The following is a 41562-nucleotide window of genomic DNA, read 5'->3' on the forward strand; positions in this document are numbered from 1 at the left end:
CGAGCCGAGCACGTCCTGCACGGTGCGGTCGGAGGACTGCGGCGTCGGGTTCTGCAGCGGAACGGGCTGGACCGCTCCGCCGTCGGCCTCACGCATGAGGCGGATCTGCCGACGGGTCAGCCCACCGGAACCGGGGACGATCTCGGTCGCGGACGCCGGGGGCATCGCCGGAACCCCGGCCGGTGCCGAGGACGCCGAGGTCGGCGCTGCGGAGGCCGAGGTCGGCGCTGCAGCGGACGACGGTCCGGCAGCGGAGGCAGGCGCAGCGGACGTGGGCGCCGCCGACTGAGCTGGCGCGCCCGGTGCGGGCGCGACGTGCGATCCGGGACGGTGGCGGGTCTCCGGCTGTTCAGCCGGGGCCGCGACGGTCGGCGGCGGCGTCACGGGCTGTGCGCCGGCCGCGGCGGCACGCTCACGCTCGCGCGCCTGGCGCCGCGACAGTGGCGGCTGCGCGTCGGACGAACTCATGCAACGCTCCGATACAGATGGTGCTTGGAGATGTACTGGACGACACCGTCGGGGACCAAGTACCACACGGGGAAACCGCGTCTCACCCGGTCGCGGCAATCGGTCGACGATATGGCCAGCGCGGGAACTTCGAGCAAGCTTACGTCCCGTTCGGGCAATCCGGTGATGCTCAAGGCGTGTCCCGGACGCGTCACGGCGACGAAGTGCGCGAGGTCCCAGAGACCATCATGGTCTTTCCAGTCGACAATCTGCTGGACGGCGTCTGCGCCGGAGATGAATACGAGCTGCGCATCCGGCCGCTGGTCGTGCAGATCACGGAGCGTGTCGACGGTGTAGGTCGGCCCTGGCCGGTCGATGTCGACGCGGCTCACGGTGAACATCGGGTTCGACGCGGTCGCGATGACCGTCATGAGGTACCGGTGCTCGGCGTCGGTCACGCCCGACTTCATGTACGGCTGACCGGTGGGGACGAAGACCACCTCGTCGAGGTCGAAGGCACGAGCGACCTCCGACGCCGCCACGAGGTGACCGTGGTGGATCGGGTCGAAGGTGCCACCCATCACACCGATGCGAGGGCGGCCCGTGCTCTCGAGCATGGAGTGGCGCGTCAGATCTTGGTGTGGCCGAACTCGTCGACACCCGTCTCGTGGTGGCGGGTGGCCTCGAACTTCTGCGAGTGACGGTAGGCCACGTCACGGAAGCTCCAGGTCACGAACCCGAGGAACGCGAAGAAGAGCGCACCGACGAGCGGGAAGACGTACGCGGGGACGCCCGAGGCGTGCTCAGCGACTTCTGCGAGGAAGGTCATGTGTCCGATGCTCCGTTCGGTCGGGGGAAGTCGCCGTTCAGTCTAGCCGCGGATCTGGCCCTGCCCGCGCACGATCCACTTGGTGCTCGTGAGCTCGGGCAGTCCCATCGGCCCACGGGCGTGCAACTTCTGGGTGGAGATCCCGACCTCGGCGCCGAACCCGAACTCGCCGCCGTCGGTGAACCGCGTCGCCGCGTTCGCCATCACGACCGCGGAGTCGACCTCTGCGATGAAGCGCTCGGCCGTGTCGACGTCGTTCGTCACGATCGACTCGGTGTGGTGCGTCGACCACCGGGCGATGTGCGCCATCGCCGCGTCCACGTCCGGCACGACGCGGATCGAGAGATCGAGGTCCATCGACTCCGTCGCCCAGTCGGCGTCCGTCGCGCGGAGCACCCCGGGGACGATCACACGGGTGGCGTCGTCACCGCGCAGGGTCACCCCGGCGGCGCGGAGTCGGTCGGCGAGGGCCGGCAGGAGCCGCTCGGCCGCACGCTCGTGCACCAGGAGCGTCTCGAGGGCGTTGCACACGCTCGGCCGCTGGACCTTGCTGTTGAGCACGATGTCGACGGCGCGCTGGAGCGGCGCCGACTCGTCGAGGAACACGTGCACGACCCCGGCGCCGGTCTCGATCACGGGCACCTGGGACTCGGTGACGACCGTCTGGATCAGGGAGGCACTCCCGCGCGGGATGAGGACGTCGACCAGCCCGCGAGCCCGCATCAGATCGGTCGCCCCGGCGCGGCCGAACTCGTCGATGGTCTGCACGAGTTCCCGCGGCAGGCCCACCGAGGCCACGGCGTCCTGGAGGCGTGCGACCAGCACGGCGTTCGTCCGCTGCGCAGCCGATCCCCCGCGCAGGACCACGGCGTTGCCGCTCTTCAACGCGAGGCTGGCGATGTCGACCGTGACGTTCGGCCGCGCCTCGTAGATCGCGCCGACGACCCCGAACGGCACCCGGACCTGGGTGAGCTGCAGGCCGTTCGCCAGACGTGATCCGCGGACGTGCTCCCCCACCGGGTCGGTCAGTCCGACGACGTGCTCGACCGCGGCCGCGAGTGCCTCGATCCGAGCGGGGTCGAGCCGCAGCCGGTCGAGGAGCCCCCCGGACAGGCCGCCTTCTTCCCCGGCCACGAGGTCGCCGTGGTTCGCGGCGACGATCTCGTCAGTGGCCGCGCGCACCCCGGCCGCGATCGCGAGGAGCGCTGCGTCCTTCACCGCGGTGGTCGCCGTGGCGAGGGCCGACGACGCGTCGCGGGCGGCGACGAGCTTGTCGGTCAGGGTCGGTGCGGGTGCGGTCAGCGACATGGCTCGATTCTAGGCGCGGGCCCTCGCCGCATGACGGCGGTCAGGTCCGCCTGTGGACGCGGCCTGGAGGCGCACCTCCTGTGGAGGGATCGGCCGCCTGTCCTCGAGTCGGCAGCGCCCCGGAACAGGCGGGCACGTCCGCCGTCGAGCGGTCACGACGTGCCGCTCACGCCCGCCGAGCGGGCGAGAACGGTCACCGATCCGCGCCGAGCGGGACGTGTTCCACCCGCTCGCCGAGCGGGACGGGTTCCACCGCCCGCCGAGCGGGACGTGTTTCGCCCGCTCGCCGACCGCACCAAGGCGCCGCCCCCACCAGGGCGGCGACCGCACCAAGGCACCGACCGCGCCAGGGCGCGCCGAGCGCCGGGGCCGAGCCGCGCCTCCAGTCCGGAGACGCGACGAAGTCGCGCAACACGCCGCCTGCCGATCGCCGAGGTCGCACGACACGCCGCGAGCTGTCGCGTGTGGCGACAGATCGAGCGACCTCGCGGCTCCGCGCCGACCGCGCGCCGACCAGCGCGCCCAGCCGGACGGACCCGCTCAGGTGCGGGGCGCCGCCTCGAACCAGGTGCCCACCTGCTCGCCCGCGAGCGCCCGCTCGACGAGCGCCGTCGCCGTCACGAGCACCGACGTCCCCGCCTCGGCGGCCAGGCGGGCGGCAGCGACCTTCGTCCCCGCGCCCCCGGTCCCGACGCCCGCGGCACCGATCGAACCGAACGTGACACCGGCGAGCTCGTCCCCGAACGGCACGCGCGTGATCGGCGCCGCACCGGGCTGCTCCGGCGGCCGCGTGTACAGCGACTCGACGTCGGAGAGCAGCACGAGCGCATCGGCCCCGAGCAGGCGTGCCACGAGGGCCGCGAGCCGGTCGTTGTCGCCGAAGCGGATCTCGTGGGTCGCGACGGTGTCGTTCTCGTTCACGATCGGCAGCACCCGCAGTGCGAGCAGCCGGTCGACCGCCCGCTGCGCGTTCACCCGGTGCGTCGGGTTCTGCAGGTCCCCCGCGGTGAGGAGGATCTGCGCCGCGACCACACCGTGCCGGTCGAGTTCCTTCTGGTACCGGAACATCAGGACGTTCTGCCCGGTCGCCGCAGCCGCCTGCTGGGTGGCCAGGTCGTCGGGGCGCCCCTCCAGGCCGAGGAACGGGAACCCCGTGGCGATGGCGCCGGACGACACGAGCACGACCTCGGTCCCCCGGGCGTGCGCGGCCGCGAGGGCGTCCACCAGCGGAGCGATCTGCGCGGTGTTGTCACCGCTGACCGACGACGACCCGACCTTGACCACGATCCGCCTGGCACGCGGGATGTCCTCGCGCCGGCGAACGGGTCCGAGGTCGGTGCGTGCGGTCGTGTCGGTCATGCTGCGGTCAGTCCCTGTCGTCCTGGTCGGATGCGGCAGGGGACAGCTCCCCGTCCTCCGCCCACAGTCCGGCGATGCGCTCCTGCTCGAGCTCGGCACGCGCGGCCGCCTTGGCGTCCATGCGCTCGAAGTACTCCTCGCGACGCTCGTTGCGGGTCGGACGCGAGGTCGCCCCGATGCGGGCGTCGGTACCGCGGGCACTCGTGATGAGTTCGGCGGTCGAGGTGAGGGTGGGCTCCCAGTCGAAGACCGTGCCGCCGTCCCCACCGATGACGACGGTGGACCCGGCGACCGCGCCGGCCTTGAACAGGCCGCCCTCGACGCCGAGCTTCGCCAGGCGATCGGCGAGGTACCCGATCGCCTCTTCGTTGGTGAAGTCGGTCTGCTGGACCCAGCGCTCCGGCTTCGCGCCGCGGATGCGGTAGAAGCGGTGCTCCTCGCCGCCCTCGGCGCGGATCGTGAACGGCTTGTCGTCGACGGCCTTGGGACGGAGGACGATCCGCTCCGGCGCCGGCTCGGCGGCCTTGGTCGCACGCGCGGCGGAGACAACGTCGGCCAGCGCGAACGTCAGTTCCCGCAGGCCCTTGCGGGACGCGGTGGAGATCGGGAAGACGCGGTAGCCGCGGCCCTCGAGCTCGGCAGTGACGAACTCCGCCAGCTCGGCCGCCTCGGGCACGTCGACCTTGTTGAGCGCGATCATCTGCGGACGCTCGAGCAGCGGCACCTGGCCCTCCGGGACCGGGTAGCGCTCGAGCTCGCCGAGGATGACGTCGAGGTCGGTGATCGGGTCGCGGCCCGGGTCGAGCGTGGCGCAGTCGATGACGTGCAGCAGGGCTTCGCAGCGCTCGACGTGGCGGAGGAACTCGAGGCCGAGGCCCTTGCCCTCCGACGCGCCCTCGATCAGGCCGGGGACGTCCGCGACGGTGAAGCGGGTGGACCCGGACTCGACGACGCCGAGGTTCGGCGTGAGGGTCGTGAACGGGTAGTCGGCGATCTTCGGCTTCGCGGCGGAGATCGCGGCGATGAGCGAGGACTTGCCTGCGCTGGGGAACCCGACGAGTGCGACGTCGGCGATCGTCTTCAGCTCGAGGCTGACGTCGCCCGACCAGCCCTCGGTCCCGAGGAGCGCGAACCCGGGGGCCTTGCGCTTCGTGGTCGAGAGCGCGGCGTTGCCGAGACCGCCCTGACCACCGGGGGCGATCACGACGCGCATGCCCGGTTCGGTCATGTCGGCGATCACCTCGCCGTTCTCGTCGTGCACCACGGTGCCGATCGGCAGGGGCAGCTCGAGCGTCTCGCCGCTGATGCCGCTCCGCATGTCGCCCATGCCGGGCTGGCCGTTCTTCGAGGAACGGTGCGGCGAGCGGTGGTACCCGAGCAGGGTCGTCACCTGCGGGTCGGCGACGAGGACGATGTCGCCACCGTCACCGCCGTTGCCGCCGTCCGGGCCGGCGAGGGGCTTGAACTTCTCACGGCGGACCGACACGCAGCCGTTGCCGCCGTTCCCCGCGGTGAGGTGCAGGGTCACGCGGTCGACGAAGGTCGCCATGGGTCCACTCCTAGGTGTTGCACGAGCTGTTGCAGAAAAGAGAACGGGAGGGGCGGGCACGTGGCCCGCCCCTCCCGCAGAGTCAGATCGTCGGTGGTGTTACGCGTTGACGATGTTGACGACCTTGCGGCCGCCCTTGGTGCCGAACTCGACCGAACCGGCCGAGAGGGCGAACAGCGTGTCGTCGCCACCGCGGCCGACGTTGGCGCCCGGGTGGAAGTGGGTGCCACGCTGGCGGAGGATGATCTCGCCGGCGTTGACGACCTCGCCACCGAAGCGCTTCACGCCGAGGCGCTGTGCGTTCGAGTCACGACCGTTGCGAGTGGAGCTCGCACCCTTCTTGTGTGCCATCTTCTACTCCCGCCTTACGCGATCGAGGTGATCTTGACACGGGTGAGCTCAGCGCGGAAACCCTGGCGCTTCTTGTACCCGGTCTTGTTCTTGAACTTCTGGATGACGACCTTCGGACCACGGAGGTCCTCGAGCACCTCGGCGGTGACGGTCACCTTGGCGAGCTCGGAAGCCGCCGACGTGATCTTGTCACCGTCCACGAGGAGCACCGGGGCGAGGTCGATGTTGCCCTTGTCGTCTGCCTTGGCGCGGTCGAGGGTGATGATCGTCCCGACCTCGACCTTTTCCTGACGGCCGCCGGCGCGCACTACTGCGTAAACCACGTGGAAATCCTTACGTATTTCTGCTTGAGGGAAGTCTCGGGTGCCCACTTCTGCACGAGCGGTTCCCGGAGGCCGGGCCCGATCGGCGACGCAGGCAGAACGGCCCGCTGACACCAGGGATCGAGAATACTCGATGCCCCCAGGTCCGGTCAAACGGCGACACACGTACGATTGCCGTGTGACCGTGTTGATCGACCCGCCGACGTGGCCCGCTCACGACACTCTGTGGTCGCACCTCGTCAGTGACTCATCCTACGACGAGCTGCACGCGTTCGCCGAACTGGCCGGTATCCCGCGCCGGGCGTTCGACCACGACCACTACGACGTGCCGCTCTCCCGGTACGACGAACTCGTCGCCGCCGGGGCCTCGGCGGTCACCGGTCGCGAGCTGGTGCTGCGGCTCATCGCGAGCGGGCTGCGCGTCGCGCAGCGGGACAAGCGCGCGCTCTGACGCCGCCGGGCCGGGCGCGGACCCGGAACGACAGGCCCGACGTCGTAGGACAGCGGAGTCGTCGTCACCCCGCGCGTGCAACAACCTGCGCCTGCAACGTGCGACGGCCCCGACGTCGTACGACAGCGGAGAAGTCGTACCGAGTCGACGCACGGCCGGCCCGCCTCGCCCCACGACACGCGGCCTGGAGGCACGGCGCACCTCCGCCTCGTCACGCACCTCGCACGGTGCGTCGCCGGCTCTGCACCGCGCGCGGCCTCCTGCGCGTGGTGCGAGGTCCCGACCATGGTGCGAGGGCCAGAGCCTCCCACCGGGCGCGGAACCTCGCACCGTACGCGCGCAGCACGCAGCACGCAGCACGCAGCGCGCGGCACGCAGGCGCGCTGACGGGTCAGCGCGGCGCCGGACCACCCCACGGGTTGGTCGGGGGCTGCTGGCCGCCGTACGGCGGCACCGGCGGCTGCTGCGGCACCCCGTGCTGCGGTGCCGGGGGCTGCACGGTCGCGGGCGGCACGGCGTCGGCAGGCCGCACGGTGCCCGGCGTGCCCGGGGCTCCCGGCGCACGACGCCCACCACGCGGACGCCCGAGCCACAGCCACGCCGCGGTCGACGTCGCCAGGAGCATCACGGTGAACGGGACGCCGTTCTGCAGCGGGGTCGTGAAGACGTCGATCACCAGACGCGCTCCCCCGGACCGGATCGCACCGACGGAGCCGGTGAAGACCCCGACGAGCGCGAGGGCGATGGTGCCGGCGGCCCCGGCGAGCACGGCACGGAGCAGCACGGTGGGCAGGGGGCTGCGGCGGGCGATCGGAGTCAGGAACGCGAGCGCCAGGAACGCGCCGGCGTAGAACGGGAACGGCGCGAGGAAGACCCCCGTGACGAACCCGCTCACCAGGCTGTCCCCGGTGCCGTAGGTCGAGAACGGGTGCACCACGAGCGAGGTCCCGATCAGCCCGATCATCCCGGAGACGAACTCGACGAGCACGAGTGACACGACGGCGATGAGCGCGCCGGCGGTGTTCGTGACCGAGGCGCCCGGCGCCCAGGCCTTCCTCGGATCGGCCGGCTGCCGGGGTGGACGCGGAGGTGCGTACGGCCCGGCAGCGTACGGTCCGCCGGGCTGCGACGGCACTGCAGACCGGGACGACCCCGGCTGGGGCGGTGCGGGCTGCGACCAGCCCGCACCGTAGTACCCACGATCCTGCTGCGACCGCTGCGGGTCACCCGGGTTCGACATCGTCAGTTCCCCAGGATCACTGCGCCGTCGTCGGTGGCGTCGCCCTCGGCGGTCGCCGGTGCACTGATGCTCGGGGACGAGACACGGCGCGACCGCGAACGGCCCTGCCCCGGCTGCTTCGGCTCCGGGAGCGCCTGCAGGACGGAGTCGAGCAGGGACTCGGCGTCACCGCTGACCTTGCGCGGCTCGCGCTTCGTGGCGGCGATCGGGATGTCGAGGATCGCGACGGACGTCTCGGTCGGGGTCACCGGTGCGCTCGAGCTGACCCGGCGACGCGTCGGTGCCTTCGCGGGCTCGGCGGGCTCGGCGGCGGGCACGACCTCCGGGACGGCGGCGGCAGCAGACTCAGGCGCGGACGACGGCGCGGCGGACTCCGCGGCGGGCTCCGCGGTGGGCTCCGCGGTGGGCTCGTCGATGGGCTCGGGTGCGACCTCGGTGGTGGCGTTCGCGTCGGGCGCGCCGGCACCACGGCCACCGCGGCGACGACGACGCTTCGACCCGGAGGCCTGCTCGCCGTGCTCCTGCCCGGACGACGACTCGCCGTTCTCCGGGGCCGAGGGCGCCGAGGGAACCGACGCTGCCGACGGCGCGGACGAGGCCGACGCCGGCGTCGCTGCGCCCTCGTGCTCCTCGTGCGGGATGGTCGACGCGGCGATGCGCGACAGGGCGTTCTTCACGTCGTCCGTGATCTGGTGCGCCTGCGACGAGGAGCCGTGCGACGACCCGGCGCTGCTGCCGCCGTTGCCGTTCGACCCGTTGCCGCCGCCGTGGCCGTTGCCGTTCGACCCGTTCCCGCTGCGGCCCTTGCGGCGACCCTTCGAGGGGCCGGGGTCCGCGTTGTTGTCGTTGACCTGCGCGTTGACCTCGTCGAGGGACTCGCGGAGCCCGACGCCGATCTTCTTGCGGGTCATCTGCACGAGCCCGAGCGAGGTGACCTCGGCGACCTGGTGCTTGGTGCGGTCGCGGCTGAGGCACTCGACGAGTCGGCGCAGCACGAGGTCGCGGTTCGACTCGAGCACCATGTCGATGAAGTCGACGACGATGATGCCGCCGATGTCGCGCAGGCGGAGCTGTCGGACGAGTTCCTCGGCGGCTTCGAGGTTGTTCTTCGTGACCGTCTCCTCGAGGTTGCCGCCGGACCCGACGAACTTCCCCGTGTTGACGTCGACGACCGTCATGGCCTCGGTGCGGTCGATCACGAGCGAACCACCGGAGGGCAGCCAGACCTTGCGGTCGAGGGCCTTCTCGATCTGCTCGTTGAGGCGGTGCTCCTCGAAGGAGTCCGGTCCGTCGTAGATCTCGACGCGGTCCTTGAGGTCGGGCGCGACGGCGGTGAGGTACTCGTCGATGGTCTCGCGCGCGGCGGAGCCGTCGATGATGAGCTTCGTGAAGTCCTCGTTGAAGACGTCGCGGACGATCTTGACGAGCAGGTCGGGCTCCGAGTGGAGCATGACCGGCGCCTGGCCGTTCGCGACCTTCTTCTGGATCGCCTCCCACTGGCTGGTGAGCCGCTGCACGTCGCGGGTCAGCTGCTCCTCGGTCGCGCCCTCGGCAGCCGTGCGGACGATGACGCCGGCGTGCTCGGGGAGGACCTCCTTGAGGATCTTCTTGAGGCGAGCGCGCTCGGTGTCCGGGAGCTTGCGCGAGATGCCGTTCATCGAGCCGTTCGGCACGTACACGAGGTAGCGGCCGGGCAGCGAGACCTGGCTGGTCAGGCGGGCGCCCTTGTGGCCGACCGGGTCCTTCGTGACCTGCACGAGGACCTTGTCGCCGGGCTTGAGCGCGGCCTCGATGCGGCGACCGTGGTTGCCGGTGTCGACCGAGTTCCAGTCGACCTCGCCCGCGTACAGCACGGCGTTGCGCCCGCGACCGATGTCGACGAAGGCCGCCTCCATCGAGGGCAGGACGTTCTGGACCTTGCCGAGGTACACGTTGCCGATGAGCGACACGTTGTGCGACTTGGTGACGTAGTGCTCGGCGAGGATGCCGTCCTCGAGCACGCCGATCTCGATCTTGGAGGCGCTCGACCGGACGATCATCTGGCGGTCGACGCTCTCGCGGCGCGCGAGGAACTCGTCCTCCGTCACGACCTGGCGACGACGGCCGGCGTCACGCCCGTCGCGACGACGCTGCTTCTTCGCCTCGAGTCGCGTCGAGCCCTTCACCTTCTGCGGCTCGGTGATGTACTCGACCTCGCGCCGGCGCGGCTCCTGGTGGTCGCGCGGCTCGCGGTGGTCACGCGGTTCGCGGTGCTCGCGCGACTCACGGTCGGCGCTCGTGCCACGGCGACGCGAACGGCGGCGTCCGCCGCCCTGCTCGTCGTCGTCCTCGTCCCGCTCGTCACGCGGGGCGCGGTACGGCAGCTCCGGCAGGACGGGGGCGTGGAAGATCAGGCTGAGGGTGCTCGTCGCCTTCGGGACGAACGGCTCCTCGGCGGCGGGTGCCGCGGGCGTCTCCGGTCCGGCGGGTGCGGCTGTCGCCGCGGCGTCCGGACCGGAGGCGCGGTCTGCCCCCGCCTCGTCGCTCACCGTCGGCGCCGTGGTCGCGTCCACCACCGGCAGGTCGCCGGTGAGGGTGCTCACGTCGTGCGGCTCGTCGCTCGGGCTGGCGACCGCGTCGACCTCGACCGAGACCGGCACCGCGTCGGCGGGCTGGACCGATCCCGACGTGGCGACCGCCTCGTCCGTCAGCGCGACCGTCTCGTCGACGGGAGCCGCCTGCGCGGCGTCACCCCGTGCCTCCAGGCTGCCCGCCGACCGGGCGCGACGGCCGCCGAACAGGCGACCGCGACGCTTCGGTGCGACTTCTTCGTTGTTCGTGTTGTCGTTGTTCTGCTCCACCATGGACCTGGTGCACTCCTTGACCCCGCTCGCGCCCGTGTCGGGCGGCGGGAACTCTGTAGTTGTGACGGGTGGCGACCACGCCCCCGCGTTCGCTGTCTTGTGACCGGTGCGTCGCGCGCATCCAGGCCACGGTGCGCTCTCACCACACCTGATCGTCCGGGCGGCGCCCGGAAAGCTCTCATCGTCGTGCGGATGGCCGCACGACCTCCGACGATTATCGCATGCCGCACCCGGAAAGGACCGGAACGGGCGTGCGATGATGACGCCGTGAGCTCGCCAGCACCTGCCGCCCGCCGTCCGATCGCCATCGCGGTGTTCCTGTTGATCACCGGCGCCGTCGGTCTCTACGGGTCCTTCTCGCTCGTCCTCGACGAGTTCGCGAAGTACGCGGACCCGAAGAAGGTGCTGTCCTGCGACGTCAACCCGTTCATCAGCTGCTCGGACGTGATGGCCAGCTGGCAGGGACACCTGTTCGGATTCCCGAACCCGCTGCTCGGCGTGATGGGCTTCGTCGCGCCGATCGCGGTCGCGGTGATGCTGCTCGCGGGCTTCCGGAACGGCTCGCGGTGGTTCTGGATCGCGTTCAACGCGGGCGTCTTCCTGGCGTGGGTGTTCGTCACGTGGCTGTTCACCCAGACCGTCTGGTTCATCGGCGCCCTGTGCCCGTGGTGCATGCTCGTGTGGTCGATGACGATCCCGATGTTCTGGGTGTTCACGATCTGGAACGCCGCGCAGGGACGCTTCGGCGCCCGCACGCAGCGACTCGGGCGTGTCCTGCTCCCGTTCTGCTGGGCGTTCCCGCTGGCGAACTACCTCTTCATCGTCGTCACGATCCTGATCAAGTTCCCGACGATCCTGCAGTCCTTCTGAGCCTCGGCTGAGGGTTGTCGATGACTCATCGATGACGCGTCACCGAATTCCTGGGTGCTTCCCAGCCAGCGGGGCCGATCCGCGTCCCTGCGCGACCTACGCTCGATCTCGATGAGCGAGAACGAGAGCAAGAAGGCACGTCGGGACGCCGCGCGGGAACGCGCACGGGTCGCCCGCGTGCAGGAGCAGGCGCGACGCCGCCGCAACCGGACGCTGGGCATCAGCGGGATCATCGTCGGCAGTCTCGCGGTCATCGCGATCGTCGTCGTGGTGATCGCGAACTCGGTGCAGCCCGCCGGCCCCGGGCCGAGGAACATGGCGAGCGACGGCGTCCTGCTGCACGGGGTGGACGGGAAGATCGTCCCCGTCGAGACGAAGGCCACACCTGAGGGCGGGAAGCCGACGCCGACGAAGCAGGACGACTCCGTCGCGAACATCACGGTGTACTCGGACTACATGTGCCCGTACTGCAACCAGTTCGAGACGAGCCAGATGCCCCAGATCCAGCAGTGGGTGCAGGACGGCTCGGCGACGCTCGAGCTGCACCCGTTCAACCTGCTCGACCGGGTGTCCCTCGGGTCGAAGTACTCCACGCGCTCCGCTGCCGCCGCCGCGTGCGTCGCGAACTACGACCCCGACGCGTTCCTGGCCTACAACACGTCGTTGTACGAGAACCAGCCGTCCGAGAGCACGCGAGGCCTGACGAACGACAAGCTCGCGTCCCTGGCGAAGGCCGCCGGCGCCACGAACAGCGAGGTCGCGTCCTGCATCACCTCGCAGCACTTCGCCGGGTGGGTGGCCGACGCCACGAACCGGGTGCTGAACGAGGCGATCCCGAACTCGTCGCTGGCGAAGGTCACCGGCACCCCGACGGTCATCGTGAACGGCAAGCAGTACAACGGGTCGCTCACCGACACGGACGCCTTCGCTGCGTTCGTCGAGCAGAACGGCGGCGCCGCGTAGCGCCGCGCGCGCTCGCGCCCGCGTCCGCGCCCGGGTTCGCACGCCGAACACGACACCGCGCGAGTCGATCGACGAGCGTGATGTCGGTCGATGTGCCCGCATCGGATGCACGTGCACCCTCCGACACGACGCGCGTCGATCGACTGGTGCCATGTCGAACAACGCGCGCAACCCGAACGCGCCCCGCACGACGAAGGCCCCCGCATCCGATCGGATGCGGGGGCCTTCGTCGTGGAACGGGCGGCTACTTCGCGGCAGCGTCGATCTCGCTGATGACGTTCGTCAGCGTGTCGACCTTCTTGCCGTTGACGACGATCGTCGGCGTGCCGAAGCCCTGCGTGCCCTGCAGGTCCGGGTTGCTCGTCACGAGGCTGGTCGACCGCGTCACCCAGCCCTTGAACTGCTCGCTCGACAAGCACTCCGAGACCTTCGACCCGGTCGCGCCGCCCGCCTTCACGAGCTTCGCGATCTCGGCGTTCGTCAGACCCTTGGTGCCCTCTTCCGGCTGGTTGTCGAAGAACTGCGTCTGGACGTCGAGGAACTTGTCCGGGGCGTAGTTCGCGACGCACATCGCGGCGTTCGCGGCACGGCTGGCGTAGCGCGAGCTCTGGTAGCTGCGGTCGAGGATCGAGACGGGCTGGATCGCCAGCGTCGCGTCGCCGGACTTCACCTTGTCGAGGATCTGGTCGGCGTACGCGGCCTCGAACTGCTTGCAGACCGGGCAGGCCCAGTCGACGTACTCGGTCACCGCGACGGCGCCGTCACTGTTCGACGTCGGGACCGCCGAGGGGGTGCCCTTCGCCGTGACGGCCTTCGTGGTCACCGGGGTGACCTTGCCGTCGCCGCCGGTGAACTGGATGGCGCCGGTCGCCATGTTCTTCGGGCCGGTGGCCGACACGGTGTTCGCGTTGTTCACGTTCACGACGACGATCGCGACGATGGCCGCGATCGCGACGATGCCGAGGCCGATGCCGCCCTGGAGGAACCACTTGTTGCGGCGCTTCCGGCGCTTCTCGGCGGCGGCGCGCTCGCGGGCGAGGTCACGCGCGTGGGCGCGACGCTCGTTCTTGGTGGGACGTGGGTTGTTCGTCATCTCCGACTCCCTGCGGTCTCAGGCGAACCAGAGCGCGAGCTCGCGCGCCGACGACTCGGTGCTGTCCGACCCGTGCACCAGGTTCTGCTGCACCTTGAGGCCCCAGTCGCGACCGAGGTCGCCACGGATGGTGCCCGGCGCGGCCGAGGTCGGGTCGGTGGTGCCGGCGAGCGATCGGAAGCCGGCGATGACGCCGTTGCCGGCGACGCGCACGGCGACGACCGGGCCGGACTGCATGAACTCGACGAGCGGCTCGAAGAACGGCTTGCCCTGGTGCTCCTCGTAGTGGGCGTCGAGCAGGTCACGAGGGGCCGTCAGCATCTTCAGGTCGACGATCTCGTAGCCCTTGGCCTCGATCCGGCGGAGGATCTCACCGGTGAGCTGGCGGGCGACGCCGTCGGGCTTGACGAGGACGAGGGTCTCTTCGAGGTCGGACACGCAGAACTCCTAGTGTTCGGGGTCGAATGGGGGTGGTCAGTCCTCGCCCAGTGCGGCGCGTCGCGCGGCGTTCTGCCGGTCGAGCTGACCGCCCTTGACGAAGCAGAAGACCCACAGCGCCAGGAACACCACGGCGACCGCGAACATGAACGGTTCGATGAACCCGGTGGCGAGGATGGCCGCCTGCAGCAGCCACCCGAACCATACACCGGCGGGCTTGCCCGTCAGCCGCGAGGCCAGCGCCAGCACGACCATCGCGCCGATGCCGCCGCCGAACGCCAGGGCGGGCGGCAGGGTGCCCTTGCCGAACACGACGAGCATCGGGAAGAAGAACATGATCGCCTCGAGCACGAGCGCGATCGACAGCAGGCTCTCCTGCGCCCCGCGTTCGCGTCGCGGCCCGCGCACGCGCGGCGCGCGGCCCGGTCCGGTCGGCCTGGAGGCACGGTTCGCGTCCGTCACTTCGTCTCGCCTTCCGCGTGGACCAGGTCCATGACCTTCCCCACCATCACGATGGAGCCCGCGACGAGCACGAGGGCGTCCTCGGCGTCCGCCTCGTCCGCGAGGTCGCGCGCTTCCTGCAGCGCGGCGGCGAGCGAGGGCTCGACGACCACACGGTCCTCGCCGACCTCGTCGACGACGATGCGGGCGAACTCGTCTGCGTCGAGCGCACGCTCCCCCGGCGGCTGGGTCACGACGAAGGTCGCGACGGTGTCCTTGAGCGCGCGCACGAAGCCGCGGGCGTCCTTGTCGCCGAGGATGCCGACGACGCCGACCACGTGCTCGGACGGGAACGCCACCGGCAGTGCGTCGGCGAGGGCGCGGGCGCCGTGCGGGTTGTGCGCCGCGTCGACCACGACGGTCGGACCCGTGGCGATCGGCTGGAGCCGGCCGGGGCTGGTCGCCCCCGCGAGGCCCTCGGACAGGACGTCCTCGTCGAGGGCCTGCGACCCGCGGCCGAGGAACGACTCGACGGCGGCGATCGCGACGGCCGCGTTGTCGGCCTGGTGCCGCCCGAACAGCGGCAGGAACAGGTCGTCGTAGCGACCGGCGACGCCCTGCACGGTGATGAGCTGCCCGCCGACGGCCGGCGTCACGTCGACGACCCGGAAGGCGTCGCCCTCGACCGCGAGCGTCGACTCGGTGAGCTCCGCGGCGCGCTGCAGCTCGGCGAGCGCCTCGGGCGTCTGCACGCTCGACACGACGGACGACGACGGCTTGATGATCCCGGACTTGGTGCGGGCGATCTCGGCGACGGTGTTGCCGAGCTGCTTGGCGTGGTCGATGGCGATCGGGGTGAAGACCGACACCTGGCTCTGCACGACGTTGGTGGAGTCCCACTCGCCGCCCATGCCGACCTCGATGACCGCGACGTCGACCGGTGCCTCGGCGAAGCACGCCAGGGCGAGCACGGTGAGGGCCTCGAAGAACGTCAGCGGGAGCTCGCCCTTGTCGGTGAGCTCCTTGTCGGTCATCTCGAGGACGGGGGCGATGTCGTCCCAGTTCTCGACGAAGCGGTCCGGGGCGATGGGGGCGCCGTCGATGACGATGCGTTCCCGCATCGACACGAGGTGCGGGCTGGTCATCAGGCCCGTACGGAGTCCGTGCGCCCGGACGATGCTCTCGGTGATCCGAGCGGTCGAGGTCTTGCCGTTCGTGCCCGTCAGGTGGATCACCGGGTACGCCAGGTGCGGGTCGCCGAGGAGCTCGACGGCGCGCCGGGTGGCGGACAGTCGGTGTTCGGGCGACTGCTCGCCGATCCGGGCGTACAGGGCGGCCTCGACGCGCGTGACCTCGTCGTCGTCCGCACCGAACGGCACGGCCTCGGCGGGGTTCGTCTCACCGGCGGGGCCGACGGGGATCTCGATGCCGTCCTCGGACGGGTCTTCGGGGTACTCGCTCATGCGCGTGACACCTCCACGGTCACCTTCGCACCGTCACCGACGTCGGTGGTGGTGGCGTCTGCCCCGAGGGGCACGATCTCGACACTCGTCGACAGGGTCTCCCCCGCGATGAGCTGCTGGTGGGTGCGGACCGCCGCGTCGGCGACCTCGTCCGCACCGAGGGTGAGGACGATGCGGTCGCTGACGTCGAGGTCGGCGTCACGGCGGGCCTGCTGCACGGCGCGGACGACGTCACGGGCGAGCCCCTCGGCCTCGAGTTCGGGCGTGGTCACGGTGTCGAGCACCACGAACCCGCCGCCGTCGAGGAAGGCCACCGCCACGGAGTCGTCGGCGACGGTGAGGTCGAGCGTGTACTCGCCCTCGACGAGGTCGATGCCGCCGACGGTGACGCCGGTCTCGGTCGCGGTCCAGTCACCCTTCTTGGCGGCCGGGATGACCTGCTGCACCTGCTTGCCGATCCGGGGTCCGGCGGCCCGGGCGTTCACGGTGAGCTTCCGCTCGATGCCGTAGCGGCCGAGGGAGGACTCCTCCTGCTGCTCGAGCACGACCCGCTTCACGTTGAGCTCGTCGCGGAGGATGTCCGCGAAGGGCTCGACCGCGGTCGGGTCGGGCACGACGAGCGTGAGCGTCGCGAGCGGCAGGCGGACGCGCTTGCCGGTCGACTTGCGGAGCGCGAGTCCCTTCGAGGCGACGTCGCGCACGCGGTCCATCGCGGCGACGAGGGCGTCGTCGGCGGGGAACTCGTCCGCCGACGGGAAGTCCTCCAGGTGCACCGACCGCCCGCCGGTGAGTCCCTTCCAGATCTCCTCGGTGACGAGCGGTGCGAGCGGCGCGGCGACGCGGGTGAGCGTCTCGAGCACGGTGTACAGCGTGTCGAACGCGGCCTTCGCCTCGGGCGAGGACTCCGCGCCGAGCCAGAACTTGTCGCGCGACCGACGGACGTACCAGTTCGTCAGCACGTCGGCGAAGTCACGGACGGCCTGGGCCGCGAGCGGGGTGTCGAGCGCGTCGAGGTGCTGCTGCACGTCGGCCACCAGCACGCGGGTCTTCGCGAGGAGGTACCGGTCGAGGACGTCGGTGCTGTCGGTCCGGCGGGTGGCCTGGCACCCCGACTCCCCCGACGCGTTCGCGTACAGGGTGAAGAAGTAGTACGTCGACCACAGCGGCAGGAGGAACTCGCGGACGCCCTGGCGGATGCCTTCTTCGGTGACGACGAGGTTGCCGCCGCGGATCACCGACGACGACATCAGGAACCAGCGCATCGCGTCGGCGCCGTCGCGGTCGAACACCTCGGACACGTCCGGGTAGTTCCGCAGCGACTTCGACATCTTCTGGCCGTCCGAGCCGAGGACGATGCCGTGGCTGATGACGTTCTGGAAGGCCGGGCGGTCGAACAGCGCGGTGGAGAGCACGTGCATGACGTAGAACCAGCCGCGGGTCTGCCCGATGTACTCGACGATGAAGTCCGCCGGGTTGTGCGACTCGAACCACTCGCGGTTCTCGAACGGGTAGTGCACCTGCGCGTACGGCATCGACCCGGAGTCGAACCAGACGTCGAACACGTCGGTGATCCGGCGCATGGTCGACTTCCCGGTGGGGTCGTCGGGGTTCGGGCGGGTCAGGTCGTCGATGAACGGACGGTGCAGGTCGACCTCGCCGTCGGCGTTCCGGGGCAGGCGCCCGAAGTCGCGCTCGATCTCCTCGAGCGAGCCGTAGACGTCCTGACGCGGGTACGACGGGTCGTCCGACTGCCACACCGGGATGGGCGTGCCGAAGTACCGGTTGCGGGACACCGACCAGTCGATGGCGTTCCCGACCCACTTGCCGAACTGGCCGTCCTTGACGTTGTCGGGCACCCAGTTGATGTCCTGGTTCAGCTCGCCCATGCGGTCGCGGAACTCGGTCACGCGGACGAACCAGCTCGAGACGGCCTTGTAGATGAGGGGCTTCCGGCAGCGCCAGCAGTGCGGGTAGCTGTGCTCGTAGGACGCCTGGCGGAGCAGTCGGCCGGCGTCGCGGACGGCCTTGGTCAGCGGCTTGTTCGCGTCGGACCAGAGCATGCCGGCGACCTCGCCGAACTGCGAGGTGAAGACCCCGCCCTCGTCGAGGGAGAGCACCACGGGGATGCCGGCGGCGGCGCAGACCACCTGGTCGTCGGCGCCGTAGGCCGGGGCCTGGTGCACGATGCCGGTGCCCTCGCCGGTCTCGACGTAGTCGGCGACCAGGATGCGCCAGGCGTGTTCCATGCCCTCGGTGTCGGCGAGGTGGTCGAACAGGCGCTCGTACTCGACGCCGTCGAGCTCGGCACCCGCCAGGGTGCGGACGACCGCGGCAGCGGCGTCCTCCGCGCTCTCGTAGCCGAGGTCCTTCGCGTAGGCGGCCACGGTGTCCGAAGCCAACAAGTAGGAGACGGAACCGGCGGCACCACCGTCAGTCGCGCCTCCAGGCCCGGCCGGCAGCACCACGTACGAGACCGCAGGCCCGACGGCCAACGCGGCGTTCGTGGGCAGGGTCCAGGGGGTCGTCGTCCAGGCGAGCGCACGCACGCCGGCCAGGCCGAGCGACGAGGCGCGCGCACCCTGCAGCGGGAACGACACCGTGACGGACTGGTCCTGACGCATCTTGTAGACGTCGTCGTCCATGCGCAGCTCGTGGTTGGACAGCGGCGTCTGGTCGTTCCAGCAGTACGGCAGCACGCGGAAGCCCTCGTAGGCCAGACCCTTGTCCCAGAGCTGCTTCCACGCCCACAGCACGCTCTCCATGAACGTCACGTCGAGGGTCTTGTAGTCGTTCTCGAAGTCGACCCAGCGCGCCTGACGGGTGACGTACTGCTGCCACTCGTCGGTGTACTGCAGGACGGACTTCTTGGCGGCGGCGTTGAACACGTCGACGCCCATCTCGTCGATCTCGTGCTTCTCGGTGATGCCGAGCTGGCGCATCGCCTCGAGCTCGGCGGGCAGGCCGTGCGTGTCCCAGCCGAAGCGGCGGTGCACCTGCTTGCCGCGCATGGTCTGGTAACGCGGGAAGACGTCCTTCGCGTACCCGGTCAGCAGGTGACCGTAGTGCGGCAGACCGTTGGCGAACGGCGGCCCGTCGTAGAACGTCCACTCGTCGCAGCCCTCGCGCTGGTCGATCGACGCCTGGAACGTGCCGTCACCCTTCCAGAAGGCGAGGATGCCCTGCTCGACGGCAGGGAAGGACGGCGACGGGGTGACTCCGTCGTTGCTGGAGTTGAGCGGGTACGGCACCGGGGGCTCCTGAGGATCGCGGATGTGACTTCCCACGAGGACGGAGCGTGCTCCGCGGTACCACCTCGCTTGCCGCGGGCTGCTGCCCACGACCGCTCGTGTTCGGGGATCGCTCGCGGCCCGGTCCGCCCGGTTCTACTGACGGGCGGACCCGCGTTCTTCCGGAGGCTCCCCGGTGATGGCCGGATCGACGCCTGTTCGAGAAGAGTTTAGCGGACGGGAGCATGCTGGAGCGATGCCCGACTCTCCTGAGCAGGAGGACCGCCCTGAGTCCCTGCTCACCGTCATCATCGCGTTCGGCGCGAACCTGCTCGTCGCGATCGCCAAGACGATCGCCTCCCTGATCACGGGATCGGCGTCGATGGTCGCCGAGGCGGCGCACTCGTGGGCCGACACGGGCAACGAGGTCTTCCTGCTCGTGGCGGAACGGCGGGGTGCCCGGAAGCGCGACACCGCGCACCCCCTCGGGTACGGGCGCGAGACCTACATCTGGTCGATGTTCGCGGCGTTCGGCCTGTTCACCGCGGGCGCCATCGTGTCGATCTACCACGGCATCACGGAGCTCGGGGACACCGGGCCCGCCGAGGACGTCCTGCTGAACTACATCGTGCTGGCGGTGTCGTTCTGCCTCGAGGGCACGAGCTTCCTGCAGGCGTACCGGCAGGCGCACGGGGCCGCGACGAAGCGCCGGGTGCCGGTGCTGCGCCACGTGCTGCAGTCGTCGAACCCCACGCTGCGGGCCGTCTTCGCCGAGGACGCCGCCGCGCTGATCGGCCTCGTCGTCGCGTTCCTCGGGGTGTTCCTGCACCAGATCACCGGCCTCGCGGTCTTCGACGCCGTCGGCTCGATCGCGATCGGTGTGCTGCTCGGCGTCGTCGCGATCATCCTCATCGACCGCAACCGCCGGTTCCTGCTCGGCGAGAGCACGTCCCCGGAGCTCGAGAACGCGGTGCTCGTCGAACTGCTCGGCCGCTCGCAGATCGAACGGGTCACCTACCTGCACCTGGAGTTCGTCGGGCCGTCGCGGGTGTACCTCGTCGCCGCGGTCGACCTCACCGGGAACGAGAACGAGGAGCACGTCGCCGTGCGGTTGCGCGACGTCGAGAAGTCGCTGGAGGACAGCCAGTACATCGAGGAGGCGGTCCTCACACTGAGCTACCCCGGGGACGCCTCGCTGCGGCCGACGGGCGACGAGGTGCCCGAGGTCGTCCGGGACGGCACGGTCGAGGACGTCGCAGCCGGCGGCGCGGGGACGCTGCGGACGGACTGACGGGCAGCAGGCGGGCAGCAGGTGACCGCCAGCAGGTGACGGTCAGCGCCCGAGCGTCACCGACTCGCCGTCGACCACGATCTCGGAGCCGTCGGTCGGCACCCACACCTGCAGCTCGTCGACGCGGAAGGACGTCAGCCGTGACCGCTCCGCCCGGAGGAAGTCGGACACCTGCGGCGGTACCGGGAACCGTCCGTCGACCCCCTGCACGACCGCCCCGTACCGCCCGCTGACCGGCACGTCGACACCCCGGTCGGCGAAGTACGGCCGCCAGCCGGGTGCCCCGTAGGCGGTGAAGAGGATCCGGCCGCCGTCCATCCCGTGTGCCCGGAGGGCGTGGTCGAGGAGCCCGACACCGGACGGGCGGACCCGGGTGACGGCGACGGTCTGCTGCACCGCGGGCACGACGGCTGCCCCGACGCCGAGCACGACCACGGCGGCGATCACTGCCCTCGCGACCGGTGGGGTCGTCCGCCGAGCACGACGACCGATCCGCACGCTCTGTGCGAGCCGGGTGTACCCGACGGCGGCCAGCGCGATGACGATCGGCATCCAGGCGTCGTAGTAGTGCGCGAGCGCCACCTTCGACGTCCCGAGGAACACCATCAGGGGAACGGCCGCGGCGACCAGGTAGAGGACGAGCCGTCCGGGGCGGACCACCAGGGCTGCGAGGATCCCGACCGCGAGCACCACGGCGAGGAGCGGCGTCACCCCACGTGCCATGTACCAGAACTCGGCCCACCAGGGAGCGAAGCGGTAGGTGTGCCCGGCGATCTCGGCCAGGTGCCCCTGCGCGTCGTGCTCGGACTGGAACTCGAGCATGTACCGGATCGCGTGCACCATCCCGACCGGGTGGTAGCAGGCCACGAAGGTCACGGCGAAGGCCGCCGCCGCGATCACCCCGCCGATCAGGAGCTCCCACCAGCGCCGGAACAGGATCGGCAGGACGACGATCGCGATCACGTACGGCGCTGCGGTGACCTTCGAGGTGACCGCGAGCCCGAGTGCCACCCCGGCGAGCGCTGCCCACGCCCAGCGCCACCGGCTGCTCGAGGTGATCCACACCCAGGCGGCGGCGAGTGCCACCACGACGAAGAACACCATGACCGGCTCGAGGAGCGCGATGCGGTCGATGCGCACCGGGGTGCCCGAGCCGGGGTCGAACTGGTCGGGTCCGGCGCCGCGGGGCGTCAGCCACCAGAGGCCTGCGGCGAGCAGCGCACCCCAGTGGCCGAGCGGACCGCGCAGCCAGGCGAAGAGGACGGCACCGGTCCCGAAGACCGCCGCGCCGGCGACCAGCCGGGGACCGAGGATGCCCTCGCCGACGACCAACTGGGCGAGGCCGTAGAGGTACTTCGCGGTCGGCGGGTGCTCGAGGTTCAGCGTGACGATGCCGTGGACGTACTGCCAACCGGCCTGCGCGTAGAGGATCTCGTCGACGTTGATCGTCTGCTGACCGATGTGCCAGAAGCAGACGAAGACCCCGGCCAGGGCGATGACGACGAACACGGGCCAGCGCCCCACACGTACCCACGACTGCACGGCGACGATCCTCCCACAGCGCGGCGGGCGGTCCGGCTGGTGCGGCGGCTCAGTGCGCGTCGAGGCCGGACGCGACCGGCGTGAGCGCGGCACCGACGTACTCGACGAGCGGCCGACGACCGACGCCGTCCGCCACCCACACCCCGAACGCCGCCCCCGCGGCACCGAGCATCGCCCCGGACACGGTCTGCGGCCAGAGCGCCGCCGGGTGGTCCCCCGTCCGCGTGGCCACGAACGCCGCGACGGTCGCGTGCTGCGCCGTCACCCGGGTCGCGACGCTCGCGACGAGTTCGGCACCGATGCCCATCACCTCGGCCTGGGCGATCGCCCACGGGACCCGCTCGGGGTCGTGGGCACGGGCGGCGGCGAGCAGCGCTTCCTCGACGGCGCGGACCGCGGAGGGCTCGGTCGACGCCGCCAGCAGTCCGGGCAGCGACGCGACGGCGGCGTCCAGGTCGAGCCAGAGCACGTCCGACTTCGCCGTGAAGTAGTTGAAGAACGTCGCCCGGCTCACCCCGGCACGGACGGCGATCTGGTCGACCGTGGTCCGGCCGTAGCCCTGCTCGAGGAACAGCTCCGCGGCGGCGTCGGCGAGCACCTCGGCACTCGAGCGTCGGGGCCGTCCACCGCGGCGCATCGGTTCGTCCATGGGCCCCAGTAAACCGCTAGACTCGTCCAGCCATGATCTTGGACTCAGTACAGAAAACCGCCACGGCGGTCGCCGGCGCCGCAGCGCTCCTCCTCGTCCTCGCCGGGTGCACCGGCGGCAGCGCGACGAGCAGCAGCACGCCGGTGGACGGCGGCACGCTCGTGTACGCCTCGGGCGACGCCGAACCCACCTGCCTCGACCCGCACGTGGGCGGCAACTACCCGCAGGCGCTGCTGTCCAGCCAGTACATCGAGGAGCTCACCGCACTCGACGACGGCAAGCCCGTCCCCGCGCTGGCGAAGTCGTGGACCACGAGCGACGACGGCACGACCCTCACCTTCACGCTCCGCGACGACGTGACCTTCACCGACGGCACGCCCTTCGACGCCGCTGCCGTCGTGGCGAACATCGAGCACGTGCAGGACCCGGCGACGGCGTCGAGCACCGGGTACCTCGCGCTGCAGTCGATCACGAAGGCGACCGCCACCGACGACCACACCGTCACGCTGACGCTGAGCCGTCCGGACAGCGCCCTGCTCGAGTCGTTCTCGCAGCCGTGGGTCGGCATGGAGTCGCCGAAGGCCCTGCAGCGCTCGCAGGAGACCAACTGCGATTCGCCCGTCGGGACCGGCCCGTTCGAGGTCACCGCCTGGAAGCACGGCGACCGCGTCACGCTGCAGAAGAACAGTGACTACTGGGGAGCGACCGCGCCCCGGCTCGACGGCATCACCTGGCGTTTCCTGCCCGACTCGACCTCCCGCTACGCGGCGCTGCAGTCCGGCCAGGTCGACGTCATCGACAACGCCCAGCCCGACCAGCTCAAGGCGGCGTCGGCCAAGGGCTCGATCCGCGACCTCGACGCTCCGCGCCCCGGTGCGTCGAACCGTCTGGAGCTGAACTCCGGCCACGGGGTCTTCCGTGACGAGGCCGTCCGCAAGGCGTTCATCGCCGGCGCCGAGATCGACCCGGGCATCAAGTCGCTCTTCCTCGGGACGGCGAAGCGCTCGTACTCGGTGCTCTCCAGCGTCGAGCCGTACGGGTACTCCGACAAGAGCCTGTTCGGGTACTCCCCGACGAAGGCGAAGCAGCTGCTCGACAACGCCGGCTGGAAGGTCGGCAGCGACGGCATCAGGGAGAAGGACGGCCAGCAGCTCACCGTCACCTTCCCGGTGTCGACGAACCAGTCCGTCCCTGCCGAGCGCAGCCTGTTCCAGCAGATCCAGGCATCCGAGAAGGCCGTCGGCTTCAAGGTCGTCCTCAAGGAGCTCGACCTGTCCAGCTGGTACGCGGCCCTCGCGGCGAACCAGTACGACGTCGTCAGCGCCCCGTACACGAAGGTCGGCGCGGACGTCCTCCGCATCCTCTACGACAGCGCGAGCATCACGCCCGCCCCGTCGGGGTACTTCGCGAACCTCGCCCAGCTCGACGACCCGGAGCTCGACGACCTGCTGCAACGTGCCGCGCAGACCTCGGACACGTCCGAGCGCGGCGACCTGTACGAGCGGGCGCAGAAGATCATCCTCGACAGCGGCACCGTGCTCCCCCTCTACGACCAGCAGAACCACTTCCTGGTGCGCTCCAGTGTGCACGGCGTGCAGACCACCGCGGTGTCGACGCCGTGGTTCGGCACGGCCTGGATCGACCGCTGACACCGGCCTGGAGGCACGGATTGCGTCGCGGACGTCGGAGCACGCCCGCCGGGTGGTCGGCGTGGGCCCTGTGGGGACTCCGCCGCCTGGCCGGCGGCATCGGCGTGCTCTGGGCAGTCGCGACGATCGTGTTCGTCGCGATCCGGCTCATCCCCGGCGACCCGGCCCTCGCGATCCTCGGCGGACCCGGCTCGCAGGCCTCGGCCGAGGCAGTGGCGCAGGTCCGACAGGAGTACGGCCTCGACCGACCGGTGCTCGTGCAGTACGTCGTGTTCCTCGGGCGCCTGGCGACCGGGCACCTCGGTGACTCGTACGCGTTCCGCACCCCGGTCGCGACGCTCCTCGGCCAGCAGCTCCCGGTGACGCTGACCCTCGCGGTCCTCGGGCTCGTCGTCGCCTGGGTGCTCGCGATCGTCGCCGCGTGGTGGTCGACCCAGCGCGGCCGGTTCGCCGCCGGTCTGACGAGCGCCCTGAGCGTCACCGCGAGCGTCACGCCGCACTTCTGGCTAGGCAGCGTCCTGATCGTAGTGTTCGCCAGCGCGCTGGGCTGGGTCCCCGCGGTGAGCGACGGCACCGCCCGCGGCTGGGTGCTGCCGGTGGTCACGGTCGCCGTGCCGGTCGCCGGGTACCTCGCCGAGACGGTCCGCGACGGCGTGGTGGACGCACAGCGGTCGGCGTTCGCCCTCGCCGCCCGGAGCCGCGGCGAGACCCGCGCCGGACTCTTCGGCCGGCACCTCCTCCGGCACGCCGCGCTGCCGGGCATCGCCCTGTCCGCCTGGGCCTTCGGGTCGCTCGTCTCCGGGGCCGTCGTCGTCGAGTCGGTGTTCGCGCTCCCGGGCATCGGCCGCGCCCTCGTGACCGCCGTCACGCAGCGGGACATGCCCCTCGTCGCGGGCATCGCGCTCGTGTCGGCCGCGGCGTACGTCGTGGTGCTGGCCGTCGCCGACCTCGTCGAACGACTGGTGGACCCGCGTGCCGACGCGACCCGACCCGGTGGCCGCACCCGGCGGCGCGCCCCGCGCGTCACCCGCCCCGAGGCGGGCGCTCGGTGAGCGGCATCGCCGAGCCGAGCCTCCAGGCCGGTACTCAGGGCGACCCGTCCGACGGACGGCCCGAGCGGTTCCGTGGGGGGACGCTCGGACCGGCCGGCACAGTCGCGGCGGTGGTGGTGGCCGTGGCGGTCGTCGCCGCCGTCTGGCCGGCGCTGCTGGGTGGCGGCGACCCGCTCGCCGTGCACCCGTCGGACGCCCTGCTCGCGCCGAGCGGCGCCCACCCGTTCGGCACCGACGAGTCGGGACGGGACGTCCTCGCCCGGGTGATCGCGGGCACCCGGGCCTCGCTCGTCGTCGGGGTCGTCGCGACGCTCGTCGGCGGCGGGGTCGGCATCGTGCTCGGCGTCGTCGCGGGGCTCGGCGGGCGGGTGGTCGACGCCGTCGTGGGACGGATCACCGAGGTCGCGTTCGCCCTGCCGCTGCTGCTCGTCGCACTGGTCGTCATCGCGGTGACCGGCCCCGGACCCGTCCCGGCGATGCTCGCGGTCGGGTTCGCCACCGCGCCCGGGTACGCCCGCATCGTGCGGGGGCTCGTGCTCCGGGCCCGGTCCTCGCAGGTCGTCGAGACCGCAGTGGTGATGGGCCGCTCCCCCGGCCGCATCGTCCTCCGGCACGTGCTGCCCGCGGCGCTCTGGCCCGTGGTCGCGGTCGGGACCCTCGGCATCGGGCAGGCGATCGTGTGGGCCTCGGCCCTCAGCTACCTCGGCGTCGGCACGCCACCACCGGCCCCGGAGTGGGGCGCGATGCTCGCCGACGGCCGCACCTACCTGCAGACCGCCCCGTGGATGAGCACCTTCCCCGGTCTCGCGATCGTCGTCCTGGCAACCGCGGTGACGGTGCTCGGACGAGCGATCAGACGAACGGGAGCCCTCCGATGACCGTCCTCGACATGCGCGGCCTCACCGTCGCGATCGGCGGCACGACCGTCGTCCACGACGTCGCCCTCCGGGTCGAGGCGGGCGAGTGCGTCGCACTCGTCGGCGCGTCCGGATCGGGCAAGACCGTCACCGCGCGCGCCGCGCTGGGCCTGTCCGCCGCCGGTTCCGCCGTCCGGGTCGACCGGCTCACGGTGGCCGGACTCGACGTCCGTGCGTTCTCCGACCGGCGCTGGCGATCGGTCCGGGGGTCGCGTGTCGGCTACGTCGGCCAGGAGGCACTGGGCGCCCTGGACCCGCTGCGTCCCGTCGGGCGCGAGGTCGCCGACGCGCTGCGGCTGCACGCCGAGATGACCGCGGCCGCGCGGGTGGACGCCGTCCGCTCCGCCTTCGAGGCCGTCGGGCTGGACCCGTCGATCGCGACGGACGGTCGGCTCGCCGGGACCCTGTCCGGCGGGATGCGGCAGCGGGCGCTCATCGCCGCCGCGACGGTCGGGTCGCCGGAGCTCGTCGTCGCGGACGAACCCACCACCGCACTCGACGCCGGGGTCGCCGTCACGGTGATGGAACAGCTCCGTGCCGCGCAGGCGCGCGGGGCCGGACTCCTCGTGATCACGCACGACCTCGGGCTCGTCGCGGGCTGGGCCGACCGGGTGGTCGTCATGCACGAGGGACGCGTCGTCGAGGAGGGCCCGGTGGACTCGGTGTTCGCCGCGCCGCAGCACGAGGCGACCCAGGCGCTGGTGCGAGCCGCGGGTGGCGCGGACGTCGCTGGCGCTGGCGCTGGCGCAGTGTGCGAGGTACCGGGCACGGTGCGGGGCTCCGAGGCTCGCACGTCGCGCGGAACCTCGCACGGTGCGGGCCCGGTGCTCGCCGCCGCCGGGATCTCGCGGGTGTTCGACGGGGTGCGCGCCGTCGACGACGTGTCGTTCGGGCTCGCACGAGGGCGGGTGCTCGGCGTCATCGGCGCGTCCGGGTCCGGCAAGACGACCCTCGCGCGGATCCTGCTCGGGCTCGAGACCCCCGACACCGGAACCGTCACGCTCGACGGGGCACCGTGGGTCCCGCTCGACGAACGCGACCGACGCCCGCACCGGCACCGGCTCGCTGCGGTCGTGCAGGACCCGGGCGCGACGTTCGACGAGCGGTGGAGCGTCGAGCGGGTCCTCGCGGACGCGTTCTCCGGCGGTGCCGAACGCTCTGCACGGGGACCGCTCGGACAGCGGGTCGACGCGGCGCTCGAACAGGTCGGCCTCGACCCCGCGCTCCGACGCCGATCCCCGCTGACGCTGTCCGGCGGGCAACGGCAGCGGCTCGCGATCGCCCGCGCGCTCGCGACCTCACCCGAGGTGATCGTGCTCGACGAACCCGTCACGGCACTCGACGCCACGGTGCAGGACGCCGTGCTCACCCTGCTCGAGGGGCTGCGCGACACGACGGGCGTGGCGATGGTGTTCGTGTCGCACGACCTCCGGGCGGTGCGGCGGATGGCCGACGACGTGCTGGTCGTGCACGAGGGGCGCGTCGTGGAGCACGGTCCCGCGGCGTCGGTGTTCGACCGACCGACGCACGCCGTGACCGCACGGCTGCTGCACGCGGCCGGCCGGCTCGCGACCGGCGTCGCGTAGCGCGGGCGCGCCGCGGCAGCGCCGCGGCCCCGAGTCTCGCGCTGAGCGACGGTTCTCGCGGCGCAGCGCGCGAGAACTGTCGCTCAGCGCGAACCACCGCGCGACCGGGCCGAGTCTCGGGACGCACGCGCAGCACTGGACGCGACCGGAGCCACGGCGCGACGCCCGTGACGGACGCGCACCGTGCCTCCAGGCCGTGCCGTGTCCGTCCCTTCCCAGAACGGGCTCGATGGCAAGCGGAAACGGGCGTACCCGGTCGGGAGGAACGACCAGGTACGCCCGGAGTGGGCAGGTACGCCCGAAAGGACACGGCGGCCTGGAGGCGCGGTGCCGGTCCCGCGCGCGCCGTGCGACCGCCACCCGGTCGCCCCGGGCGCGGGCGGGTGGTGCCCGGTGTCTCCCGGAACGGGTGCGATGGGAAGCGGAAACGGGCGTACCCGGCCGAGAGGATCGACCGGGTACGCCCGTTTCTGGCAGGTGCGCTGCGGGGCGCCGTGCGACTACGAGCCCGCGGGCTCCTTCTTCTCGTCCCCCGATGACGGAGCGTCGCCCGAGATGATCGGGATCTCACTCGTGGCGAACTCCTTCGCCCAGTCGGACTGCGCGAACTCCGACGACTCGTCGTTGTAGTCCGCGATGACCTCGGCGACCTCGTCCTCCGAGCCGACCGTCGGACCGGAACCCATGAGCGGCGTCGCGGCGGTCTCCTTCGTGAAGTACACGGCGACCAGGCCGATCACGGCGGCGAGCATCAGGTAGAACGCCGGGATGTCCTCGGCCCACCCGAAACCGGAGTCCTTCGCCCAGTTGATCAGGGCCGAGGTCGCGAGCGGGGTCGTGCCACCGAAGAGCGACACCGACACGTTGAACGCGATCGCCAGGGCGCCGTACCGGATGATCGTCGGGAAGAGCGCCGGCAGGGTCGAGGGCATCGTCGAGGTGAACGTCACGAGGACGACACCGAGGATGAGCAGGCCCGCGAACACCCCGAAGCCCGTGCCGGTCTGGACGAGCTTGAGCGCCGGCCAGGACAGCAGGATGAAGCCGATGCAGCCCGCAGCGAGCACCGGACGACGACCGAACTTGTCGGACAGCCGCCCGCCGAACGTGATGACGACCATCATGAGCAGCATCACGACGACGATCAGGATGAGACCGAACGTGGCGTTCTGTCCGAGGTTCTGCTCGAGGTAGGCCGGCATGTACGACAGCAGCATGTAGTCGGTCACGTTGAAGACCAGGACCAGGCCGATGCAGATGATCAGCGAGCGCCAGTTCTCCGCGAAGAGCTTGAGGAACGGCGTCTTCTGCGACTCACGCTCGGCAGCCTGCTCCTGCTGCTTCTGGAACGCCGGGGTCTCCTCCAGCTTGAGGCGCAGGTAGAGGCCGATGAGCCCGAGCGGGCCCGCGATGATGAACGGGATGCGCCAGCCCCAGCTGAGCAGGGCGTCCTCGGACAGGCCGAACTGCAGGCCGGTGACGATCGACGCACCGAGCACGTAGCCGGCGAGGGTGCCGAACTCGAGCCACGAACCCATGAACCCGCGGCGCTTGTCGGGCGAGTACTCGGCGATGAACGTCGCGGCGCCGCCGTACTCACCACCGGTCGAGAAGCCCTGCACGAAGCGGGCGACGAGCAGCAGGATGGGTGCCCAGAAGCCGATCGAGTCGTACGACGGGATCAGGCCGATCATGAGCGTGCCCGCGGCCATCAGGATCATCGTCAGGGCGAGGACCTTCTGTCGGCCGATCTTGTCGCCGATCGGGCCGAAGACGGCGCCACCGATCGGTCGGACGATGAACGCCGCGGCGAAGAAGCCGAACGTCGCGACGATGTTCGCGGCCGGGTCGCCCTGCGGCAGGAACACCTGCGAGATGGTGACCGTCAGGTACGCGAAGATGCCGAAGTCGAACCACTCCATGGCGTTGCCGAGCGCGGCGGCGGCGACGGCGCGCTTGAGCAGCGACTCCTCGACGACGGTGACGTCGTCCTCGGTGAGCTTGCGGCGCGCGCGCTTCGCCGCTGCCTTCGTGCGCAACGGCCGATCGCCGTGCGGACGGTGTGCTTCGTTCGGTGCCAAGTCGTTCCTCCGGTAGTGCTGTGTCTTGCCTTCGGGCGTCCGGCGGAGAGCAACGGTGCAGTCCTCACGGACGCCGCGCCCGCCGGACAAACTCCGACAGACTATCAGGTGATCGGCGTGTCCGCAGTTCCGGTGTGGTAGGCGCGCTGCACTGCCCCGGTCGCTCCACTACGATCGAACCACCGCGCAGCACGCGCGCACACTCAGGCACCTCATCACGGACTCGGTGCCGCACAGAGCGGTCGCAGCACCGCACGGAACGGAAGGCCGCCATGACGAAGCCCATGCCCGAGAAGCCCACGGTGGACGGTCTCGAAGACGTCTGGGGCCCCGTGTGGGAGCAGGACGGCACCTACCGCTTCGACCGCGACGCCGCTGGTGACCGCAGCAACGTCTACTCGATCGACACCCCGCCGCCGACCGCCTCCGGTTCGCTGCACATCGGGCACGTGTTCTCGTACACGCACACCGACCTCAAGGCCCGGTACGAGCGCATGCGCGGCAAGCACGTCTTCTACCCGATGGGCTGGGACGACAACGGTCTCCCCACCGAGCGCCGCGTGCAGAACTACTACGGCGTCCGCTGCGACCCGCAGCTCCCCTACGACGCCACCTTCGTGCCGCCGTTCGAGGGCGGCGACAACAAGTCGAGCAAGGCCGCCGACCAGATCCCGGTGTCCCGTCGCAACTTCATCGAGCTGTGCGAGCGCCTGACCGTGCAGGACGAGCAGCAGTTCGAGCACCTCTTCCGCACGCTCGGCCTGTCGGTGGACTGGACGCAGTCGTACCGCACGATCGACGACACCTCGCGCGCCAGCGCCCAGCGCGCGTTCCTCCGCAACCTCGAGCGCGGCGAGGCCTACCAGGCCGACGCCCCGACGCTCTGGGACGTGACGTTCCGCACCGCCGTGGCACAGGCCGAGCTCGAGGACAAGGAGATGCCGGGCGCCTACCACGGCATCGCGTTCCACAAGTCGGACGGCACGGGCGACGTCGTCATCCAGACCACCCGCCCGGAGCTCCTCCCCGCGTGCGTCGCCCTCGTCGCGCACCCGGACGACGAGCGCTTCCAGGACCTCTTCGGCACGACCGTCCGCTCCCCCCTGTTCGACGTCGAGGTCCCGGTGCTCGCACACCACCTCGCGCAGAAGGACAAGGGCGCCGGCATCGCGATGGTCTGCACGTTCGGTGACACCACCGACGTCGTGTGGTGGCGCGAGCTGCAGCTGCCGAACCGCGCGATCATCGGGTTCGACGGCCGCGTCCGCTCCGACGAGCCGGCGTGGATCGAGTCCGACGGGGGCAAAGCCCTCTACGCCGAGATGGCCGGCAAGACCGTGTTCTCGGCGAAGAAGGTCGTCGTGGACGCCCTGACCGAGTCCGGCGACCTGATCGGCGACGTCAAGACGATCAACCACCCGGTGAAGTTCTTCGAGAAGGGCGACAAGCCGCTCGAGATCGTCTCCACCCGCCAGTGGTACATCGTGAACGGTGCCCGCGACGAGCAGCTCAAGGCGACGCTCCGTCAGCGCGGCGAGGAGATCGCCTTCCACCCGGACTTCATGCGCGTCCGCTACGACAACTGGGTCGGCGGCCTGTCCGGCGACTGGCTCATCTCGCGCCAGCGCTTCTTCGGCGTCCCGCTGCCCGTCTGGTACCAGCTCGACGCCGACGGCAACCCGGTGTTCGACCAGCCGATCGTCCCGACCGAGGCCCAGCTGCCCGTCGACCCGGCGTCCGAGCCGGCCCCGGGCTACACGGAGGACCAACGCGGCGTCGCCGGTGGGTTCCAGGGCGAGCTCGACGTGATGGACACCTGGGCCACCTCGTCGCTCACCCCGCAGCTCGCGGGCAAGTGGGAGACCGACCCGGCGCTCTACGACCTCGTGTACCCGTACGACGTCCGCCCGCAGGCGCAGGACATCATCCGCACGTGGCTCTTCACGACGGTGCTCCGCAGCCAGCTCGAGGCCGACACGGTGCCGTGGAAGCACGCGAGCATCTCGGGCTTCATCGTGGACCCGGACCGCAAGAAGATGTCGAAGTCGAAGGGCAACGTCGTCACGCCGCTGTCGATCCTCGAGCAGCACGGCGCCGACGCGGTCCGCTACTGGGCGGCCTCGTCGAAGCTCGGCACCGATGCAGCCTTCGACCCGCAGAACCCGAAGCAGATCAAGGTCGGCCGTCGTCTGGCGATCAAGGTCCTCAACGCGGCGAAGTTCGTCTACGGCTTCCCGCTGCCCGAGGGAGCCACGAGCGTCACCGAGCCGCTCGACGTCGACATGCTCGCCGAGCTCGGATCGGTCATCGAGCAGGCCACCACGGCGTTCGACGGGTTCGACCACGCCCGCGCCCTCGAGGTCATCGAGCGCTTCTTCTGGACCTTCTGCGACGACTACCTCGAGCTCGTGAAGGAGCGTGCGTACGGCACCGCGACCGAGTCGACGCACGAGACGCAGGCGAGCGCGGTCCTGGCGCTGCGCGCCGCGATCGACGCACTGCTCCGTCTGCTGGCACCGTTCATCCCGTTCGCGACGGAGGAAGTGTGGGCCTGGACCCACGAGACCAGCGTGCACCGTGCCTCCTGGCCGACCGTCGCCGAGCTGCCCACCCAGGCCGAGCCGACGGGGCTGCTGGCCGCCGTCGGGCAGGCGCTCATCGGGATCCGTGGTGCGAAGACGGCGGCGAAGGCGTCCCAGAAGACGCCCGTGACGCGCGCCGTCGTGGCGGCCCCGGCCGAGACGCGGGCGCTCATCGAGCGCGCGGCGGTCGACCTGGCGTCCGTCGGCCGCATCGAGAACCTGTCGTTCGCGGACGGCGCGGAGCTCGCGGTGACCGAGATCGAGTTGGCTGAGCAGCAGGCGTAGTCGCGGTCGCGACGGGGTCGGCAGACGGACTGGAGGCACGGATGCAGTTGGGCAGACGCTGGAACGTGGGCGCCGAGGCGCCCGGGCAACTCCCCGAGGCGATGGTCGTCGCCGTGCGCGAGGTCGAGGGCGAGCTCGCGGACGAGTCCGTCGACACGGCGGGGTGGGGCTGGACCCTGACGTTCCTCGAGGGCAAGCCGATGGTCGCGCTCGACGACGGCACGTCCATCCACCTCGACGACGCCGGCCACGCCCAGGTCACGAACCCGGACGACGCCCCCGAAGAGGACTGAGCCGGGTCCGGTCTCGTCCACTGAGCAGAAGACGTCGAGTGCATCCGATGCACTCGACGTCTTCTGCTCAGTCGAACGAACTCCGCGCTACTTCGCGAGCCAGGTGAGCAGCACCTCGTTCACCTCGGCGGTGTGCGTGGTGAGCAGGCCGTGCGGGGCGCCCTCGATCTCGACGTACTCCGCAGCCGGCAGCGCCTTGGTGAAGCGGCGACCGGTGGCGTCGATCGGCAGGATGTTGTCCGCCGTGCCGTGCACGATCAGCGCCGGGACGGTGACCTTCGGGATGTCCTGACGGAAGTCGGTCGGCCAGGTCAGGGGTGCTGCGGCGGAGGCGATCGCACCCGAACCCGCTGCGACGTTCCAGGCGTTCCGGACGGCTTCCTCGGAGATGCGCGAGCCGAGGTTCTCCGACAGGTTGAAGAAGTCCTGGTAGAAGTTCGTGAAGTACGCGTACCGGTCCTTCTTCACGTCAGCCGCGATGCCCTCGAAGAACGACATCGGGCCGGCGCCGTCGGGGTTGTCGTCCGTGATCGCGAGGAACGGCTCGAGCGAGGCCAGGAACGCGACCTTGGCGATCCGGTCCTCACCGTGGCGGCCGATGTAGCGGGCGATCTCGCCGGTGCCCATCGAGAAGCCGACCAGGATCACGTCGCGCAGGTCGAGGGTCTCGAGGACGGCGTGCAGGTCGTCGGCGAAGGTGTCGTAGTCGTAGCCGGTGCTCGGCTGCGAGGACTGCCCGAAGCCGCGGCGGTCGTACGTGATCACGCGGTAGCCGGCCTCGAGGAGCGGCGGGACCTGCCCCTCCCACGAGTTGCCGTCGAGCGGGAATCCGTGGATCAGGACGATCGGCTGACCGGTGCCCTTGTCCTCGTAGTGGAGTTCGATGTCGACGCTGTTCTCGGTCCCGACGGTGATGGCACCCATGGTGGTTCCTTCCCTGAGATTCGCGGAGAACGATCGTTCTCCGCTGATGTCGTCTACACTAGAGAACGTTCGTTCCCCGCGCAAGTCGGGAACGGTGAACGCGCAGCGAACGGGGTACGTCATGGCAAGCAGCATGCTCTCGACCGTCGACCCGGACACCCGGGCACACATCGTCGACGTCGCCGACCAGCTGTTCTACGCGCGCGGGATCCAGTCCGTCGGGATGGACGCGATCCGTACCGGTGCCGGGGTGTCCCTCAAGAAGCTGTACGCGGCGTTCCCGGGCAAGGAGCAGCTCATCGCCGCCGTGCTCGCCGGCCGCCACGACGTCTGGGAGCGCGGGGTGCACGGCGCGGTCGACGCCGCCTCGACGCCGCGCGACAAGCTGCTGGCGATGTACGACTTCCTCGAGTCGTGGTTCGGCGACGACACGTTCCGCGGCTGCGGGTTCATCAACGCGTTCGGCGAGCTCGGGGCGACCTCCCCCGCTGTGGCCGAGATCGCCCGCGACCACAAGGACTCCTTCCAGCGGTTCGTGCAGGACCTCACCGCCGACGCGGTGTCCGACCCGGCCCGCGCCGAGGAGCTCGCCGCACAGCTCGCGCTCCTGGCCGAGGGCGCGCAGACCACCGCGGCCATCGCCGGCACCACGGCCCCCGCCGTGCACGCCCGCCGCGCCGCCGAGACCCTGATCGACGCCGTCACCCGCGCCTGAGACGCAACCCCAGAGCGGACTGGAGGCGCGTGGCGGCGCCGCCACGGGCCTCCAGTCCGCCCCGCGGTCGCGCAGCGTCCGTAGGGTGGTGAGATGGCAACCCCGTTCGACGAACCGAGCACTCTCCCCTACGCCCTCCCGCCGTTCCGCGACGTGCGGCTCGAGCACTACCGCCCAGCCTTCGACGCAGGCCTCGCCGAGCAGCGCACCGAGGTCGAGGCGATCGCCGCCTCGTCCGAGACCCCGACCTTCGAGAACACCCTCGTGGCACTCGAGCGCACCGGGCAGCGACTCGCCCGCGTCAGCCACGTGTTCTTCACCCTGTCGTCGGCGGACTCGACGCCGGAGCTGCACGACCTCGAGGCCGAGGTCTCGCCGCTCCTCGCCGCCCACCGCGACGCGATCACCCTCGACAGCCGGCTGTACGCCCGTGTACGTGCCGTGCACGACGGGCTCGGCGACCGGACCGACCTCACCGCCGAGGACCGCCGCCTGGTCGAGCGGACGCTCACCGAGATGACACTCGCCGGCGCCGGCCTCGACGACGCCGGGAAGGAGCGCCTGACCGCGATCAACCAGGAGCTCTCGACGCTCACCACCACGTTCGAGCGGAACCTGCTCGAGGACACGAACGACCTCGCGGTGCACGTAACCGACGAGACCGAGCTGGAGGGCCTCGACGACGGCGCGAAGTCCGCCGCCGCCGGGGCCGCCGCCGACCGCGGCCTCGAGGGGTGGCTCATCACGCTGCCCCTCTACACCGGGCACCCGTGGCTGTCGTCGCTGGCGAACCGCGACCTGCGCGAGCGGATCATGCGCGCCTCGCAGTCGCGCGGCCGCCGCGGCAACGAGCACGACAACCGCGAGGTCCTGCTCCGCATCGTGCGGCTCCGCGCCGAGCGTGCCGAGCTCCTCGGCTTCCCGAACCACGCGGCCGTGGTCACCGCCGACGAGACCGCGAAGACGCCCGAGGCCGTCGAGGGACTCCTCTCGTCCCTCGTGCCGGCGGCGGCGGCGAACGCGGATGACGAACGAGCCGTCCGCTCCCGCACCGTCGGCTTCGACGTCGAGGCCTGGGACTGGGCGTACGCCACCGAGATCCTGCGCGGCGAGCAGTTCGCCGCCGACAGCTCGGCGCTCCGCCCGTACTTCGAGGCTGACCGGGTCCTGCACGACGGCGTCTTCCACGCCGCCGGCGAGCTCTACGGCCTGACCTTCACGGAGCGCCCGGACCTGCACGGCTACAACGACGAGGTCCGCGTATTCGAGGTGCACGGGGCTTCCGGCGAGGAGGTCGGCCTCTACCTGCTCGACCTGTACACGCGGGACGGCAAGCGCGGCGGCGCGTGGATGAACCCCGTCGTCGAGCAGTCCGCGCTGCTCGGCACGCTGCCCGTCGTGGTGAACAACCTCAACGTCGCGAAGCCCGCCGCCGGGTCCCCGACGCTCCTCATCCAGGACGAGGTCGAGACGCTCTTCCACGAGTTCGGGCACGCGCTGCACGGCCTCATCGCCCGGACGACGTACCCGCGCTTCTCGGGCACGAACGTCGAGCGCGACTTCGTCGAGTTCCCGAGCCAGGTGAACGAGATGTGGGTGTCGTGGCCGTCCGTGCTGGCGAACTACGCGAAGCACCACGAGACCGGCGCACCCCTGCCCCCGGAGCTCGTCCTCGGGCTGAGCGACTCGGCCGGGTTCAACGAGGGCTTCGCCACCACCGAGTACCTCGCTGCCGCGTTGCTCGACCAGGCGTGGCACCGGCTGTCGGCCGCTTCGGCTGCGGAGGTCACGGACGTCGAGGCGTTCGAGCGTCAGGCCCTGGCCGATGCCGGCATCGCCGTCGAGGCCGTCCCGCCGCGCTACTCGTCGACGTACTTCGCGCACACGTTCTCCGGCGGGTACGACGCCGGGTACTACGGGTACATCTGGTCCGAGGTACTCGACGCCGACACCGTGGAGTGGTTCCGCGAGCACGGTGGACTCTCTCGCGAGGCCGGTGCGCGCTTCGCCGAGAAGTTGCTCGGCGTCGGCGGGGCGAAGGACCCGCTCGAGGCGTACCGCGACTTCCGCGGGCGTGACGCCGAAGTGGGGCCGCTGCTGCGCCGCCGCGGGCTGGAGTAGGCGCGCGGGGGCGCCGGCGCGGGAGCGGGCGCGGGCGCGGGCGCTTCCGCGCGTACCGGGAGGAACCAGGCGTCGAACCGCGGGCCGCACCGACTGCCCCGACGACGAAGGGCCCGCACCGACAGACGGTGCGGGCCCTTCGCGGGGGTCGCCTAGGCCGACTTCTCGACCCGCTTCGCCCGCGGACGCGGCACGATCGTCGGCGCCGCGTTCTCGAGCACCGACTCCCGCGTGATCACGACCCGGGCGACGTCGTCGTCCGAGGGGACGTCGAACATCACCGGGCCGAGGACCTCTTCGAGGATGGCCCGGAGCCCGCGGGCACCGGTCTGCCGGAGCACGGCCAGGTCGGCGATCGCCTCGAGCGCACCACGGTCGAACTCCAGCTCGACGCCGTCGATCTGGAACATCCGCTGGTACTGCTTGACGAGCGCGTTCTTCGGCTCGGTGAGGATCTGCATGAGCGCGGACTGGTCGAGCTGCGACACCGTGGTCACAACGGGAAGACGACCGATGAACTCCGGGATGAGCCCGAACTTGTGCAGGTCCTCCGGCAGGACCTCGGAGTAGAGGTCCTGGTGGTCGGTGGCGCTGTGCAGCGGTGCACCGAAGCCGATCCCCCGCTTGCCGACGCGCGAGGACACGATGTCCTCGAGCCCGGCGAACGCCCCCGCCACGATGAACAGCACGTTCGTCGTGTCGATCTGGATGAACTCCTGGTGCGGGTGCTTCCGACCGCCCTGCGGCGGGACGGAGGCGACCGTGCCCTCGAGGATCTTGAGCAGCGCCTGCTGCACGCCCTCGCCCGAGACGTCGCGCGTGATCGAGGGGTTCTCGGCCTTGCGCGCGATCTTGTCGACCTCGTCGATGTAGATGATGCCGGTCTCGGCACGCTTCACGTCGTAGTCGGCCGCCTGGATGAGCTTGAGGAGGATGTTCTCGACGTCCTCGCCGACGTAGCCGGCCTCGGTCAGGGCGGTGGCGTCCGCGACGGCGAACGGCACGTTGAGGCGCTTCGCGAGCGTCTGCGCGAGGTACGTCTTGCCGCAGCCCGTCGGGCCGATCAGCAGGATGTTCGACTTCGCGATCTCGACGTCGTCGCGGTCCTCGGCAGCGGTGATCTGGCCCTGGGCCCGGATGCGCTTGTAGTGGTTGTAGACGGCGACGGCCAGGGAGCGCTTCGCCGGGTCCTGCCCGATGACGTACTCCTGCAGGAAGTCGAAGATCTCGCGCGGCTTCGGGAGCTCGAACTCGCCGCCGGCAGTGTCCTCGCCGGCCTCGGCCAGTCGCTCCTCGATGATCTCGTTGCACAACTCGACGCACTCGTCGCAGATGTACACGCCGGGACCGGCGATGAGCTGCTGGACCTGCTTCTGGCTCTTGCCGCAGAAGGAGCACTTGAGCAGGTCAGCGCTCTCTCCGATGCGTGCCATGTCGGTGCCCTCCCTGGTTGACCGCTGCGATCGCCGGATGCTGCCCAACGACCCATCCGACTGTGCACGAGCCTAATCGCAACCGATGACACCAGCCGCGACGCCGGGCCGGTTTCGCCCGGCGCGTTCGCCCAGGGCGTTCGATCCTGCTACCGTGTCCACGACTTCTCTACAACTTGTAGAACTGCAGCTCCGGAAGGAACCCCATGCCCCAGCGTCTCGCCGTCGTCGGCACCGCGACCCTCGGCGTCACCGCGCTCATCGTCCTCGGCACCGCGGGTGTCGCCAGCGCGCACGTGTCGGCCACCGCCACGTCGACCGCGGCGAACTCGTACACGACCGCGACGTTCTCCCTGCCACACGGCTGCGACGGCTCCCCGACCACGCGGATCGCGTTCGAGGTGCCGGAGTCGATCATCGAGGTCACGCCGACGGTCAACCCGAACTGGACCATCACGAAGACGACCGAGCCGTACACGAGCGCCTCGGCCGCCACCGACGACGAGTCCGCCGAGGACGCCGGTGAGCGTGTCACGAGCGTCGTCTACACGGCGAAGACACCGCTCCCCGCCGACGAGCGCGACACCTTCTCGCTGTCGTTCTCGCTGCCGGACGGCAAGGCGGGCGACCTCGTCGAGTTCCCGGCGATCCAGACCTGCGAGAAGGGGTCCGTCGAGTGGAACCAGGAGCAGAAGGCCGGCGAAGCCGAGCCCGAGCACCCGGCCCCGTCGATCACCCTGACCGCCGCGGAGACCGCGGGTGACGAGGACGGCCACGGCTCCCACGGCGCCGAGGCGACCGAAGCCGCCGCTCCGGCGTCGACCACGCCCGCCGACCCCGACCTGGTCGGCCGCTTCCTGGGCCTCGGTGGCCTGGTGCTCGGCGCGGTCGCCCTGGTCGTCGCCGTCGCGAACACGCGTCGCCGGAGCGCCTCCAAGTGACCGAGCGCGACGCACGTCGTGCGCGGGCCGGTCGACGGGCCTGGAGGCTCGTGGCCGGGACCGCCGCGGCCGTCGCCGTCGCGGGCGGTTCCGTCCTCGGACTCGCCGGTCCGGCCAGCGCGCACAACTACATGGTCGCCTCGACCCCGAAGGTCGACGGCACCCTGACCTCGCTGCCCGACGCGTTCGAGATCACCACGAACGACAAGCTGCTCGACATCGGCGGCTCGGACGCCGGGTTCGCGTACCGGATCGTCGGGCCGGACGGGAAGTACTACGAGGACGGCTGCCTCGACGTCGACGGCCCGTCCATGACCACGAAGGCCGCCCTCGGCGACTCGGGCAAGTACACCGTCGAGTGGCAGATCGTCTCCGCCGACGGCCACACCGTGTCCGACGAGTACGCGTTCACGTGGGACACCCCCGCCGGGTTCACGCCCGCGAAGGGTGCGGCGAAGCCCCCGGTGTGCGCCACTGCGGGGAGCGACGCGAGCGCGAGCGCCGACACCACGGGCACCGCTTCGGGGAACGGTGACTCGGCCGCGTCCGACGCGCTCTGGATCGGAGCCGGCGGGGTCGTCCTGGTCGGCGTGGTCGTCGCCGTCCTGCTGCTCCTCCGCCGCCGTCCCGCCCCCGCGGCGGACGACACCGACGAGGACTGACGCACCGGGAACACCGCGCACGACGAAGGCCCCGCACCGATCGGTGCGGGGCCTTCGCGTGTTGCGGGTCGTCGGTCTTACTTGACGAGCGCCGGCAGGTTCTTGCGGCTCGTGAGGACCTGGTCGATCAGGCCGTACTCGAGGGCTTCTTCGGCGGACATGATCTTGTCGCGCTCGATGTCGTTGTTGACCTGCTCCGGCGTCCGGTTCGAGTGCTTCGACAGCGTCTCCTCGAGCCAGGTGCGCATGCGGAGGATCTCCGCCGCCTGGATCTCGATGTCGGACGCCTGACCGCCACCCTGCTGGGTCGCGGGCTGGTGGATGAGCACGCGGGCGTTCGGCAGCGCCAGACGCTTGCCGGGGGTGCCGGCGGCGAGGAGCACCGACGCGGCCGAAGCGGCCTGACCGAGGCAGACCGTCTGGATCTGCGGACGGATGTACTGCATCGTGTCGTAGATCGCCGTCATCGCGGTGAACGAGCCACCGGGCGAGTTGATGTACATCACGATGTCGCGGTCCGGGTCCATCGACTCGAGCACGAGCAGCTGCGCCATGACGTCGTCCGCCGAGGCGTCGTCGACCTGAACGCCGAGGAACACGATGCGGTCCTCGAACAGCTTCGCGTACGGGTCCTGCCGCTTGTAGCCGTAGGCCGTGCGCTCTTCGAAGCTCGGCAGGATGTACCGATCAGTGGGGGCCGGGACGTTCTGCGCGCCACCGAGCATGGGGAGATGCATTCTCGTTTCCTTTTCTTCGGTGGGTCGGGTCAGGACTGGGCGTCGGGCTCGGCCGCTGCGGTGGGGGTCTCGCCGTCGGCGACGGTGCCACCGCCGCCGATGACCTCGGCGCTCGACGCGCGGAGGTGGTCGACGAAGCCGTACTCGAGGGCTTCCTGCGCCGTGAACCAGTTGTCGCGGTCGTTGTCCTTGAGGATCTGCTCGATCGACTTGCCGGTCTGCTCCGCCGTGAGCTCGGCCATCCGCTGCTTCATGTCGAGGATGACCTTCGCCTGCGTCTGGATGTCGGCAGCCGTCCCACCGAAGCCACCCGACGGCTGGTGCAGGAGCACGCGGGCGTTCGGCGTGATGTAGCGCTTGCCCGGGGTGCCGGACGAGAGCAGGAACTGCCCCATCGAGGCGGCGAGGCCGATGCCCACCGTGACGATGTCGTTCGGCACGAACTGCATCGTGTCGTAGATCGCCATGCCGGCGGTGATCGAGCCACCGGGCGAGTTGATGTAGAGGTAGATGTCCTTCTCAGGGTCCTCGGCGGCGAGCAGCAGCAGCTTGGCTGCGATCTCGTTCGAGTTGTCGTCGCGGACCTCGGAGCCGAGCCACACGATCCGGTCTCTCAGAAGGCGGTCAAAAACACTGGGGTTCAGTGTTGCTTCGGCCATGGAAAAGCTCCCGTTCAGTTGTCGCTTGTTGTCGAACTTATCGGTTGCAACGCACCACTTCGCGTGTGTTCGCTGTCGGCAATGCGGGTGGCCCGCAAACGGAGTGGAGGGGGGGGGGGGGCGGGGGCCCCCCCCCCCCCCCCGGGCGGGGGGGGGGGGGGGGGGCCCCCCCCCCACCCGGGGGGGGGGGGGCGGCCCCCGCGCCCTACAACAGCGGACCGCGGGCCGCGGGGCGGCGGGCCCCCGCG

The 41562-nt window shown here is 70.9% G+C and carries 36 protein-coding genes (1 of these 36 cut by a window edge); 14 read left to right on the forward strand and 22 right to left on the reverse strand.

Translation table 11 applies throughout. The annotated features are described in order from the left end of the window. From ABIC61_RS09770 to rplU, 8 genes are all read right to left on the reverse strand, one after another. Nucleotides 1-468 carry the start of a hypothetical protein gene (locus ABIC61_RS09770; protein ID WP_354029745.1) on the reverse strand. It extends 954 nt beyond the left edge of the window, so 468 of the gene's 1422 nt are visible here — the first part of the coding sequence; its start codon is at nt 466-468; the stop codon falls past the left edge of the window. Beyond that, the gene (gene nadD, locus ABIC61_RS09775; RefSeq protein ID WP_079238599.1) at nt 465-1064 is read right to left on the reverse strand and encodes a nicotinate-nucleotide adenylyltransferase; all 600 of its coding nucleotides are present in this window, start codon (nt 1062-1064) and stop codon (nt 465-467) included. The genes ABIC61_RS09770 and nadD overlap by 4 nt, the downstream gene beginning before the upstream one ends. 11 nt (nt 1065-1075) lie before the next feature. Further along, the gene (locus ABIC61_RS09780; protein WP_354029746.1) at nt 1076-1276 is read right to left on the reverse strand and encodes a hypothetical protein; all 201 of its coding nucleotides are present in this window, start codon (nt 1274-1276) and stop codon (nt 1076-1078) included. A 42-nt stretch (nt 1277-1318) separates the two neighbouring features. Beyond that, nucleotides 1319-2584 carry a glutamate-5-semialdehyde dehydrogenase gene (locus ABIC61_RS09785; RefSeq protein WP_354029747.1) on the reverse strand — a complete coding sequence of 422 codons (1266 nt, stop codon included), beginning with the start codon at nt 2582-2584 and terminating at the stop codon, nt 1319-1321. 540 nt (nt 2585-3124) lie between these two features. Beyond that, nucleotides 3125-3943 carry a glutamate 5-kinase gene (proB, locus tag ABIC61_RS09790; RefSeq protein WP_354029748.1) on the reverse strand — a complete coding sequence of 273 codons (819 nt, stop codon included), beginning with the start codon at nt 3941-3943 and terminating at the stop codon, nt 3125-3127. A 7-nt stretch (nt 3944-3950) separates the two neighbouring features. Continuing rightward, complete coding sequence (obgE, locus tag ABIC61_RS09795; protein WP_354029749.1) at nt 3951-5492, reverse strand: GTPase ObgE; 1542 nt, start codon at nt 5490-5492, stop codon at nt 3951-3953. Nucleotides 5493-5591: 99 nt separating this feature from the next. Next, nucleotides 5592-5843: a 50S ribosomal protein L27 gene (rpmA, locus tag ABIC61_RS09800; protein WP_022905368.1), complete on the reverse strand. Its 252-nt coding sequence runs from the start codon at nt 5841-5843 to the stop codon at nt 5592-5594. Nucleotides 5844-5857: 14 nt separating this feature from the next. Continuing rightward, nucleotides 5858-6166: a 50S ribosomal protein L21 gene (gene rplU / locus ABIC61_RS09805; protein ID WP_079238594.1), complete on the reverse strand. Its 309-nt coding sequence runs from the start codon at nt 6164-6166 to the stop codon at nt 5858-5860. A gap of 178 nt (nt 6167-6344) precedes the next feature. On the opposite strand from rplU, the gene ABIC61_RS09810 reads away from it, so the two are divergent. Continuing rightward, nucleotides 6345-6617 (forward strand): DUF4031 domain-containing protein, encoded by a 273-nt coding sequence (locus ABIC61_RS09810; RefSeq protein WP_144754770.1) that lies wholly within the window; start codon nt 6345-6347, stop codon nt 6615-6617. Nucleotides 6618-7008: 391 nt separating this feature from the next. Here the strand turns inward: ABIC61_RS09810 and ABIC61_RS09815 are convergent, their stop codons facing one another. Both ABIC61_RS09815 and ABIC61_RS09820 read right to left on the reverse strand, forming a co-directional pair. Beyond that, nucleotides 7009-7857 carry a hypothetical protein gene (locus tag ABIC61_RS09815; RefSeq protein WP_354029750.1) on the reverse strand — a complete coding sequence of 283 codons (849 nt, stop codon included), beginning with the start codon at nt 7855-7857 and terminating at the stop codon, nt 7009-7011. 2 nt (nt 7858-7859) lie between these two features. After that, nucleotides 7860-10700 carry an Rne/Rng family ribonuclease gene (locus ABIC61_RS09820; RefSeq protein WP_354029751.1) on the reverse strand — a complete coding sequence of 947 codons (2841 nt, stop codon included), beginning with the start codon at nt 10698-10700 and terminating at the stop codon, nt 7860-7862. A gap of 267 nt (nt 10701-10967) precedes the next feature. On the opposite strand from ABIC61_RS09820, the gene ABIC61_RS09825 reads away from it, so the two are divergent. Together ABIC61_RS09825 and ABIC61_RS09830 are read left to right on the forward strand one after the other, a co-directional pair. Further along, nucleotides 10968-11570, forward strand: coding sequence for a vitamin K epoxide reductase family protein (locus tag ABIC61_RS09825; protein ID WP_260852670.1), 603 nt, complete (start codon nt 10968-10970; stop codon nt 11568-11570). A gap of 111 nt (nt 11571-11681) precedes the next feature. Further along, nucleotides 11682-12533, forward strand: a complete 852-nt coding sequence (locus ABIC61_RS09830) for a DsbA family protein (RefSeq protein ID WP_354029752.1) — start codon at nt 11682-11684, stop codon at nt 12531-12533. 244 nt (nt 12534-12777) lie between these two features. Here ABIC61_RS09830 and ABIC61_RS09835 read toward each other — a convergent pair whose 3' ends face one another. The 5 genes from ABIC61_RS09835 to ileS are packed head-to-tail and all read right to left on the reverse strand — an operon-like array spanning nt 12778 to nt 19216. Further along, nucleotides 12778-13626: a DsbA family protein gene (locus tag ABIC61_RS09835; protein ID WP_354029753.1), complete on the reverse strand. Its 849-nt coding sequence runs from the start codon at nt 13624-13626 to the stop codon at nt 12778-12780. An 18-nt stretch (nt 13627-13644) separates the two neighbouring features. Further along, the gene (gene ndk, locus ABIC61_RS09840) at nt 13645-14064 is read right to left on the reverse strand and encodes a nucleoside-diphosphate kinase (RefSeq protein WP_079238588.1); all 420 of its coding nucleotides are present in this window, start codon (nt 14062-14064) and stop codon (nt 13645-13647) included. A 36-nt stretch (nt 14065-14100) separates the two neighbouring features. Further along, complete coding sequence (locus tag ABIC61_RS09845; RefSeq protein WP_354029754.1) at nt 14101-14526, reverse strand: DUF4233 domain-containing protein; 426 nt, start codon at nt 14524-14526, stop codon at nt 14101-14103. Then, on the reverse strand, nt 14523-15968 hold the full coding sequence (locus ABIC61_RS09850; protein ID WP_354029755.1) for a bifunctional folylpolyglutamate synthase/dihydrofolate synthase: 1446 nt from the start codon (nt 15966-15968) through the stop codon (nt 14523-14525). Before ABIC61_RS09850 ends, ABIC61_RS09845 begins: the two co-directional genes overlap by 4 nt. Continuing rightward, on the reverse strand, nt 15965-19216 hold the full coding sequence (gene ileS / locus ABIC61_RS09855) for an isoleucine--tRNA ligase (RefSeq protein ID WP_354029756.1): 3252 nt from the start codon (nt 19214-19216) through the stop codon (nt 15965-15967). The genes ABIC61_RS09850 and ileS overlap by 4 nt, the downstream gene beginning before the upstream one ends. A 235-nt stretch (nt 19217-19451) precedes the next feature. Here ileS and ABIC61_RS09860 point away from each other — a divergent pair, with 235 nt between their 5' ends. Further along, nucleotides 19452-20486: a cation diffusion facilitator family transporter gene (locus ABIC61_RS09860; protein ID WP_354029757.1), complete on the forward strand. Its 1035-nt coding sequence runs from the start codon at nt 19452-19454 to the stop codon at nt 20484-20486. A gap of 42 nt (nt 20487-20528) precedes the next feature. Here ABIC61_RS09860 and ABIC61_RS09865 read toward each other — a convergent pair whose 3' ends face one another. Then, nucleotides 20529-22028, reverse strand: a complete 1500-nt coding sequence (locus ABIC61_RS09865) for an ArnT family glycosyltransferase (protein ID WP_354029758.1) — start codon at nt 22026-22028, stop codon at nt 20529-20531. A gap of 49 nt (nt 22029-22077) precedes the next feature. Beyond that, a complete protein-coding gene (locus tag ABIC61_RS09870) occupies nt 22078-22677 on the reverse strand; it encodes a TetR/AcrR family transcriptional regulator (RefSeq protein ID WP_144754801.1) in 600 nt (199 codons plus the stop codon). 32 nt (nt 22678-22709) lie between these two features. On the opposite strand from ABIC61_RS09870, the gene ABIC61_RS09875 reads away from it, so the two are divergent. The 4 genes from ABIC61_RS09875 to ABIC61_RS09890 are packed head-to-tail and all read left to right on the forward strand — an operon-like array spanning nt 22710 to nt 27881. Next, on the forward strand, nt 22710-24326 hold the full coding sequence (locus tag ABIC61_RS09875) for an ABC transporter substrate-binding protein (RefSeq protein ID WP_354029759.1): 1617 nt from the start codon (nt 22710-22712) through the stop codon (nt 24324-24326). Between the two features lie 20 nt (nt 24327-24346). Then, a complete protein-coding gene (locus tag ABIC61_RS09880) occupies nt 24347-25378 on the forward strand; it encodes an ABC transporter permease (protein WP_260852672.1) in 1032 nt (343 codons plus the stop codon). Continuing rightward, nucleotides 25375-26256, forward strand: coding sequence for an ABC transporter permease (locus ABIC61_RS09885; protein ID WP_354029760.1), 882 nt, complete (start codon nt 25375-25377; stop codon nt 26254-26256). The genes ABIC61_RS09880 and ABIC61_RS09885 overlap by 4 nt, the downstream gene beginning before the upstream one ends. Further along, complete coding sequence (locus ABIC61_RS09890) at nt 26253-27881, forward strand: ATP-binding cassette domain-containing protein (protein ID WP_354029761.1); 1629 nt, start codon at nt 26253-26255, stop codon at nt 27879-27881. The genes ABIC61_RS09885 and ABIC61_RS09890 overlap by 4 nt, the downstream gene beginning before the upstream one ends. Nucleotides 27882-28381: 500 nt before the next feature. Here ABIC61_RS09890 and proP read toward each other — a convergent pair whose 3' ends face one another. Next, complete coding sequence (gene proP / locus ABIC61_RS09895) at nt 28382-29962, reverse strand: glycine betaine/L-proline transporter ProP (protein ID WP_354029762.1); 1581 nt, start codon at nt 29960-29962, stop codon at nt 28382-28384. A gap of 272 nt (nt 29963-30234) precedes the next feature. On the opposite strand from proP, the gene valS reads away from it, so the two are divergent. Then, nucleotides 30235-32829, forward strand: coding sequence for a valine--tRNA ligase (valS, locus tag ABIC61_RS09900; protein ID WP_354029763.1), 2595 nt, complete (start codon nt 30235-30237; stop codon nt 32827-32829). Nucleotides 32830-32870: 41 nt separating this feature from the next. Continuing rightward, nucleotides 32871-33122: a hypothetical protein gene (locus ABIC61_RS09905; protein WP_354029764.1), complete on the forward strand. Its 252-nt coding sequence runs from the start codon at nt 32871-32873 to the stop codon at nt 33120-33122. A gap of 87 nt (nt 33123-33209) precedes the next feature. Here the strand turns inward: ABIC61_RS09905 and ABIC61_RS09910 are convergent, their stop codons facing one another. After that, on the reverse strand, nt 33210-34046 hold the full coding sequence (locus tag ABIC61_RS09910) for an alpha/beta fold hydrolase (protein ID WP_354029765.1): 837 nt from the start codon (nt 34044-34046) through the stop codon (nt 33210-33212). A 121-nt stretch (nt 34047-34167) separates the two neighbouring features. Here ABIC61_RS09910 and ABIC61_RS09915 point away from each other — a divergent pair, with 121 nt between their 5' ends. Together ABIC61_RS09915 and ABIC61_RS09920 are read left to right on the forward strand one after the other, a co-directional pair. Next, nucleotides 34168-34761 (forward strand): TetR/AcrR family transcriptional regulator, encoded by a 594-nt coding sequence (locus ABIC61_RS09915; protein WP_354029766.1) that lies wholly within the window; start codon nt 34168-34170, stop codon nt 34759-34761. 93 nt (nt 34762-34854) lie between these two features. Beyond that, complete coding sequence (locus ABIC61_RS09920; protein WP_354029767.1) at nt 34855-36882, forward strand: M3 family metallopeptidase; 2028 nt, start codon at nt 34855-34857, stop codon at nt 36880-36882. Nucleotides 36883-37034: 152 nt separating this feature from the next. Here ABIC61_RS09920 and clpX read toward each other — a convergent pair whose 3' ends face one another. Further along, a complete protein-coding gene (gene clpX / locus ABIC61_RS09925) occupies nt 37035-38315 on the reverse strand; it encodes an ATP-dependent Clp protease ATP-binding subunit ClpX (protein WP_144754825.1) in 1281 nt (426 codons plus the stop codon). A gap of 206 nt (nt 38316-38521) precedes the next feature. Between clpX and ABIC61_RS09930 the strand changes: the two genes are divergently transcribed. Then, nucleotides 38522-39256, forward strand: a complete 735-nt coding sequence (locus ABIC61_RS09930; RefSeq protein WP_354029768.1) for a YcnI family copper-binding membrane protein — start codon at nt 38522-38524, stop codon at nt 39254-39256. Next, nucleotides 39253-39918, forward strand: coding sequence for a copper resistance CopC family protein (locus tag ABIC61_RS09935; RefSeq protein ID WP_354029769.1), 666 nt, complete (start codon nt 39253-39255; stop codon nt 39916-39918). Before ABIC61_RS09930 ends, ABIC61_RS09935 begins: the two co-directional genes overlap by 4 nt. 77 nt (nt 39919-39995) lie before the next feature. Here the strand turns inward: ABIC61_RS09935 and ABIC61_RS09940 are convergent, their stop codons facing one another. Then, nucleotides 39996-40655 (reverse strand): ATP-dependent Clp protease proteolytic subunit, encoded by a 660-nt coding sequence (locus ABIC61_RS09940; RefSeq protein WP_097180535.1) that lies wholly within the window; start codon nt 40653-40655, stop codon nt 39996-39998. A 29-nt stretch (nt 40656-40684) separates the two neighbouring features. After that, a complete protein-coding gene (locus tag ABIC61_RS09945) occupies nt 40685-41314 on the reverse strand; it encodes an ATP-dependent Clp protease proteolytic subunit (RefSeq protein ID WP_079238571.1) in 630 nt (209 codons plus the stop codon). Between the last annotated feature and the right edge of the window lie 248 nt (nt 41315-41562).

The sequence above is a fragment of the Curtobacterium sp. 1544 genome (assembly GCF_040544915.1).
Classification (GTDB): Bacteria; Actinomycetota; Actinomycetes; order Actinomycetales; family Microbacteriaceae; genus Curtobacterium; species Curtobacterium pusillum_C.

What these genes read in the sequence shown, in the direction of transcription:
- ABIC61_RS09780 (WP_354029746.1), bottom strand. Translation starts at nt 1,276, where the DNA reads ATGACCTTCCTCGCAGAAGTCGCTGAGCACGCCTCGGGCGTCCCCGCG.
- clpX (WP_144754825.1), bottom strand. Translation starts at nt 38,315, where the DNA reads ATGGCACGCATCGGAGAGAGCGCTGACCTGCTCAAGTGCTCCTTCTGC.
- ABIC61_RS09875 (WP_354029759.1), top strand. Translation starts at nt 22,710, where the DNA reads ATGATCTTGGACTCAGTACAGAAAACCGCCACGGCGGTCGCCGGCGCC.
- ABIC61_RS09785 (WP_354029747.1), bottom strand. Translation starts at nt 2,584, where the DNA reads ATGTCGCTGACCGCACCCGCACCGACCCTGACCGACAAGCTCGTCGCC.
- ABIC61_RS09920 (WP_354029767.1), top strand. Translation starts at nt 34,855, where the DNA reads ATGGCAACCCCGTTCGACGAACCGAGCACTCTCCCCTACGCCCTCCCG.
- ABIC61_RS09835 (WP_354029753.1), bottom strand. Translation starts at nt 13,626, where the DNA reads ATGACGAACAACCCACGTCCCACCAAGAACGAGCGTCGCGCCCACGCG.
- rpmA (WP_022905368.1), bottom strand. Translation starts at nt 5,843, where the DNA reads ATGGCACACAAGAAGGGTGCGAGCTCCACTCGCAACGGTCGTGACTCG.
- obgE (WP_354029749.1), bottom strand. Translation starts at nt 5,492, where the DNA reads ATGGCGACCTTCGTCGACCGCGTGACCCTGCACCTCACCGCGGGGAAC.
- ABIC61_RS09850 (WP_354029755.1), bottom strand. Translation starts at nt 15,968, where the DNA reads ATGAGCGAGTACCCCGAAGACCCGTCCGAGGACGGCATCGAGATCCCC.
- ABIC61_RS09870 (WP_144754801.1), bottom strand. Translation starts at nt 22,677, where the DNA reads ATGGACGAACCGATGCGCCGCGGTGGACGGCCCCGACGCTCGAGTGCC.
- ABIC61_RS09905 (WP_354029764.1), top strand. Translation starts at nt 32,871, where the DNA reads ATGCAGTTGGGCAGACGCTGGAACGTGGGCGCCGAGGCGCCCGGGCAA.
- ABIC61_RS09860 (WP_354029757.1), top strand. Translation starts at nt 19,452, where the DNA reads ATGCCCGACTCTCCTGAGCAGGAGGACCGCCCTGAGTCCCTGCTCACC.
- ABIC61_RS09945 (WP_079238571.1), bottom strand. Translation starts at nt 41,314, where the DNA reads ATGGCCGAAGCAACACTGAACCCCAGTGTTTTTGACCGCCTTCTGAGA.
- ABIC61_RS09930 (WP_354029768.1), top strand. Translation starts at nt 38,522, where the DNA reads ATGCCCCAGCGTCTCGCCGTCGTCGGCACCGCGACCCTCGGCGTCACC.
- valS (WP_354029763.1), top strand. Translation starts at nt 30,235, where the DNA reads ATGACGAAGCCCATGCCCGAGAAGCCCACGGTGGACGGTCTCGAAGAC.
- ABIC61_RS09910 (WP_354029765.1), bottom strand. Translation starts at nt 34,046, where the DNA reads ATGGGTGCCATCACCGTCGGGACCGAGAACAGCGTCGACATCGAACTC.
- ABIC61_RS09830 (WP_354029752.1), top strand. Translation starts at nt 11,682, where the DNA reads ATGAGCGAGAACGAGAGCAAGAAGGCACGTCGGGACGCCGCGCGGGAA.
- ABIC61_RS09820 (WP_354029751.1), bottom strand. Translation starts at nt 10,700, where the DNA reads ATGGTGGAGCAGAACAACGACAACACGAACAACGAAGAAGTCGCACCG.
- nadD (WP_079238599.1), bottom strand. Translation starts at nt 1,064, where the DNA reads ATGCTCGAGAGCACGGGCCGCCCTCGCATCGGTGTGATGGGTGGCACC.
- ABIC61_RS09915 (WP_354029766.1), top strand. Translation starts at nt 34,168, where the DNA reads ATGGCAAGCAGCATGCTCTCGACCGTCGACCCGGACACCCGGGCACAC.
- proB (WP_354029748.1), bottom strand. Translation starts at nt 3,943, where the DNA reads ATGACCGACACGACCGCACGCACCGACCTCGGACCCGTTCGCCGGCGC.
- ABIC61_RS09940 (WP_097180535.1), bottom strand. Translation starts at nt 40,655, where the DNA reads ATGCATCTCCCCATGCTCGGTGGCGCGCAGAACGTCCCGGCCCCCACT.
- ABIC61_RS09890 (WP_354029761.1), top strand. Translation starts at nt 26,253, where the DNA reads ATGACCGTCCTCGACATGCGCGGCCTCACCGTCGCGATCGGCGGCACG.
- ABIC61_RS09815 (WP_354029750.1), bottom strand. Translation starts at nt 7,857, where the DNA reads ATGTCGAACCCGGGTGACCCGCAGCGGTCGCAGCAGGATCGTGGGTAC.